A 54,822-nucleotide genomic window follows, 5' to 3' on the forward strand; every position below is an offset into this window, starting at 1 on the left:
CCCGCTGCCGCGAAGCCTGCCGCCAAACCGCCAGTCTCCGCGCCGGCCACTCCAGTGGGGAGAGAATAATGGGCGGTGTAAAAGCATCCCGAAACGGCTGGATAGTCTGGCTGACGTTCGCCGTCGGTCTACTCCTCAGCGTTTCGCCATTGCCGCAATTCATGGAAATCCTGCGCCCGCTGTGGCTGGCCTTGTTGCTGGCATTCTGGGCGTTGAACCTGCCGCAGACGGTCGGGATGGTGACGGCGTTTTGCCTGGGGCTGGCTGAAGACGTGCTCTACGGCACCTTGCTGGGTCAGAATGCCTTGATCCTGACGCTCATCACCTATCTGGTGCTGGCGCTGCAACAACGCCTGCGGATGTTCCCGATGTGGCAGCAGAGCCTGGTGATCCTGGTGATCTTCGGCCTCGCCCAGCTGGTACAACTCTGGCTCAGTGCCTTGACCGGCAATCGTCAGCCGACGCTGGCGCTGGTGCTGCCGGCACTGGTCAGCGCATTGCTCTGGCCCTGGATCAGTTTCGGTTTGCGCGGACTGCGTCGACGCTACAAAATCAATTAATTCGCTCAGGCATTAGACAGGGAGAGGTCTTGATGAAACGGTTGTACCTCGCCTCTGGCTCGCCACGCCGGCGTGAATTGCTCACGCAGATCGGCGTTCCGTTCTCCGCCGTCAGTGCGGACATCGATGAAACTCCTATAGATCAAGAATCCCCGTCGGCCTATGTCGAGCGTCTGGCACGCGGCAAGGCCGAGGCCGGGCGCGGCAGCGTCGTGTCTGACGAGCCGTTCTGCGTGCTCGGTGCCGATACCGCCGTGGTGCTCGATGGAAAAATTCTCGGCAAACCGGTTGATCAAGCGGATGCCTGCGCCATGCTGATGATGTTGTCGGGGTGTGAGCATGAAGTCCTGACCGCGATTGCGCTGCTGGACGGCGAACGCTGCGAGTCCCGGGTTGTCACCAGTCGCGTGCGTTTTCGGGATATCAGTCGTGATGAAGCCGTGGCCTACTGGGCCAGCGGTGAACCACAGGACAAGGCGGGCGGTTATGGCATTCAAGGACTGGGTGCGGTGTTTGTCGCCGGGCTCAATGGAAGTTATTCAGCGGTGGTCGGACTGCCGCTTTGCGAAACCGCGGAACTGCTCGGCCATTTCGGCATACCCTGTTGGCAAACCCGGAACGCACACTAAGCAACGTTCTGAACAGATGCGGCCATTATCGTGAACATGCCTGAACGAGACCCTGCCATGAGTGAAGAGATCCTGATCAACATCACGCCGATGGAGTCGCGCGTGGCGGTGGTCGAAAACGGTGTCCTGCAAGAGGTCCACGTCGAGCGTACGCAAAAGCGCGGGATCGTCGGCAACATCTATAAAGGCAAAGTCGTGCGGGTATTGCCGGGGATGCAGGCGGCATTCGTCGATATCGGCCTGGATCGCGCGGCGTTCATTCACGCCTCGGAAATTTCCCTGCGCGAAGGTCCGGCGGTCGAGAGCATCAGCGCACTGGTGCACGAAGGCCAGAGCCTGGTGGTGCAAGTGACCAAGGACCCGATCGGTTCCAAAGGCGCACGCCTGACCACCCAGCTGTCAATCCCTTCACGCTACCTGGTGTACATGCCGCGCACGGCCCATGTCGGGATTTCCCTGAAGATCGAAGACGAAGCCGAGCGCGAACGTCTCAAGCAAGTGGTCACCGATTGCGTGGCCAAGGAAGGTATCAAGGAAGCCGGCGGTTTCATCCTGCGTACGGCAGCCGAAGGCGCCGGCGCCGATGAAATCCTCATGGACATCCGCTACCTGCGAAGGCTCTGGGATCAGATCAGCGCCCAGATCAAAACCATCAGCGCGCCCAGCGTGATCTACGAAGACCTCGGTCTGGCGCTGCGCACCCTGCGTGACCTGGTAAGCCCGAAGATCGAGAAGATCCGCATCGACTCCCGGGAAACCTTCCAGAAGACCACGCAATTCGTCGCCGAATTGATGCCGGAGATTGCCGACCGTCTGGAGCATTATCCGGGCGAGCGGCCGATTTTCGACCTGTATGGCGTCGAAGACGAAATCCAGAAGGCCCTCGAGCGCAAGGTCCCGCTAAAGTCCGGCGGATATCTGGTGGTCGACCCGGCGGAAGCCATGAGCACCATCGACGTCAATACCGGGGCGTTCGTCGGTCATCGCAACCTCGAAGAAACCATCTTCAAGACCAACCTCGAAGCCGCGACGGCCATCGCCCGTCAATTGCGCCTGCGCAACCTCGGCGGCATCATCATCATCGACTTCATCGACATGGAAGATGAAGAGCACCAGCGCCAGGTGCTGCGCACGCTCGAGAAGCAGCTGGAACGCGATCACGCCAAGACCAACATCATCGGTATCACCGAGTTGGGCCTGGTGCAGATGACCCGCAAGCGCACTCGCGAAAGCCTTGAACAGGTCTTGTGCGAGCCGTGCAACGCCTGTCAGGGCCGCGGCAAGCTCAAGACGCCGGAAACCGTTTGCTACGAAATCTTTCGCGAAATCCTGCGTGAGGCTCGCGCCTATCAGGCAGAGGGCTATCGTGTATTGGCCAACCAGAAAGTTGTCGACCGCCTGCTCGACGAGGAGTCGGGCAACGTCGCCGAACTGGAAGGGTTTATCGGGCGCACCATCCGTTTCCAGGTCGAAACCATGTATTCCCAGGAACAATACGACGTGGTGCTGCTCTGAAGCGTTTCGTTTTGATTGTTCGAGAATGGCTGGCCTCAGCTTTTTGCAAAACTTTTGCCATGGGGGCCATCTGACATGGACCGTCTGACACGCATTTTGGCCGCACTGACCCGCTGGGGTCTGGGCCTGTGCGCGTTGGTTTTGGTGTTGATGGCGCTCTACGTCAGCCTTGGCCGGGAGCTGACGCCGCTGGTCGCCGAGTACCGTGCCGATATCGAAACCAAAGCCAGCGAAGCCTTGGGCATGCCGCTGCAAATCGGAGAACTGGAAGGCAACTGGAGTGGATTCGCCCCCGTATTGATGGCGCACGACGTGACCGTCGGCGAGGGCGCCAATGCCCTGCACCTGGATCAGGTGCGCGCGGTGCCGGACCTTTGGGCCAGTCTGTTGGCACGTCAGGTACGCATCGCTCATCTGGAGCTCAGCGGCCTGAGGATCAGCGTCAAGGAGGGCGACGACGGTCAATGGGCGCTGGAAGGTTTGCCGGTGCAACAGGATCAGCCGACCGATCCGGAACAATTGCTCAATCGCATGCAGATGATCCAGCAACTGTCAGTACTCGACAGCCAGGTGACCTTGCAGCCCTTTGCACAGTCGCCGCTGACCCTGACCTACGTCGGCCTGAATCTGAAAACCGGTGCGTCGCGGCAGCGTCTCGACGCCCGCCTGACCCTGCCCGACGGCCAGCCCGTGGCCATGAGCCTGCGTACCCGCATTCGAGCCAGCCAATGGCAGGACGGTGAAGCCGAGTTCTACCTGAGCCTGCCGCAAAGCGACTGGTCGAAGTGGCTGCCCGAGCGCGTCAGCCAGCAATGGAATTTCTCCGAGATCAAGGCCGGCGGCGAGCTGTGGCTGACCTGGGGCAAAGGCCTCTTGCAAAGCGCTGCAGTGCGCTTGAACGCGCCACAACTCAAGGGCGCCTACGCCGAGCGCAAGCCGATCCAGATCAACAACCTGGCGCTCAATGGCTACTTCGAGCGCAGTGCCGAAGGCATGCAGGTGACCCTGGATTCCCTGGCAATGAACCTGGGCGACGTCCGCTGGGAAACGCATTTGCAGCTCAAGCAAAGCGCCGCCACCGACAAGACCGAAGAGCTCTGGCATCTACAGGCCGACCGCGTCGACCTGACCCCGCTCACGCCGCTGCTCAATTCCCTGGCGCCGTTTCCGCAAGGCTTTGCCACCGTTGTCGAACGGCTCAAGGTGAAGGGCGGACTGCGCAATGTGTTGATCGACGTGCGGCCCAACGCCACCGATGACAGCAAGTTCAGCTTTGCCGCCAACCTCGACCAGGTGGGCTTCGATGCCTATCACGGTGCGCCAGCGGCGCGAAATGTCAGCGGCAGCATCAGCGGTGACCTGGGGCACGGCGAACTGCGCATGGACAGCAAGGATTTCATGCTGCACCTGGACCCGATTTTCGCCAAGCCATGGCAGTACATTCAGGCCAACGCGCGGCTGACCTGGAAGCTCGATAAAGAAGGCTTCACCCTGATTGCGCCGTATCTGAAGGTGCTGGGCGAGGAGGGCAAGATTGCCGGCGACTTTCTGATTCGCCTGCATTTCGATCACACCCAGGAAGACTACATGGACTTGCGGGTGGGCATGGTGGACGGCGACGGTCGCTACACCGCCAAGTACCTGCCGACGGTCCTCAGCCCGGCGCTGGACGAATGGCTGCGCACGGCGATTCTCAAGGGCGCGGTGGACCAGGGCTTCTTCCAGTATCAAGGGTCGCTCAACCACGGTGCCGCAGACGTCGATCGCAGCATCAGCCTGTACTTCAAGGTTCACGATGCCGAGCTGGCCTTCCAGCCGGGCTGGCCCCATGTCAGCAAGGTCAGCGGCGATGTGTTTGTCGAAGACAGCGGCGTGCGGATCCTGGCCAGCAAAGGCCAGTTGCTCGACACCGAGGTCAGCGATGTTTACGTCAACATTCCCCATGTGCCTGCGGGACAGAACGTTCATTTGTTCCTCGACGGCGGATTCGCCGGCGGTTTGGGCGATGGCCTGAAAATCCTTCAGGAAGCGCCGATCGGCACCGGGGCGACCTTTGCCGGCTGGGAAGGCGAGGGTGAACTGAGCGGCAAGTTGAAGCTGGATATTCCGCTGGCAAAAGGCGAGGAACCGAAGATCCTCGTCGATTTCAAGACCGCCAGGGCACGCTTGAAACTGGCCGAGCCGGTGCTGGAGCTAACCCAGCTTAAAGGTGACTTCCGTTTCGACAGCGGCAAAGGCCTGAGCGGGCAGAACATCGGCGCCAGGGCATTCGACAAACCGGTCACCGCACAGATTTTTGCCGATGGCAGCCCGGGTAAGCTCAATACCCGGGTAACCGCGTCGGGCCAGGTCGAGGTCAGGAAATTGACCGACTGGCTGAAGGTGACCCAGCCTCTGCCGGTGAGTGGCGTGATCCCTTATCAACTGCAACTGACCCTCAATGGCGCCGACAGCCAATTGCGGGTCAACTCCAACCTCAAGGGCGTGGCGGTCGATTTGCCTGCGCCCTTCGGCATGGCCGCCGATGCCGGGCGCGACACGACGTTTCGCATGACGTTACAGGGCGACGAGCGGCGCTATTGGGTCAATTACGGGGATCTGGCGAATTTCACGTTTGCGGCCCCGGCCGGCAATTTCGCCGAGGGTCGCGGGGACTTGTTCCTCGGTGGCGGCGAGGCGGTGTTGCCGGACACCAAAGGTCTGCGGGTACGGGGCGTGTTGTCCGAGCTGGACGTAGGCCCGTGGAAGGATCTGGTGGATAAATACGCCGGGCAGGACCCCGGCGGCAGCGCCAAGCAATTGCTCAGCGGTGCGGACTTCAAGGTAGGCAAGCTCAGCGGTATCGGCACCACGCTTGATCAGGCTTCGATTCAGCTGGCGCGCAAACCCTCCGCCTGGGCGCTGCAACTCGACAGCCAGCAGATCAAGGGCAGCGCCAACCTGCCCGATTCGAAGGCCACGCCCATTGCGATCAATCTGCAAACCGTACGCTTGCCGGCACCGGACCCGACCGTACTGGCCGATGAGAACTCGCCGGATCCGCTGGCGTCGGTGGACCCGACGAAAATCCCCGCGATGGACATCACGGTCAATCAGTTATTCCAGGGCCAGGATCTGGTCGGTACCTGGTCGCTGAAGGTTCGCCCGACGGCCAGGGGTATTGTGTTCAACTCGCTGGATCTGGGACTCAAGGGCATGCTGCTGGTGGGCAGTGGTGGCTGGGAAGGCGTACCCGGCGCCAGCAACAGCTGGTACAAGGGCCGCATGAGCGGCAAGAACCTCGCCGATGTGCTCAAGGGCTGGGGGTTTGCACCGAGTGTCACCAGCCGGGACTTTTATATGGATGTCGATGGCCGCTGGCCCGGCTCGCCGGCGTGGGTGGCGACCAAGCGTTTCTCCGGATCGCTCGATGCGACACTCAATCAGGGCCAGTTCGTCGAAGTCGAAGGCAGTGCCCAGGCGCTGCGGGTATTTGGTTTGCTCAACTTCAACTCCATCGGCCGGCGCCTGCGCCTGGACTTCTCCGACCTGTTCGGCAAAGGCCTGAGCTACGACCGGGTCAAGGGGCTGCTGGTCGGGACGAATGGTGTGTATGTCACCCGTCAGCCGATCCAGCTGACGGGGCCGTCGAGCACCATCGAACTCGACGGCACGCTGAACATGGTGGCCGATCAGATCGATGCGAAACTGATGGTGACCTTGCCGGTGACCAATAACCTGCCGATTGCCGCGCTGATCGTCGGCGCACCGGCGGTCGGCGGGGCGTTGTTCCTGATCGACAAGCTGATCGGTGACCGGGTCTCCCGTTTCGCCAGTGTGAAGTACAGCGTCAAAGGGCCGTGGAAAGAACCGAAAATCACCTTCGACAAGGCTTTTTGAAAAACCATTTTCCAGACCTATGGAGTAGCATGGCTGTACGGTTCACCTGTAGGAGCTGCCGCAGGCTGCGATCTTTTTACCTTTATTTTTCAAGATCAAAAAATCGCAGCCTGCGGCAGTTCCTACAGGAACGCATTGTTTCAATAGGGAAAAGGCCATGTCTGTAGCGGTGATTCAAATGGTCAGCCAGAGCGATGTGCTGGCCAATCTGGCCCAGGCCCGTCGACTGCTCGAGCAAGCGGCCGCCGGCGGCGCGAAACTCGCGGTATTGCCGGAAAATTTCGCCGCCATGGGCCGGCGCGACGTTGCCGACATCGGGCGCGCCGAAGCCCTGGGCGAAGGCCCGATCCTGCCCTGGTTGAAACAGACCGCACACGACCTCAAGTTATGGATAGTGGCCGGCACGTTGCCGTTGCCGCCGGTGGATCAGCCGACGGCGAAGGCGCATGCCTGTTCGTTGCTGGTCGATGACCAGGGCGAAACGGTGGCGCGCTACGACAAGCTGCACCTGTTCGACGTGGACGTGGCGGACAATCGTGGCCGTTACCGTGAGTCCGATGACTATGCTTATGGCAGCGGTGTGGTCGTCGCGGATACACCGGTTGGCCGGGTCGGCCTGACGGTCTGCTATGACCTGCGCTTTCCCGAACTGTACAGCGAACTGCGGGCTGCCGGCGCGGAGCTGATTACCGCTCCCTCGGCCTTCACGGCGGTGACCGGCGCGGCGCATTGGGATGTGCTGATTCGTGCGCGGGCCATCGAGACCCAATGCTATGTACTCGCGGCAGCCCAGGGCGGCACGCATCCAGGGCCGCGGGAAACCTTCGGGCATGCCGCCATCGTCGACCCGTGGGGGCGGGTGCTGGCACAACAGGATCAAGGCGAGGCCGTGCTGCTGGCCGAACGCGACAGCAGCGAACAGGCGTCCATCCGGGCGCGGATGCCGGTGTCCAGTCACCGGCGCTTTTTCTCGCAGGGCGCCCAGCGGCCTGCATCAGAAACACGAATTTAAGGCGTAAAGCATATGAGCGAGTTGTTGTCCTCAGTCAGTGAACACCTGCTGGCGCCCGGTGGCGTCACGATCGAGAGCCTGCAAGGCGTGCTCGGCGACCTGGCCGGGCCGGGCATCGATGCCGCCGACCTGTATTTTCAGGGGCAGATCTCCGAGTCCTGGGCGCTGGAAGACGGCATCGTCAAGGAAGGCAGCTTCAACCTTGACCAGGGTGTCGGCGTACGTGCGCAATCGGGTGAGAAAACCGGTTTTGCCTACAGCAATGCCATCACCCTTGAAGCCCTGGGTGCGGCGGCGCGTGCCGCCCGTTCGATTTCCCGGGCCGGGCAGCACGGTACCGTACAGGCCTTTACCAGCCAGGATGTCGCGCAGTTGTATGCGCCGGACAACCCCCTGGAAGTGCTGACCCGTGCCGAAAAGGTCGATTTGCTCAAGCGCGTCGACGCCGCGACCCGCGCCCTCGACCCACGCATCCAGCAGGTTACCGTAAGCATGGCCGGTGTCTGGGAGCGGATTCTGGTGGCGTCCACCGACGGCGGCCTGGCGGCGGATGTACGCCCGCTGGTGCGATTCAATGTCAGTGTGATCGTCGAGCAGAACGGTCGCCGCGAGCGTGGTGGTCATGGCGGTGGCGGCCGCACCGATTACCGCTATTTCCTTGGTGAAGACCGCGCCATGGGCTATGCCCGTGAAGCGTTGCGCCAGGCGCTGGTCAACCTTGAAGCCATTCCGGCTCCTGCCGGTACCTTGCCGGTGGTACTCGGCTCCGGCTGGTCGGGCGTGCTGCTGCACGAAGCCGTCGGGCATGGTCTGGAAGGCGACTTCAACCGCAAGGGCAGCTCGGCTTATAGCGGGCGCATGGGCGAGATGGTTGCTTCCAAGCTGTGCACCATCGTCGATGACGGCACCCTGGCCGGTCGCCGTGGCTCCTTGAGCGTCGATGACGAAGGCACGCCGACCGAGTGCACCACGCTGATCGAGAACGGCGTACTCAAGGGCTACATGCAGGACAAGCTCAACGCCCGCCTGATGGGTGTGGCACGTACCGGCAACGGTCGTCGCGAGTCTTACGCGCACCTGCCGATGCCGCGCATGACCAACACCTACATGCTCGCCGGCGAAAGCGATCCGCAAGAAATCATCGCCTCGGTGAAACGCGGCATCTATTGCGCCAACCTCGGCGGTGGTCAGGTGGACATCACCAGCGGCAAGTTCGTGTTCTCCACCAGCGAGGCGTACCTGATCGAGGACGGCAAGATCACCGCTCCGGTCAAGGGCGCGACCCTGATCGGCAACGGTCCGGAAGCCATGAGCAAGGTGTCGATGGTCGGTAATGATCTGTCGCTGGACAGCGGCGTGGGCACATGCGGCAAGGATGGGCAGTCGGTGCCGGTGGGTGTCGGCCAGCCAACGCTGAAGATTGATGCGATCACCGTGGGTGGCACGGGGTCGTAAGGAGATACACCGCCTTTGTAGGCGCTGCCGAAGGCTGCGATCTTTTGATCTTTAAAAAGCAAAGATCGCAGCCTTCGGCAGCTCCTACAAGGGCTGCGATGACTTAACGCAGTCCGCGTTGAGTCTCGTCCAGTTCACGGATGTACTTGAAGATTTTACGGCTGGAAGCAGGAGGCTTGTTTTGCGCAACCTCATGCTGGGCCTGACGGATCAGGGAACGCAGTTGCTGGCGATCCGCGTCGGGGTATTCGACGACGAATTTTTCCAGTACGGCGTCGTCACCGGCAATCAGACGATCGCGCCAGCGTTCCAGGTTATGGAAGCGTTCGTTGTATTGACGGGTGGAGGCATCGAGTTGATCGAGCAGAACCAGAATCGCGTCAGTGTCCTGATCGCGCATCAGTTTGCCGATGAACTGAAGGTGCCGTTTACGCGCGATATTCGCGGTGTGCTTGGGCGCATCGGCCAGGGCCCGGCGCAATCCGTCGGTCAATGGCAGTTTGTTGAGCAAGTCAGGCTTGAGCGTTGTAAGGCGCTCGCCGAGGTCAACCAGAGCATGCAGCTCGCGTTTGACCTGGGATTTGCTTTTTTCTCCCGTATCGAGGGAGTCGTCGTAAGAATCAACCATGGTGGCAGTCCGCAAAGAAACGCCGCCATGATAACCAGTCGGGGGCCACTTGTCCGGCCCGGTCGCTCGATGACCGTTACCGAAAGCAGAATTTGAGTGGAGAACAGCATGAGTGCAGTTGAAAGCGTCGGCCCACAAGCATTGCCGGCCCTGCAGGAACAGGTCGAGCAGATCATCGCTGAAGCCAGGCGCCAGGGGGCCAGCGCCTGTGAAGTGGCCGTCTCCCTGGAGCAGGGCCTTTCGACGTCGGTGCGCCAGCGTGAAGTCGAAACGGTCGAATTCAACCGCGATCAGGGTTTTGGCATCACCCTGTACGTAGGCCAGCGCAAGGGCTCGGCCAGCACGTCGGCCAGCGGTCCGGAAGCGATTCGCGAAACGGTGGCCGCTGCTCTGGCTATCGCCAAACACACCTCGGAAGATGAAGCCTCGGGCCTCGCCGATGCCGCGTTGATGGCGCGGGATCTTCAGGATTTCGACCTCTTTCACCAGTGGGACATCACGCCGGAGCAAGCCATCGAGCAGGCCCTGACCTGTGAAGCCGCGGCGTTTGCCGCCGACAGCCGGATCAAGAACGCCGACGGTACCACCCTCAGCACCCATCAGGGCTGCCGCGTTTATGGCAACAGTCACGGGTTTATCGGTGGTTATGCGTCGACTCGCCACAGCCTCAGCTGCGTGATGATTGCTGAAGCGGACGGCCAGATGCAGCGTGATTACTGGTACGACGTGAACCGTCAGGGTAACTTGCTGGCCGATCCGGTAAGCATCGGCCAGCGTGCCGCGCAACGGGCGGCGAGCCGTCTGGGCGCGCGTCCGGTGCCGACCTGCGAGGTGCCGGTGCTGTTTTCCGCAGAGTTGGCGGGAGGCCTGTTCGGCAGTTTCCTGTCGGCGATTTCCGGCGGCAGCCTGTATCGCAAGTCGTCGTTCCTTGAAGGCACGCTGGGCCAGAAGCTGTTTCCGGAGTGGCTGACCATCGACGAGCGCCCACACTTGATGCGTGCCATGGGCAGCGCGGCGTTCGATGGTGATGGTCTGGCAACCTACGCCAAGCCGTTCGTCGAAAAAGGCGAGTTGGTGTCGTACATCCTCGGCACCTACTCCGGCCGCAAGCTCGGCATGCCGAGCACCGCCAATGCCGGCGGGGTGCATAACCTGTTCGTCACCCATGGCGAAGAAGACCAGGCGGCCTTGCTGCGGCGCATGGGACGCGGGCTGTTGGTGACCGAGCTGATGGGGCAGGGCCTGAACATGGTGACCGGTGACTATTCCCGCGGCGCGGCGGGTTACTGGGTCGAGAACGGCGAAATCCAGTTCGCGGTCCAGGAAGTGACCATCGCCGGCAACATGCGCGATATGTTCAAGCAGATCGTGGCCGTGGGTAATGATCTTGAGTTGCGCAGCAACATTCGTACAGGCTCGGTGCTGATCGAGCGGATGACGGTGGCGGGTAGCTAAGCCTCCCCGTTACACAAAAAGATCGCAGCCTTCGGCGCAAACCACTGTAGGAGCTGCCGCAGGCTGCGATCTTTTGATCTTTATTCGCCTTCGTCGAAGAAATTGTTGATCAACGCTACCAGTGCATCCAGGGCTTCCTGTTCCTGCTCGCCTTCTGTGCTCAAGTGGATCGTGGTGCCTTTGCCGGCGGCCAGCATCATCATCGCCATGATGCTTTTGCCATCGACCATGGACTCTGGTGTGCGACCGGCCCGGATCTGGCACGGGAACTGACCTGCGACCCCAACGAATTTTGCAGAAGCACGGGCGTGCAGGCCCAGTTTATTGATGATTTCGATTTCCAGAGCAGGCATCGCGATGTGAATCCTTTAGCTGAGGTCGCGGTGGCGAACCTGGACGTTCTTCAGGGTTTTTTGCAGCAGCTGCCCCAGACGCTCGGTCAGGTAGACGGAGCGGTGATGTCCGCCCGTGCAGCCAATGGCAATGGTGACGTAGGCACGGTTGCTGGCGGCAAAACGAGGCAGCCACTTTAGCAGGTATGTGGAAATGTCCTGGAACATCTCTTCCACATCCGGCTGTGCCGCCAGGTAATCGGCAACCGGTTGATCGAGCCCGGACTGCTCGCGCAATTCCGGTTTCCAGTAAGGGTTGGGCAGGCAACGCACATCGAACACCAGGTCGGCGTCCACCGGCATGCCACGCTTGAACCCGAAGGATTCCACCAGGAACGCAGTACCGGGCTCTGGCTGGTTCAACAGGCGCAGCTTGATAGTGTCGCGCAGCTGATAGAGGTTCAGGCTGGTGGTGTTGATCTTGAGATCGGCGAGGTCGGCAATCGGCCCGAGCAGGACGCTCTCGACGTTGATGGCTTCGGCCAGCGAGCGGTTGGCGTTGGTCAGGGGGTGACGCCGGCGGGTTTCCGAGAAGCGCTTGAGCAGGGTTTCTTCGTCGGCATCCAGGTACAGGACATCGCACTGGATGTGGCGGCTGCGGACTTCTTCGAGCAGTTCGGGGAAGCGTGACAGGTGGCTGGGCAGGTTGCGGGCGTCAATGGAAACGGCCACCAGCGGCTGCATCAGCTCGGTATGAATCAACGCTCGTTCGGCCAGTTCCGGCAGCAGGCCGGCAGGCAGATTGTCGATGCAGTAGTAGCCGTTGTCCTCAAGAACATTGAGGGCGGTGCTTTTACCCGAGCCGGAACGGCCACTGACGATGATCAAGCGCATGATTACTGACCGTTTTGCTCGTCCAGGACAACCTGATACAGGGCTTCGTTGCTTGCGGCATTACGCAGTTTTTCGCGAACGTCCTTGCGGTCAAGCATGCTGGCGATCTGTCGCAGCAGCTCAAGGTGCGCATCGGTAGCGGCTTGCGGGACCAGCAGAACGAACAGCAGGTCAACCGGCGCGCCGTCGATGGCGTCGAAATCGATTGGGGCGTCCAGGTGCATCAATGCACTGATGGGCGATACACACCCCTTGAGACGGCAGTGTGGAATAGCGATGCCGTTGCCAAAACCGGTGGAGCCGAGTTTTTCACGGGCAATCAGCGCCTCGAAGACATCTTGCATCTCCAGATCCGGCACTTCTTTGTGGATAAGGTTGGCAATTTGTTCGAGGGCTTTCTTTTTACTGCCGCCCGGCACGTTCACCAGGGAACGGCCGGGGGTCAGGATACTTTCAAGTCGGATCATGGGTTGGGAGTGTTAACGACCGGTTGCGCCCTGAAGGAGGCTCTGGGTCTTTTCCTTATGCTTTTTGAGTTGTTTATCCAGCTTGTCGGTGAGTGCATCGATCGCAGCGTACATATCGGTATGTTCCGCATTGGCGACCACTTCATTCCCGGGAATATGCAGCGTGGCTTCGATTTTCTGCTTCAGCTTCTCGACGGTCATCGTGACCTGCACGTTAGTGATCTTGTCGAAATGTCGCTCCAATCGTTCGAGTTTTTCGCCGATGTAGGTGCGAAGAGGTTCGGTCACTTCCAGTTGGTGTCCACTGATGTTGACTTGCATACAGCTTCTCCTTCGTTGCCAGTGCATAAAGCGGTAGATCAGATGATCTACCACTGGAACGCTGTGGCGTGGCTCTACATCAACCGCTTGCGTTCGCTCGAAGGCGCGATCCCGAGGGATTCGCGGTACTTGGCGACGGTGCGGCGAGCCACCTGAATGCCTTGTGCCTCCAGTAAACCAGCGATCTTGCTGTCACTCAACGGCTTTTTCTGATTTTCCGCGGCAACCAGTTTTTTGATGATCGCCCGGATCGCCGTGGACGAGCATTCGCCGCCTTCGGAGGTGCTTACGTGACTGGAGAAAAAGTATTTCAGCTCATAGATGCCCCGGGGGGTGTGCATGAACTTCTGGGTAGTCACCCGTGAAATCGTCGACTCATGCATGCCGACCGCTTCGGCGATGTCATGCAGGACCAGCGGCTTCATGGCTTCGTCGCCATATTCGAGGAACCCGCGCTGATGCTCCACGATCTGGGTGGCAACCTTCATCAGGGTTTCATTGCGGCTCTGCAGGCTCTTGATGAACCAGCGGGCCTCCTGCAACTGATTGCGCATGAACGTGTTGTCGGCGCTGGTATCGGCGCGGCGCACAAAACCGGCGTACTGGGCGTTGACCCGCAGTCGTGGCACCGACTCCTGATTCAGCTCCACCAGCCAGCGCTCGTTGTCCTTGCGGACGATAACGTCAGGAACGACGTACTCGGCTTCGGTAGACTCGATCTGCGAGCCCGGGCGCGGGTTGAGGCTCTGGACCAGCTCTATGACCTGGCGCAGCTCATCTTCCTTGAGCTTCATGCGGCGCATCAACTGGCTGTAGTCGCGGCTGCCAAGCAGGTCGATGTAATCGGTGACAAGGCGCTTGGCTTCGGTCAGCCAAGGGGTCTTGGCGGGCAGCTGGCGCAATTGCAGCAACAGGCATTCGCCCAGGTTGCGAGCGCCGATGCCCGCAGGTTCGAACTGCTGGATGCGGTGCAGGACGGCTTCGATTTCGTCCAGTTCGATGTCCAGTTCCGGGTCGAAGGCTTCGAGGATTTCCTCGAGGGTTTCGTCCAGATAGCCCTGATTGTTGATGCAGTCGATCAGGGTTACGGCGATCAGGCGATCGGTGTCGGACATCGGGGCCAGGTTCAGTTGCCACAGCAAGTGGCTTTGCAGGCTTTCACCGGCCGAGGTGCGGGTGGTGAAGTCCCACTCGTCATCGTCATTGCTGGGCAGGCTGCTGGCGCTGGTCTGGTAAACGTCTTCCCACGCAGTGTCGACGGGGAGTTCATTGGGGATGCGCTCGTTCCAGTCACCCTCTTCGAGGTTATCAACCGTCGGGGCGCTTTCCTGGTAGGAGGGTTCCTGGATGTCGGTGTTGGGTTTTTGTTCGGCGTTGTCGGCCAAGGGGTCGGAATTGTCGAAGTCGTCGCCTTCTTCCTGGCGTTCGAGCATCGGATTGGACTCCAGGGCCTCCTGGATTTCCTGTTGCAGGTCCAGGGTCGACAATTGGAGCAGGCGGATGGCCTGTTGCAGCTGAGGTGTCATCGTCAGCTGCTGGCCCATTCTCAAGACTAGCGATGGTTTCATGGCAGGGGCTTAACACCTTATTCGCCGGCGCACATGCGCCATCCACTACAGGGCGCCGGGGCGCCAAACATAAGCAAATTATATGCCTGAAACTGAAGGATTTGCCTAGAGCGCTGTAACAATAAAAAACTATAAATTTGTGTTGCGGTGCTGCCCTCGTCAGGGGCTGAGCACGCAGGCTTGCATGAAGCACCGATGAATCGCGAGACCGGTGCCCGGGCGGCTACCTGGGCACAGCTCAGCGTTTACAGGCGGAACTCATGGCCCAGGTACACTTCCTTCACCAGATCATTGGCCAGGATGGTCTCTGCGTCACCTTCGGCGATCAGCTGACCGTCATTGACGATATAGGCGGTTTCACAGATATCCAGGGTTTCACGAACGTTGTGGTCCGTGATCAGCACGCCAATGCCTTTGGCCTTGAGGTGGTAAATGATCTGTTTGATGTCGCCGACCGAAATCGGGTCCACGCCGGCAAATGGTTCATCGAGGAGGATGAACTTCGGGTTGGTGGCCAGGGCGCGGGCGATTTCCACGCGGCGGCGCTCACCGCCGGACAGGCTCATGCCGAGGTTGTCGCGGATGTGGCTGATGTGGAATTCCTGCAGCAGGCTTTCCAGTTCCTTGCGACGACCGGCCTTGTCGAGCTCCTTGCGGGTCTCGAGGATGGCCATGATGTTGTCGGCCACCGACAGTTTGCGGAAGATCGATGCTTCTTGCGGCAAATAGCCGATACCGGCTTTTGCACGGCCGTGCATCGGCTGGTGGCTGACGTCCAGGTCATCGATCAGGACGCGGCCCTGATCGGCTTGCACCAGGCCGACGATCATATAGAAACAGGTGGTCTTGCCGGCACCGTTCGGGCCAAGCAGGCCGACGATCTGACCGCTGTCGATGGACAGGCTGACATCACGCACGACCTGGCGGCTCTTGTAGCTCTTGGCCAGATGCTGAGCTTTCAGAGTTGCCATTACTGGGCCTTTTTCTCGTCGGTTTTTTTCTTCGGCTGGATCACCATGTCGATGCGCGGACGCGACTCTGTCACCTTGCTGCCGGTGGCGCGCCCGGCGCTGGCCAGCTTCTTCTCGGTGTCGTAGACGATTTTCTCGCCTTGGGTGACGTTGTTGTCCTTGTCGACAACTTTGGCCTTGTCGATCAACACGACGCGATTTTGCGTGGCGTGATACTGGATGGTCACGCCCCAACCCTGAACAGGCTTGGTATCGCCAGCCGTTTGCAATTGCTCGAAGTACGCCAGGTTGCCCACCGAGGTCACTACGTCAATGTCGCCAGTCGGGGTGCGGGTGATGGTAACGGTGTTGCCAGTCACCTTCATCGAGCCTTGGGTGATGATCACGTCACCCTTGTAGGTAGCAATACCTTGCTTGTCGTCCAGTTGGGCGTCGTCGGCCTGAATGCGGATAGGCTGCTGTTGGTCTTCCGGCAGAGCCCAGGCGCTCACGCTTCCCAGTGCTGCGCTCAGACTGAGCAAAATCGGGAGGGTTTTAACGAGCCTCATACTGTCCTCTTACGTTCGATAGCAGGTGTATCCTGCTTTCTTTCAAATACGCTTTCATTCCCTTGCCAGTCGATACACCGCCAGCGCCGTCGATTCTAACGTCTTGCTCGGTCTGCGCATATTGCTGCTGCGGGAACACGGTCATGCGGGTGCTGGTGATCAGGGTCTTGCGGTTTTTCTCGTCGAAGCGCGTGATGCGCACGTCATCGATCAGCTCGACCTGCGTGCCGTCAGGGTTGACCTCGCCGCGCAGGCTCTGGACGTGCCACGGGTATTCAGTGCCGCGGAACACGTTCAGGTCGGGGTTGGTCAGCAATGTCACCTCGGTCGCTTTCAGGTGCTCGACCTTGTCGGACACCAGATCATATTGCAGCTTGCCGTCCGGAAGGTACTGCACGCTGTGGGCGTTGATGGCGTAATAGTCGATCGCGCTTTCATCGACCAGCGTTACCGGCTTGTCGAGGAAGCGTTCCGGGCTGATGTTCCAGTAGCCAACCGCAGCGAATATTGCCGCGATGCAAGTGAACATCAGGGTGTTGCGAAACTTTTTGCTCAGCATAGCGGGCTCACAGGTACGCCGCATTGGCCGCATCGAGGCGGTCCTGGGCGCGCAGGATCAATTCGCAGAACTCGCGAGCGGCACCTTCGCCGCCGCGGGCGAGGGTGATGCCGTGAGCATGTTCGCGCACGAAACTGGCGGCATTGGCCACCGCCATGCCCAGACCGACGCGGCGAATCACCGGCAGGTCCGGCAGGTCGTCGCCGAGGTAGGCCACCTGCTCATAGCTCAAATTCAGTTGGGCCAGCAGTTCGTCGAGTACCACCAGTTTGTCTTCGCGGCCCTGATACAGGTGCGGGATACCGAGGTTCCTCGCTCGCCGCTCGACCACCGGGGTCTTGCGGCCACTGATGATGGCAGTTTGCACTCCGGCGGCCATCAACATCTTGATGCCCTGGCCATCGAGCGTGTTGAACGTCTTGAATTCGCTGCCGTCTTCGAGGAAGTACAGGCGACCGTCGGTCAGCACGCCATCGACATCGAACACCGCCAGTTTGATCTGTTTGCCGCGTTGCAGCAGGTCCGCACTCATTACATTACTCCTGCACGCAGCAAGTCGTGCATGTTCAAGGCGCCGACCGGGCGGTCCGCGCTGTCGACCACGACCAGCGCGCTGATTTTATGGTCTTCCATGATTTTCAGTGCTTCGGCGGCGAGCATTTCGGCGCGGGCGGTCTTGCCATGGGCCGTCATGACCTGGTCGATGACAACGCTGTGGATGTCGATGCTGCGGTCCAGTGTGCGGCGCAAATCACCATCGGTGAAGATGCCGGCCAGCTTGCCGTCGGCCTCAAGGATGACGGTCATGCCCAGGCCCTTGCGGGTCATTTCCATCAAGGCATCCTTGAGCAGGGTGCCGCGCTGGACCTGCGGCAGTTCCTGGCCGGCGTGCATGACATTTTCCACTTTCAGCAGCAGGCGTCGGCCCAGGGCGCCGCCGGGATGGGAAAAGGCGAAGTCTTCGGCGGTGAAGCCACGAGCTTCCAGCAGTGCGACCGCCAGGGCGTCGCCCATGACCAGGGCGGCGGTGGTCGACGAGGTGGGTGCCAGGTTCAGCGGGCAGGCTTCGTGTTCGACGTGAACATTCAGGTTGACCTCGGCGGCCTTGGCCAGCGGCGAATCAGGGTTGCCGGTCACGCTGATCAACTGTATGCCCAGGCGCTTGATCAGTGGCAGCAGGGTAACGATTTCATTGGTGGAACCGGAATTCGAGAGCGCCAGAATGATGTCGTCGCGGGTAATCATGCCCATGTCACCATGGCTGGCTTCCGCCGGGTGCACAAAAAATGCCGTGGTGCCGGTGCTAGCCAGGGTCGCGGCGATCTTGTTGCCGACGTGCCCCGACTTGCCCATGCCGACCACGACCACGCGGCCTTTGCTGGCCAGAATCATCTCGCAAGCGCGTACGAAATCTGCGTCGATTTGCGGTAGCAGGCCTTGCACGGCTTCTACTTCGAGGCGGATGGTGCGTTGTGCTGATTGAATCAGGTCGCTGGATTGGCTCATGTCAGAAATCGTATAGCCTGATGAAAAGGCGGCGATTATAGCGGTTATGATCGAATCCCTCACGCAAGTTCGTCGTGCATTGTCATTCCTTGTTACCTGAAACCCTCTAGACGGGGCTTTGACCCACTCCTGCCGTTGCACATGACTCGGCTTTGGCCTTGGGCGCGCAGCCTTTGCAGTGATATAGTTCGCCGCCAGTTCGGCCTGCAGGGAGGCATGTGCTTTCGTCAGAAAGCCAAGCGTCCGAGTGAGAGGCTGCATCGCAAGGAGTTTAGATGAGTGCCGATAACGCCTACGCGGTCGAGCTGAAGGGACTGTCCTTCAAGCGCGGAACGCGCAGCATTTTCAACAATGTCGATATCCGTATCCCTCGTGGCAAGGTCACCGGCATCATGGGGCCTTCCGGGTGCGGCAAGACCACGCTACTGCGTCTGATGGGGGCCCAACTGCGCCCCACCAAAGGCGAAGTATGGGTCAATGGTCAGAACCTGCCGAAACTGTCGCGCAGCGACCTGTTCGACGCGCGCAAGCATATGGGTGTGCTGTTTCAGAGTGGCGCGCTGTTTACCGACCTCGATGTCTTCGAGAATGTCGCGTTTCCGCTGCGGGTTCACACGCAACTGCCGGAAGAAATGATCCGCGACATCGTCCTGCTCAAATTGCAGGCCGTGGGTTTGCGCGGAGCCATCGACCTGATGCCCGACGAGCTGTCCGGCGGCATGAAGCGTCGTGTTGCGCTGGCCCGGGCGATTGCGCTCGATCCACAGATCCTCATGTACGACGAACCCTTTGTCGGTCAGGACCCCATCGCCATGGGCGTTCTGGTGCGTCTGATTCGCTTGCTCAACGATGCGCTGGGCATCACCAGCATCGTGGTTTCCCACGACCTGGCCGAGACCGCGAGTATTGCCGATTACATTTATGTGGTGGGCGATGGTCAGGTGTTGGGGCAGGGGACCCCGGACGAATTGATGAACTCGGATGAACCGCGCATTCGTCAGTTCATGACCGGCGAACCCGATGGCCCGGTTCCGTACCACTTTCCAGCGACGGATTACCGCGCAGATATTCTGGGGAAGCGCTGATGCGCAGAATTTCATTGATGGAGCGCGTTCGCCGCTTCGGCCAGGCCGGCATCGATGTGCTGGCGGTGTTCGGGCGTTCGGCCTTGTTCCTGTTTCATGCCTTGCTTGGCCGCGGTGGTATCGGTGGCGGCTTCGGGTTGCTGGTCAAGCAGCTGCATTCGGTGGGCGTGATGTCCCTGGTGATCATCGTGGTCTCCGGGGTGTTCATCGGCATGGTGCTGGCGCTGCAGGGCTTCAACATCCTTTCCAGCTACGGTTCGGAGCAGGCTGTCGGGCAGATGGTTGCACTGACGCTGCTGCGGGAGCTGGGGCCGGTGGTGACCGCCTTGCTGTTCGCCGGGCGCGCAGGTTCGGCGTTGACCGCGGAAATCGGCAACATGAAGTCCACCGAGCAGTTGTCCAGCCTGGAAATGATCGGGGTTGACCCGCTCAAGTACATCATTGCACCACGCTTGTGGGCCGGCTTCATTTCCCTGCCGGTGCTGGCGATGATTTTCAGTGTGGTGGGCATCTGGGGCGGCTCGTGGGTCGCTGTCGACTGGCTGGGGGTCTATGAAGGTTCCTACTGGTCGAACATGCAGAACAGCGTGACGTTCACTGAGGATGTGCTCAACGGGATCATCAAAAGCATCGTCTTTGCCTTTGTCGTGACCTGGATCGCCGTATTCCAAGGCTATGACTGCGAACCCACTTCCGAGGGGATCAGTCGTGCCACTACCAAGACCGTTGTCTATGCCTCGTTGGCAGTGCTCGGCCTGGACTTTATTCTGACCGCCTTGATGTTTGGAGATTTCTGATGCAAAACCGCACCCTGGAAATCGGTGTCGGCCTTTTCTTGCTGGCTGGCATCCTGGCTTTGCTCTTGTTGGCGTTGCGGGTCAGTGGGCTGTCCCCGACTCCGAGCACCGACACCTATAAACTTTACGCCTACTTCGACAATATCGCCGGTTTGACTGTCAGAGCAAAGGTGACCATGGCCGGTGTGACCATCGGCAAGGTCACGGCCATCGATCTGGATCGCGACAGCTTTACCGGTCGGGTGACCATGCAGCTGGAAAAACGCATCGATAATCTGCCGGCGGACTCCACTGCATCTATCCTGACCGCTGGGTTGTTGGGTGAGAAGTACATCGGTATCAGCGTGGGCGGGGAAGACACCCTGCTCAAGGATGGTGGAACCATCCATGACACGCAGTCATCGCTGGTGCTCGAGGACCTGATCGGTAAATTCCTGCTCAATACCGTTAGCAAAGAAGCTAAATGAGGAACTGTTAAATGATCTCTACCTTGCGACGTGGCCTGTTGGTAATGCTCGCGGTGTTTCCGTTGGTGTCCCACGCCGTAGCGGCGCCTTCGGCGCACGATCTGGTGCAGGACACAACCAACCGTATGCTCGCGGACCTGGCGGCAAACAAAGAGAAGTACAAGCAGGATCCGCAAGACTTTTATGCGGCGCTGAACACCATCGTCGGGCCGGTTGTGGATGCCGAGGGTATTTCCAAGAGCATCATGACGGTCAAGTACTCGCGCAAAGCTACGCCTGCGCAGATGAAGACCTTCGAAGAAAACTTCAAGAGGGGCCTGTTCCAGTTCTATGGCAATGCCTTGCTGGAGTACAACAACCAGGGCATCACCGTTGAACCGGCCAAGGACGAATCGGGCGACCGTACCAGCGTTGGCATGACTGTCAAAGGCAGCAGCGGCTCGATCTATCCAGTGTCCTACACGCTGGAAAAGATCAACGGCGAGTGGAAGCTGCGTAACGTCATCATCAACGGCATCAACATCGGCAAGCTGTTCCGCGATCAGTTCGCCGATGCAATGCAGCGCAATGGCAATGACCTGGACAAGACCATCAATGGTTGGGCCGGGGAAGTCGCCAAGGCCAAGGAAGCCACCGACAAGAAGCCAGAGCAGTCAGCCCAATGAGTGAGTCGGCCGTCCAGATGGACGAAGCGGGTGAGCTGCGACTCAGTGGCGTGCTGGATTACCGCACCGGCCCTGGCCTGCGTGAGCAGGGCAAGGCACTGATCAAGGCCAGCAAGGCTGCGGCGCTGGTGGTCGACTGTTCGGCGGTGACCAAGTCCAGCAGTGTCGGTCTGTCATTGTTGCTGTGCTTCATCCGCGATGCTCAGGCGGCCGGCAAGGCGTTGAGCATCCGTGGAATGCCGGAAGACATGCGTGAAATCGCTCAGGTCAGCGAGCTGACCGAGCTGTTGGCGCATCCCTAACCGCATCTATAAAGAAGCCCCCCGTCAGAGTCCTGCTTCGCGGGGTTCGCAGGCGCGGGGCTTTTTTGTATGATGTCCGACCCGCGCGCACAGGGCGCCGATTGAGGTTGAGCATGCAGGCCGTAGAAGTGAAGAGCTTCCTTGAAGGAAAGCTGCCCGGAACGTTGGTAGAAGTCGAGGGCGAAGGCTGCAATTTCCAGCTGAATGTGATTAGCGATGAACTGGCGGCGTTGAGCCCGGTGAAGCGTCAGCAGCAGATCTATGCCCATTTGAACCCATGGATCACCGATGGCAGCATCCATGCGGTCACAATGAAATTTTTCAGCAGCGCGGCCTGGGCCGAGCGCACCTGAGCCCAAGGGCGTCGAGATTCTTATGGATAAATTGATTATTACTGGCGGTGCTCGTCTTGACGGCGAAATCCGCATCTCCGGGGCAAAGAACTCTGCCCTGCCGATCTTGGCTGCCACGCTGCTGTGCGATGGTCCGGTGACGGTTGCCAACCTGCCGCACCTGCACGACATCACCACCATGATCGAACTGTTCGGTCGCATGGGGATCGAGCCGGTGATCGACGAAAAACTCGCCGTCGAAATCGATCCGCGCACCATCAAGACCCTGGTCGCTCCGTACGAACTGGTTAAAACCATGCGTGCGTCGATCCTGGTGCTCGGCCCGATGGTTGCCCGTTTCGGCGAAGCCGAAGTCGCGCTGCCTGGCGGTTGCGCCATCGGTTCGCGTCCGGTTGACCTGCACATCCGTGGCCTGGAAGCCATGGGCGCGGTCATCGACGTCGAAGGCGGCTACATCAAGGCCAAGGCGCCTGAGGGCGGCTTGCGCGGTGCGCACTTCTTCTTCGATACCGTCAGTGTGACCGGTACCGAAAACATCATGATGGCTGCCGCGCTGGCCAAGGGCCGTAGCGTCCTGGCCAACGCCGCGCGCGAACCTGAAGTGGTCGACCTGGCGAACTTCCTGAACGCCATGGGCGCCAAGGTTTCCGGCGCCGGCACCGACACCATCACCATCGATGGCGTCGAGCGTCTGCACACCACCACTTACAAGGTGATGCCCGATCGTATCGAAACCGGCACCTATCTGGTGGCGGCGGCTGTGACCGGTGGTCGCGTGAAGGTCAAGGACACGGATCCGACCATCCTCGAAGCCGTTCTGGAGAAACTCCGGGAGTCCGGTGCCGAAATCACCTGTGGCGAAGACTGGATCGAGCTGAACATGCACGGCAAGCGTCCGAAAGCCGTCAACGTGCGGACCGCTCCGTACCCGGCGTTCCCGACCGACATGCAAGCGCAGTTCATCTCCCTCAACGCCATTGCCGAAGGCACGGGTGCTGTGATCGAGACGATCTTCGAAAACCGCTTCATGCACGTCTACGAACTGCACCGCATGGGCGCCAAGATCCAGGTCGAGGGCAACACTGCCATCGTCACCGGCACCGAGAAGCTCAAGGGCGCGCCAGTGATGGCCACCGACCTGCGTGCTTCGGCCAGTCTGGTGATCTCGGCCCTGGTTGCCGAGGGCGACACCCTGATCGACCGCATCTACCACATAGACCGTGGCTACGAGTGCATCGAGGAAAAACTGCAGATGCTGGGCGCCAAGATCCGTCGCGTTCCGGGCTAGTACTGTTGCATGGGCACAGGGAGGTGCCCGTTGGATTGTTGTAGGTCGAGCCGGTTTCCGGCTCGACGCGTGTCCGGCGCCGATTGCGACCGGGCATAAGATTCCTGATTAAGGGCTGACGTTTCCCATGCTGACTATCGCACTGTCCAAGGGCCGCATCCTTGACGACACCTTGCCGCTTCTGGCTGAAGCGGGCATCGTGCCGACCGAGAATCCGGACAAGAGCCGCAAGCTGATCATCCCCACGACCCAGGACGATGTCCGTCTGCTGATCGTGCGTGCCACCGATGTGCCGACCTATGTCGAACATGGTGCTGCCGACCTCGGCGTCGCCGGTAAAGATGTGCTGATGGAATACGGCGGCCAGGGTCTGTACGAGCCGCTGGACCTGCAAATTGCCCAGTGCAAGCTGATGACCGCCGGTAAAGTCGGTGCAGTCGAGCCCAAGGGCCGTCTGCGCATCGCCACCAAGTTCGTCAATGTTGCCAAGCGCTACTACGCCGAACAGGGTCGTCAGGTCGACATCATCAAGCTTTACGGTTCGATGGAACTGGCGCCGCTGATCGGTCTGGCGGACAAGATCATCGACGTGGTCGACACCGGTAACACGCTACGGGCCAACGGCCTGGAGCCACAGGATTTCATCGCGGCCATCAGCTCCCGCCTGATCGTCAACAAGGCTTCGATGAAAATGCAGCACGCCCGTATCCAGGCGTTGATCGACACCCTGCGCAAGGCAGTGGAGTCTCGACACCGCGGCTGATTCACCTGCGCGACCGCAAGGCGCGCCGTCTATCCGCCTCATAGCCAGAATTCTCAGGTGCCCAAGCGGATCGAATGTTAGCTTCGGGCGCCTGAGTTTTTTGCCATTCCTATGAGGCTCTCGCTATGACCGCACTGACTGCAATTCGCCGACTCAACGCTGCTGACCCGGATTTCGCGCATCATCTGGATCATCTGCTGAGCTGGGAAAGTGTGTCTGACGACTCGGTCAATCAGCGGGTGCTGGACATCATCAAGGCCGTGCGCGAGCGCGGTGACGCGGCGCTGGTGGACTTCACCCGTCAGTTCGACGGCCTGGACGTGAAGTCCATGGCCGACCTGATCCTGCCGCGCGAGCGTCTGGAATTGGCACTGACCCGCATCTCCGTGGCCCAGCGCGAAGCACTGGAAGTCGCCGCAGCCCGCGTACGCAGCTATCACGAGAAGCAGAAGCAGGACTCCTGGAGTTACACCGAGGCGGATGGCACTGTACTGGGCCAGAAAGTCACGCCGTTGGATCGTGCCGGTCTGTACGTCCCGGGCGGCAAGGCGTCGTACCCGTCGTCGGTGCTCATGAACGCGATTCCGGCCAAGGTAGCCGGCGTGACCGAAGTGGTCATGGTCGTGCCGACCCCGCGCGGTGAAATCAACGAGCTTGTGCTGGCTGCTGCCTGCATCGCCGGTGTCGACCGCGTGTTCACTATCGGCGGCGCCCAGGCTGTTGCGGCGCTGGCTTACGGCACAGAAAGCGTGCCAAAGGTCGACAAGGTGGTCGGCCCGGGCAACATCTATGTGGCTACCGCCAAGCGCCACGTGTTTGGCCAGGTCGGCATCGACATGATCGCCGGCCCTTCGGAGATCCTCGTGGTGTGCGACGGCCAGACCGATCCGGACTGGATCGCCATGGACCTGTTCTCCCAGGCCGAGCACGACGAAGACGCCCAGGCCATTCTGGTCAGCCCCGATGCCGGGTTCCTCGACAAGGTCGCCGCCAGCATCGCCAAGTTGATGCCGACCATGGAGCGTGCCGCAATCATTGAAACCTCGATCAATGGCCGTGGTGCACTGATCAAGGTTCGCGACATGGAACAGGCCATCGAAGTGGCCAACCGCATCGCGCCGGAGCACCTTGAGTTGTCCGTTGCCGATCCGCAAGCCTGGCTGCCGCAGATCCGCCACGCCGGTGCGATCTTCATGGGCCGTCACACCTCCGAAGCCCTGGGCGACTACTGCGCAGGCCCGAACCACGTGTTGCCGACCTCCGGCACTGCACGGTTCTCTTCGCCGCTGGGCGTGTATGACTTCCAGAAACGTTCATCGATCATCTTCTGTTCCGAGCAGGGCGCATCGGAACTGGGCAAGACCGCATCCGTGCTGGCCCGTGGCGAGTCGCTGACCGCGCACGCGCGTAGCGCCGAATACCGCATCGTTGACGACAAGCAGGTGAAATGAAGATGAGTAAATTCTGGAGCCCGTTCGTCAAGAATCTGGTGCCTTATGTGCCGGGCGAGCAGCCGAAACTGGCAAAGCTGGTGAAGCTCAACACCAATGAAAACCCGTATGGTCCATCGCCCAAGGCCTTGGCCGCGATGCTGACCGAACTGAACGACAACCTGCGCCTGTACCCGGACCCGAACAGCGACCTGCTGAAGAATGCGGTCGCCAGGTACTACGGCGTGCAGGGCAATCAGGTGTTCCTCGGCAATGGTTCCGACGAAGTCCTGGCGCACATCTTCCACGGTTTGCTGCAGCACGATCAGCCGCTGCTGTTCCCGGACATCAGCTACAGCTTCTATCCGGTTTACTGCGGACTGTACGGCATCGACTTCGACGCGGTGCCGCTGGACGAGCAATTCCGGATCAACCCGGCGGACTACGCCAGGCCGAACGGCGGGATCATCTTCCCCAACCCGAACGCACCGACCGGCTGCCTGCTGGCGCTGGAAGCGGTGGAGCAGATCCTCAAGGCCAGCCCGGACTCGGTGGTCGTGGTGGACGAGGCCTACATCGATTTTGGCGGCGAGACGGCAATCACTCTGGTCGATCGTTATCCCAACCTGCTGGTGACCCAGACCCTGTCCAAGTCCCGCTCCCTGGCCGGTCTGCGGGTTGGCCTGGCGGTGGGGCATCCGGACCTGATCGAGGCGCTGGAGCGGATCAAGAACAGCTTCAACTCCTATCCGCTGGATCGCATGGCGAATGTCGGCGCCGCTGCCGCGTTCGAGGATCGCGAGTATTTCGACAAGACCTGCCGGTTGGTGATCGAGAATCGCGAGAAGGTCGTCGGCCAATTGCAGGCCAAGGGATTTGAAGTGCTGCCGTCAGCGGCGAACTTCATTTTCGCCCGTCACCCTCGGCACGATGCGGCGGGGCTGGCGGCGAAGTTGCGTGAGCAGGGTGTGATCGTCCGGCACTTCAAGCAGGAGCGGATTGCCCAGTTCCTGCGGATTTCCATCGGCACGCCAGAGCAGAACCAGGCGCTGATCGACGGTCTGGGCGACCTGTAAAATCAGGCACGATCCTGTGGGAGCGAGCTTGCTCGCGATGGGGCCATAACAGTCAACATCCTTGTTGACTGCCAGCCCGTCATCGCGAGCAAGCTCGCTCCCACAGGTTTTTGGGTTGCCCGCTTACTCTTCTTCTTTCTCTTTGACCGGTGCCGGCGGCGGACGCAAACCGATTTCTGCGGTCAGCTTGAGTTCCTTGCCGTTGCGCATCACCTGGATCGTGACCTTGTCGGTCGGCTTGATCCGCGCTACCTGATTCATCGAGCGACGGCCATCACCGGCCGGCTCGCCATCGATGGCAAGAATCACGTCACCCAGTTGCAGGCCGGCCTTCTGTGCCGGACCATCGCGGAAAATCCCCGCCACGACAATGCCCGGACGCCCGGACAAACCGAAGGATTCGGCCAGTTCCTGGGTCAACGGCTGCACTTCGATACCCAGCCAGCCACGAATCACCTGGCCGTGCTCGATGATCGACTTCATCACTTCCATCGCCAGCTTTACCGGGATCGCGAAACCGATGCCCTGGGAGCCGCCGGACTTGGAGAAGATCGCCGTGTTGATGCCGGTCAGGTTGCCAATGGCGTCCACCAGCGCACCGCCCGAGTTGCCGGGGTTGATCGCGGCATCGGTCTGGATGAAGTCTTCATAGTTGTTCAGGCCCAGTTGATTGCGCCCGGTGGCACTGATGATGCCCATGGTCACGGTCTGGCCGACGCCGAACGGGTTGCCGATGGCCAGCGCCACGTCGCCGATGCGGATGTTGTCGGAGCGCCCCACGGTGATCGACGGCAGGTTTTTAAGGTCGATTTTCAGCACCGCGAGGTCGGTCTCCGGGTCGCTGCCGATCACCCGGGCCAGGGTTTCGCGGCCGTCCTTGAGCGCCACGACGATCTGGTCGGCGCCGCTGGTCACGTGGTTGTTGGTCAGGATGTAGCCTTCCGGGCTCATGATCACGCCGGAACCGAGGCTCGATTCCATGCGTTTCTGCTTGGGCGAGTTATCGCCGAAGAAACGGCGGAACTGCGGATCTTCGAACAACGGATGATTGGGTTTGTTGATGACCTTGGTGGTGTACAGGTTCACCACCGACGGCGCTGCGGTGGTGACCGCGTCGGCATAAGACACCGGGCCCTGTTGCATGCTGGTGGTTTGCGGCGCTTGCTGCAGATTGACGTCGAGGCTCGGGAGCCCGACCCACTGCGGGTAACGCTGGATTATCAAAAGAGCGACAAGCACGCCGGCCAACAGCGGCCAGCCGGAAAAACGCAGCGCCTTGAGCATTAAGCAGTTCCTGAGAGAGTTGCAGGCGGTAAGAGACCGCTCATAATGACGCGCATTATACGAGGCCGCACGCGCCTCTGAACGGGATATTTAGGAGTCTTTCATGGCCGTCGCCCTGAGCACCCTGGTCGAAGAAGCCGACCGTTACCTCAACAGCGCCAAAATCGCCGATTACTGCCCCAATGGCTTGCAAGTCGAAGGCCGTCCGCAAGTGATGCGCATTGTCAGTGGCGTCACCGCCAGCCAGGCGTTGCTGGATGCCGCGGTAGAGGCCAATGCCGATCTGGTGCTGGTGCACCACGGCTACTTCTGGAAGGGCGAAAACCCGTGCATCACCGGCATGAAGCAGCGCCGTTTGAAGACCCTGCTCAAGCACGATATCAGCCTGTTGACCTATCACCTGCCGCTGGATCTGCACCCGGATGTCGGCAATAACGTGCAGCTTGCGCGGCAGCTCGACATCACCGTCGAAGGTCCGCTGGACCCGGATAACCTGAAGATTGTCGGTCTGGTCGGTTCGCTGAACGAGCCGATGATGCCCCGGGATTTCGCCCGCCGCGTACAGGAAGTCATGGGCCGTGAGCCGCTGTTGATCGAAGGCAGCGCCATGATCCGCCGCGTCGGCTGGTGCACCGGTGGCGGCCAGGGATACATCGATCAGGCCATTTCTGCCGGCGTCGACCTGTACCTCAGCGGCGAGGCTTCCGAGCAGACCTTCCACAGTGCACGGGAAAACGACATCAGCTTCATCGCCGCCGGTCACCATGCGACCGAGCGCTACGGCGTGCAGGCCTTGGGCGACTACCTGGCGCGACGCTTTGCGCTGGAGCACATCTTCATCGATTGCCCGAACCCGATTTGACCTGATCCCTGTAGGAGCTGCCGAAGGCTGCGATCTTTTGATCTTTAAAATCAAAATCAAAAGATCGCAGCCTTCGGCAGCTCCTACAGAGATGTGTTCGCGGTTCAATAGCCCAAACGGGCAGGCATATTCATATGCTCTTTCGATCTAGTTGGCGTCCTGATTAGAAGAGGTCGCTGTGCTAGGATCCCCGCTCGAACACGGCCCGCTGGCCGTTCATAAGAAAGCTTTCGTGAGTAGCCATGGTCGACAAACTGACGCATCTGAAACAGCTGGAGGCGGAAAGCATCCACATCATCCGCGAGGTGGCCGCCGAGTTCGACAACCCGGTGATGCTGTACTCCATCGGTAAAGACTCCGCCGTGATGCTGCATCTGGCACGCAAGGCGTTCTTCCCGGGCAAGCTGCCGTTTCCGGTGATGCACGTCGACACCCGCTGGAAATTCCAGGAGATGTACGCCTTCCGTGACAAGATGGTCGCCGAGCTGGGCCTCGACCTGATCACCCACGTCAACCCGGACGGCGTGGCGCAGAACATCAACCCGTTCACCCACGGCAGCGCCAAGCACACCGACATCATGAAGACCGAGGGCCTGAAGCAGGCGCTCGACAAGCATGGTTTCGACGCAGCGTTCGGTGGCGCCCGTCGCGATGAAGAGAAGTCCCGCGCCAAGGAGCGCGTGTACTCGTTCCGCGACAGCAAGCACCGCTGGGATCCAAAGAACCAGCGTCCCGAGCTGTGGAACGTCTACAACGGCAAGGTCAACAAGGGCGAGTCGATCCGCGTCTTCCCGCTGTCGAACTGGACCGAACTGGACATCTGGCAGTACATCTACCTTGAAGGCATCCCGATCGTTCCGCTGTACTTCGCCGCCGAGCGTGAAGTCATCGAGAAGAACGGTACGCTGATCATGATCGACGACGAGCGCATCCTCGAGCACCTGAGCGATGAAGACAAAGCGCGTATCGTCAAAAAGAAAGTGCGTTTCCGTACCCTTGGTTGCTACCCGTTGACGGGCGCGGTGGAGTCCGAGGCCGAAAGCCTCACGGACATCATTCAGGAAATGCTCCTGACGCGAACTTCCGAGCGCCAGGGCCGTGTCATCGACCACGATGGCGCAGGCTCGATGGAAGACAAAAAACGTCAAGGTTATTTCTAAGGGGCTGTCATGTCGCATCAATCTGATTTGATCAGCGAGGACATCCTCGCCTACCTGGGCCAGCACGAACGTAAAGAGCTGCTGCGCTTTTTGACCTGCGGTAACGTCGACGACGGCAAGAGCACCCTGATCGGGCGCCTGCTGCACGACTCCAAGATGATCTACGAAGATCACCTGGAAGCGATCACCCGCGACTCGAAAAAAGTCGGCACCACCGGCGAAGACATCGACCTGGCGTTGCTGGTCGACGGTCTGCAGGCCGAGCGTGAACAAGGCATCACCATCGATGTCGCGTACCGCTATTTCTCCACCGCCAAGCGCAAATTCATCATCGCCGACACCCCCGGCCATGAGCAGTACACCCGCAACATGGCCACCGGTGCGTCCACCTGTGACCTGGCGATCATCCTGGTCGACGCCCGCTACGGCGTGCAGACCCAGACCCGTCGCCACAGCTTCATCGCCTCGTTGCTGGGCATCAAGCACATAGTCGTGGCCATCAACAAGATGGACCTCAAGGACTTCGACCAAGGCGTGTTCGAGTCGATCAAGGCCGACTACCTGCAGTTCGCCGAAGGCCTGAAGATGAAGCCCACCAGCATGCACTTCGTGCCGATGTCGGCATTGAAGGGCGACAACGTGGTGAACAAGTCCGAGCGCTCGCCGTGGTACACCGGCCAGTCGCTGATGGAGATCCTCGAGACCGTGGAAGTGGCGGGCGATCGCAACTTCACCGATCTGCGTTTCCCGGTGCAGTACGTCAACCGTCCGAACCTGAACTTCCGTGGCTTCGCCGGTACGCTGGCCAGCGGCATCGTCAAGAAAGGCGACGAAGTCGTGGTGCTGCCGTCGGGCAAGAGCAGCCGCGTGAAGTCCATCGTCACCTTCGAAGGTGAACTGGAACACGCAGGTCCAGGTCAGGCAGTCACGCTGACCATGGAAGACGAAATCGACATCTCCCGTGGCGACCTGTTGGTTCACGCCGACAATGTGCCGCCGGTGACCGACAGCTTCGAAGCGATGCTGGTGTGGATGGCTGAAGAGCCGATGCTGCCGGGCAAGAAATACGACATCAAGCGCGCCACCAGTTACGTGCCAGGCTCCATCGCCAGCATCGTCAACAAGGTCGACGTGAACACCCTGGAAGAAGGTCCGGCCAGCGCGTTGCAGTTGAACGAAATCGGCAAGGTCAAGATCGCGCTCGACGCGCCGATTGCCCTCGACGGTTACGACAGCAACCGCACCACCGGTGCCTTCATCATCATCGACCGCCTGACCAATGGCACCGTCGGCGCCGGCATGATCGTCGCCCAGCCTTTGGCCCATGGCACCAGCACCCACCACGGCAAGCTGGCCCACGTCGCCACCGAAGAGCGCGCACAGCGCTTCGGCCAGCAACCGGCCACCGTGTTGTTCAGCGGCCTGTCGGGCGCGGGCAAGAGCACTCTGGCGTATGCCGTTGAACGCAAGCTGTTCGACCTTGGCCGTGCGGTGTTCGTGCTCGATGGCCAGAACCTGCGTCACGACCTGAACAAGGGTCTGCCACAGGATCGCGCCGGGCGTACCGAGAACTGGCGTCGTGCCGCGCACGTTGCGCGTCAGTTCAACGAAGCCGGTCTGCTGACCCTGGCGGCGTTCGTTGCGCCGAGTGCCGAAGGTCGTGAGCAGGCCCGGGAACTGATTGGCAAGGATCGTCTGCTGACGGTCTACGTCCAGGCTTCGCCGACCGTCTGCGCCGAGCGTGATCCGCAAGGCCTGTACGCGGCGGCCGGGGATAATATCCCGGGCGAGTCCTTCCCGTACGACGTGCCGCTGGATGCCGATCTGGTGATCGACACCCAGTCCGTGTCGCTGGAAGAAGGCGTCAAGCAAGTGCTGGGTTTGCTGCGCGAGCGTGGTGCGATTTAAGCGCTAGCCAGAAATGAAAAACCCGCCGATGATCACTCATTGGCGGGTTTTTTGTGGCCTTGAAATCGCCATCGCTGGCAAGCCAGCTCCCACAGTTTTGAGGGCGTTCGAAAATTTGTGAACGACAAGGTCCCTGTGGGAGCTGGCTTGCCAGCGAAGAGGCCAGTACAGGCACCTCAAGACTTCGCTGGATACTCGCGATGCATCTGTTCCAGCAACGCATCCTTGTCCTGCCACATCTGATTGATCCAGCCCTGGAACTGCAATCGATACTCACCATCCTGGTCGTAGTTCTCGCCGATGAACTGTGGCGGAATCTTCAGCTGCTGAAAACGCACCACCGCGTCTTTCACGCATCCACATAGCAGGTCCCAAAACCAAGAAACCTCTGAAAATCTAAAGTCAGAAGGAATAGCCAGAATCCTTGATCGGAAATGGACTACAAAAAAGTCGGAAGTTGTGAAGTTTAATTGTTTTGTAAATGAGAATAGTGTTTGTGGCAGCGTAGAAGTGTTTTCGCGCAGCTTGTATCAAGTGAAGCAATTGCAAGAAAGTAGGTGGTGGCTTAAGAAGTAAGCTTGCGCTCGAGGACCAAGGTGTGCGAAATAAATTTTTTCCAGTTCCGGTTGGTTATGTTTCTAGTGTTTTTGAGATCGTTTTTTGTGCAGTCGTTTTGTTGTTGTATGTTGTTTTTTCTATTTATATTTATGGTAGGTTGATAGATGTTCCTCCGGTTCCTGATAAATTAGTTATGAAAGAAGCTTTTGTATATAGAGGGCTTTCGCAAGCTTCAAAGACAACATATTTTTTGTATCTGAGGGTTGGGGCTGATGACGCTGCTTATAAATATATCATTGAGGCTTCGAGTCGCGATGTTGCGTACGCGAACTTTGATAAGCCGCAAAAGCTGTGGGTGGCGGTAGATTCTGATCGAAGTAAAAAATTTGTTTGGGGAGTATATGATGATAATTATGGGTTGTTGATAAGTCGTCAGGATGTATTGCGCTGGGCTACTTCAGTTAATGTTGGTAATTATTTTATACTTTCTTTGATGTTTATTTCGTCATTGTATTTCATCTATATTATTTTTTTGACTGGTGTTTGGAATAGAGTTGCAGCGAAAAGGATGGCTTGTGAAAATAAATAAGATTGATGGTGAGATATTTGTAATTGACGATTTTTTAACTCAAGGTGAAGAAGAGTTTATAAATCTTCAGCTCAAGGGCTCGGTTTGGAGATACAACTGGCCAAATTATGAAGAGCTTCCGTTTGTTAGTCCTTGTTGGCATGTTTTTATTGCAGGTAAAGGTCGGCCGGATCGGAAATCCTGTTTACGCAGGAGCAGCGGCAAGCTCTTAGCTGCAAGAAAAAGCCCGCAGGCAAGGGATTGTCTGCGGGCTTTTTTGTGTCTGTTCTGACGCAAGCTTTATGTACGAGTCGACCCCTGTGGGAGCGAGCTTGCTCGCGAAAGCGGTGGATCAATCAGCATCTATGTTGAATGTCAGTCCGTATTCGCGAGCAAGCCCGCTCCCACATTGGTTCAGCGGCGGTCAGGGAATTCGCGATGCATCTGCTCCAGCAGCGCATCCTTGTCCAGCCACAACTGGTTGATCCAGCCCTGAAACTGAAGGCGGTATTCACCATCCTGGTCGTAGTTCTTGCCGATGAACTGCGGCGGAATCTTCAGCTCTTCAAAATGCACCACCACATCCGCAATGTTCCCGCACAACAAGTCCCAGAAACCAGGGCGCCCGGCCGGGTAGTGGATGGTCACGTTGACGATGGACTCCAGTTGTTCGCCCATCGCATCCAGCACAAAGGCAATGCCACCGGCCTTGGGCTTGAGCAGGTACTTGAAAGGCGATTTCTGCTGGGCATGCTTGCCTTCGGTGAAGCGCGTGCCTTCGACGAAGTTGAAAATACCCACCGGGTTGTTGCGGAATTTCGCACAGGTCTTGCGGGTGGTTTCCAGGTCCTTGCCTTTTTTCTCCGGGTGCTTCTCCAGATAGGCCTTGGAGTAGCGCTTCATGAACGGAAAGCCCAGCGCCCACCAGGCCAGACCAATCACCGGGACCCAGATCAGCTCCTGTTTGAGAAAGAACTTCAACGGTTGAATGCGTCGGTTGAGCACGTATTGCAGCACCAGGATGTCGACCCAGCTCTGGTGGTTGCTGGTGATCAGGTACGAGTGCCGGTAGTCGAGGCCTTGCAGGCCGCTGATGTGCCAGCGCGTGCGGCGCACCAGGTTCATCCAGCCTTTGTTGAGGCTGATCCAGGCTTCATGGGTATGGCTCATCAGCCAGCCCGCAATGCGTTGGGTGAGGGCGAACGGCAATGCCTTGACGAGCGCCACGCAGAACAGGAACGAGCAGAGCAAAATCGTGTTCAATGCCAGCAGCAGCGAGGCGATCACGCCGCGCAACGGGGCGGGTAGGAAGTCCAGCATTTACACATCCATAGGTCGGTTGGCGGCTTGAATCGCGGTCAGGGCGATGGTGTAGACGATGTCGTCGACCTGCGCGCCGCGCGGCAAATCGTTCACCGGTTTGCGCAGGCCTTGCAGCATCGGCCCGAGGCTGACGCAGTCGGCGCTGCGCTGCACGGCTTTGTGGGTGGTGTTGCCGGTGTTGAGGTCGGGGAACACGTACACCGTGGCACGACCGGCCACCTGGCTGTTCGGCGCCAGCTGCCGGGCGACGCTTTCGTTGGCCGCGGCATCGTACTGCAAGGGGCCGTCGATCAGCAGCGAGTGCTGTTGTTCGTGGGCGAGCAGGGTGGCCTCGCGGACCTTCTCGACTTCCTCGCCGCTGGCCGATTCGCCGCTGGAGTAGCTGATCATCGCCACCCGTGGCGTGATGCCGAATGCGGCGGCCGAGTCGGCGCTTTGCAGGGCGATCTCGGCCAGTTCGCTGGCGCTCGGGTGCGGGTTCATCACGCAGTCGCCGTAGACCAGCACTTCTTCGGGGAACAGCATGAAGAACACCGAAGACACCAGGGTGCAGCCGGGCGCGGTTTTAATCAGCTGCAGGGCCGGGCGGATGGTGTTGGCGGTGGTGTTGATCACGCCCGATACGAGCCCGTCGACTTCATCCAGGGCCAACATCATGGTGCCGATCACCACGGTGTCTTCCAGTTGTTGCTCGGCCATTGGTGCGTTGAGGCTTTTGCTTTTACGCAGCGCGACCATCGGCTCGACGTAGCGCTCGCGGATCAAATCCGGATCGATGATTTCCAGGCCAGGCGGCAGCTCGATGCCCTGGGCGCGAGCGACGGCCTGCACATCCTCGGGCTTGGCCAGCAATACGCAGCGAGCGATACCACGGGCCTGGCAGATCGCGGCGGCCTGCACGGTCAGCGGCTCGCTGCCTTCGGGCAGCACGATGCGCTTGTTGGCCGCCTGGGCGCGCTGGATCAATTGATAGCGGAACACCGCTGGCGACAGGCGCATCTCGCGCGGTGTACCGCAGCGCTGGTGCAACCAGTTGGCATCGAGATGGCCAGCGATGAAATCGGTGATGATTTCGGCGCGCTCGCGGTCGTCGATGGGGATTTCCTTGTTCAGGCCATTGAGCAGGTTGGCGGTGTCATAGGAGCCGGTACTCACCGACAGCACCGGCAGCCCGGCCTGCAGGGCGCCGCGGCACAGGTCCATGATGCGCGGGTCGGGCAGGGTGTCGCTGGTCAGCAGCAGGCCGGCCAGCGGCACGCCGTTCAAGGCCGCGAGGCTGACGGCGAGGATGATGTCGTCGCGGTCGCCGGGGGTCACCACCAGCACGCCGGGCTTGAGCAACTCCACGGTGTTGCGCATGGTGCGGGCGCAAATGATGATCTTGGTCATGCGCCGGGTTTCATAATCACCGGCGTTGAGCACTTGCGCGCCCATCAGGTCGGCGACGTCGCGGGTGCGCGGCGCGTTCAGTTCCGGCTGGAACGGAATGCAGCCGAGCAAGCGGAAATCACCACTGCGCAGCAACGGCGAATGCTCCTTCAGGCGCGTGGCGAAGGCCTCCATGCTTTCCTCGGTCTTGACCTTGTTGAGGATCACGCCGAGGACTTTCGGATCTTTCGGGCCGCCGAACAATTGCGCCTGCAACTCGACGCGACCGGAGAGTTCGGTCAGCACTTCGTTTTCCGGTGCCGAGACCAGGATCACCTCGGCGTCGAGGCTCTTGGCCAGGTGCAGGTTGACCCGCGCGGCGTAGCTGGCGCTGCGGGTCGGCACCATGCCTTCGACGATCAGCACGTCCTTGCCGATGGCCGCCTGCTGATACAGGGTGATGATTTCTTCGAGCAACTCATCGAGCTGGCCGTCGCCGAGCATGCGCTCGACATGGGCCAGGCCCAGTGGCTGAGGCGGTTTCAAGCCGTGGGTACGCGCCACCAGTTCGGTGGAACGTTCCGGGCCCGTGTCGCCCGGATGCGGCTGGGCAATCGGTTTGAAAAAGCCGACCTTGAGCCCGGCGCGCTCAAGGGTACGCACCAGCCCGAGGCTGATGGAGGTCAGACCCACACCAAAATCGGTGGGCGCGATAAAAAAAGTTTGCATGCGGATTCTCTGGAAGGTGCATGGCAATGGTCACGACCTATGGCTGGTCGATTACCGAAATTCAGTCGCCAAGGTTATCGCTAACCGTGCCTTGTGCGCACCAACCGCAATCAAAGGGCTGGCCTATTTTTTCCTGGCGCAACACAGGGTCCATGACCCAGGCGCGGGATTGCCATGGCGGCTGGTGCCGCAGGTGTTGGGTGTGGCCGCAGGAAAGTTCGGCCACCCAGTGGCCGTCCTCGTCCTGATGGAAGCCTGTGACCGTCGAATCCCGTTTGTCCGGGTTGTGTTCGCTTTCGGTCGATTGCTTCGCTAAACTGGGCCTTTCTATATTCCTATACAAAAGGTTTCGCCCCATGCTGATCGCCGCCAATAAGGCTGTCTCCATCGACTATACCCTGACCAACGACGCTGGTGAGGTCATCGACAGCTCCGCCGGCGGCGCGCCGCTGGTCTACCTGCAAGGCGCAGGCAACATCATCCCGGGTCTGGAAAAGGCTCTGGAAGGCAAGGCTGTCGGCGACGAGCTGACCGTAGCCGTTGAACCTGAAGACGCTTACGGCGAATACGCGGCCGAACTGGTCAGCACCCTGAGCCGCAGCATGTTCGAAGGCGTCGATGAGCTGGAAGTGGGCATGCAGTTCCACGCTTCCGCTCCGGACGGCCAGATGCAGATCGTGACCATCCGTGATCTGGACGGCGACGACGTGACCGTTGACGGCAACCACCCGTTGGCCGGTCAGCGCCTGAATTTCCAGGTCAAGATCGTTGCCATCCGTGACGCCAGCCAGGAAGAAATCGCTCATGGCCACGTCCATGGCGAAGGTGGCCATCACCACTGATTTCTGCGCTAAGCTCAGATAACTGGAGAGGCGCCCCGAGGGCGCCTTTTTAGTCTGCGGCTGTCCCTGACGACACCGCCAAGTGGCTGTTTCGAGAAGAACACGGGAATCTGGAGTACGCCATGAGTGCTTTTCACGACCTTAAATTGACAGCCCTGGATGGACAGGAGCTACCTCTGGCGCCTTTCAAAGGCCAAGTCGTATTGGTGGTCAACGTCGCCTCCAAATGCGGCCTGACCCCGCAATACGCGGCGCTGGAAAACCTCTACCAACAATACAAGGCCAAAGGCTTCAGCGTGTTGGGCCTGCCGTGCAACCAGTTTGCCGGGCAGGAACCGGGGACCGAGCAGGAGATCAAGGATTTCTGCAGCCTCAACTATGGGGTGACCTTCCCGTTGTCCAGCAAGCTGGAAGTCAACGGGCATGACCGTCATCAGTTGTACCGCTTGCTGGCGGGCGAGGGCGCGGAATTCCCCGGCGATATCACCTGGAACTTCGAGAAGTTCCTGCTGGGCAAGGACGGCCGCGTACTGGCGCGGTTCTCGCCACGTACGGCGCCGGATGATCCGACCATTGTTCATGCGATTGAAAAAGCGCTGAGTTAAGCCATAGATCAAGATCAAAAGATCGCAGCCTTCGGCAGCTCCTACGATCCTGTGTAGGAGCTGCCGAAGGCTGCGATCTTTTGCTTTCTGTCTTTTGATTGTTAATCACCGAAATCAATAATGCTGTTCAATGCGTTGGGCTCTCCATATTATCACCGTCATAAAGTCATTCTTCCGTGGAGCGTCCCATGCCCGTAAAAGCCCTGTTCAAACCGTTCCACCTCGGCACTCTCGAGTTGCCGACCCGTGTCGTCATGGCGCCGATGACCCGCTCCTTTTCTCCGGGCGGCGTGCCGAATTCCAAAGTGATCGAATACTACCGTCGCCGCGCCGCTGCAGGCGTTGGCCTCATCATCACTGAAGGCACCACCGTCGGTCACAAGGCTTCCAACGGCTACCCGAACGTTCCGCATTTCTATGGTGAAGCGGCGCTGGCCGGCTGGAAGAAAGTCGTCGACGCCGTTCACGCCGAAGGCGGCAAGATCGTTCCGCAGTTGTGGCACGTGGGCAGCGTACGTCGTATCGGCACCGAGCCGGACGCCAGCGTGCCAGGCTATGGCCCGTCGGAAAAAATCAAGGACGGCCAGGTCGTTGTGCACGGCATGACCCAACAGGATATCCAGGACGTGATCGCCGCGTTCGCCCAGGCTGCCAAGGACGCCCAGAGCATCGGCATGGATGGCGTGGAAATCCACGGTGCCCACGGTTACCTGGTCGACCAGTTCTTCTGGGAAGGCAGCAACCAGCGTACCGACGAATACGGCGGCAGCCTGGCCAATCGTTCGCGCTTCGCCATTGAATTGATTCAGGCCGTGCGTGCCGCGGTCGGTGAAGGCTTCCCGATCATCTTCCGTTTCTCGCAGTGGAAGCAGCAGGACTATACCGCGCGTCTGGTGCAAACCCCGGAGGCACTGGGCGAGTTCCTCAAGCCGTTGGCCGATGCCGGCGTGGATATTTTCCACTGCTCGACCCGCCGCTTCTGGGAGCCGGAGTTCGACGGTTCCGAGCTGAACCTGGCTGGCTGGACCCGCCAACTCACCGGCAAGCCGACCATCACCGTGGGCAGCGTCGGCCTGGATGGCGAGTTCCTGCAGTTCATGGTCAACACCGACAAGGTGGCACAGCCGGCCAGCCTGGAAAAACTGCTGGAGCGCCTGAACAACGATGAGTTCGACCTGGTGGCGGTCGGTCGTGCGTTGCTGGTGGACCCGGACTGGGCACAGAAAGTGCGCGACGGTCGTGAGGAAGACATCCTGCCGTTCAGTCGTGAGGCGTTGATGACGCTGGTTTAAGCGGCGTCTGGCCTTACGCTTTCGCGAGCAAGCCCGCTCCCACAAGGGATTTGTGTACGACACAGAACCAATGTGGGAGCGGGCTTGCTCGCGAAGACTGACTAAAGAGCAGTACAAAATCAGGGAACAATCGGTGCATTCGGCATCACCATCTCCCCGGCACAAGCCCCGCGCAACTGTCCTTCGAACTGCTCGATGATCGTCGCCCAGCCCTGGCGGCTGGCATGCTGGCGTGCATTGAGTCGCACATTGCGCAAGGCCTCCCTGTCCTCCAGCAGCCATGCCGCTGCATCGCAGAACGCTTCTTCATCCCCCGGCATCGCCAACACACCGTTGTAGCCATGGCGAATATGCTGGGCCGCCGCCGCCTGATCGTAGGCCACCACGCCGAGCCCCGAGGCCAGTGCTTCAAGCACCACATTGCCGAAGGTTTCGGTCAGGCTAGGAAACAGAAACACATCGCCCGATGCGTAGTGGCAGGCCAGGGCTTCACCCCGCTGGGTGCCGCAGAAAATCGCCTCGGGCATTTCGTTTTGCAGTTCCAGGCGCTGCGGACCGTCGCCGACCACGATCAGTTTCAGGGTGCGCTGGGGATAACTGGTCTTGAGGGTATTGAAGGTGCGTTTGAGCAGGCCAAGATTCTTTTCCGGGGCCAGGCGTCCGACGTGAATGACGGCGATGTCTTCCTCGGTCAGTCCCCATTGCTCGCGCAGGGCACTGAGTCGTTTAGCCGGGTGAAACAACTCACTGTCGACCCCTCGGGAGAGCAACGCCAGTCGTTCGAAATGCCGTCGTTCCAGCTCCATGCGCTGACTGACGCTGGGCACCAGGGTCATGGTCGAGCGGTTGTGGAACCAGCGCAGGTAGTGAGTCAGCAGGCGCGTGAGCAAACCAAGGCCGTACTGGTTGGAGTACTGTTGGAAATTGGTGTGAAACCCGCTGACCACGGAAATTCCCAGGCGCCGCGCCGCACGCAAGGCCGACAGGCCCAACGGACCCTCGGTGGCAATGTAGAGCACGTCCGGGCGGTGACGTGTCCAGCGCCGCAGCAGCTTGTGCATCGACGACTGACCCCATTGCAGGCCGGGATAGCCTGGTAGCGGCCAGCCGCGGCACAGCAGCAATTCATCGTCGCTGCCCAACTGCTGGTCGCAGCCCTGGCGTGGTCGCACCAGTTCCACCTGATGCCCGCGCGCGCGCAAACCGTCGCACAAGCGACCCAGGGTATTGGCCACGCCGTTGATTTCCGGAGGGAAGGTTTCGGTGATCAGGGTGATATGCAGAGCTGTCGTCATGACCCCAGTGTCGGCTGGGGCCATGTCGTCAGTGTGACAGCTGGATGATGGATTCATGACCCCAGGCAGACTTTTACCACCACGGGATTGCGAGGGAGTGAGCGATGGCACGGGCGGTCACGGACAAGGATTTATAGCTGGGTGCTGCGTTTGGTTAGTCCCAGGTCCGCTGGCCCTCCACACATCAGTAAGAACTAACAGGTTGGAGTAGGGGACGTAATATTTTGTTGTTCGTTCGCTTTTTGTTTCGTTGGCGAGATTAGGTGTTTAGAGGGTGTGCTATAGGAATATTAGCTTCGCTCAGTATCGGTGAGATTGATGATCGCTTATCGGGGCTGCCAGTTGTAATAGGTGCCTTTGTTTTTAATTAGCGTAAAGATGGTTCTGCGTCACAGGCAATTTTGCCGGATAAAAAGGAATATTAATGATGGTAGAACAATCGAAAGTTAATCCAGGTTCAAGTGAGGCAGCAGAGGCCAGCACGCCCGTGCCGACGATTAAATATCCTTTAAATGGAACTGTTCACGCTCCAGGGCGGGTGTTTATTGAGGGGGGGTGTTTGCAGGGGGCAACAGTTGACGTACTAAACCGTGACGACAGTAAGCTGGGCTCTGCCGTAGTGAGTGGAGAAAGCTGGTATTACAGTCGCAACTGGGATGAAGGTACTAAGGCTGTAAGGGCGCGCCAGAGTGTTGCTGGTGTGCCTTCCGTCTCAACTAGTCAAAAATACTTCTATGTCATTTCACCCTTGGGCGCTCCACATATTACTTACCCAAGAGACGGGAGTCGTTATTCCGAAGGTGTGATTGTCATCGAAGGCACTTGTTCCGACAGAGCGGAAAGGGTTGAATTGCTGAATCATGATTTTAGCGTTTTAGGCTACGCTACAATAGCTCCTCTTGGATTAACTTGGAGTTTCAGCCGCGTTTGGGATAAAGGTGTCAAGCATGTCAAAGTGCGGCAAGTTATTGGAGGCAAGCCTTCTGACCCAAGCGGTCAAATCGAGTTTGTCGTGCAGTAAGATATGCCACTAATAACTGATAACACCAAGCGTTGCGCCCTCGCCATTTTCAGTTGTTCACGTCTGTTTGTGGACGAAGAGTCTTTGGCGGGTGGAACGTGAGTCAGTTGTGAGGCCTGCGGCAAGAGAAATACTCTTGCCGCAGTTTTCATCTGACTTCCCCGGGAAGGATTAGTACTACCAGTGACAGGCCTTCGTCCGCAGGTGATTGCGTGATCACGCCAGTTGACTGCTGGATGGCGTTTTTACTTTACGGGGGTTGTCAGCGTTTGGACGCCGCGCTCACGTACCCAGAACAGCGTTGCACCGGCCACGGCGGCCGGCATCATCAGGATGTTGACCACCGGAATCAGCAACACCAGATAAACAATCCCGCCAAAACTCATGCTCTGCCAGCGCTTCTCGCGCAGCCAGCCAAGCATCTCGTTCCAGCCCAGCTTGTGGTTGTCCGCCGGGTAGTCGATGTACTGGATCGCCATCATCCACACCCCGAACAACAGCCACAGCGGCGCGGCGATGATGTTGACCACCGGGATGAACGAGAGGATGAACAGCCCGATCGCCCGCGGCAGGAAGTAGCCGAGCTTGCGCATTTCCCGGGCCAGGGTGCGCGGGATCATCGCAATCAGTTCGCCCCAGCTGAACGCCGGAAAATCATCGGTGCCGCGCACCACCACCTCAACTTTCTCCGCGAGGAAGCCGTTGAATGGCGCGGCAATGACGTTGGCAAGCAGGGTGAAGGTGAAGAACACCATCAGCACGACGAGCACCACGAACAGCGGCCAGAGGATGTAGCTGAGAAAACTCAGCCAGTCGGGCAGGGACGGCATCAGTGTGTCGACCCACAGGCTGAATTGATGGCCGGCCAGGTAGATCAATCCGACGAACAGCACCAGGTTGATCGCCAGGGGCAGCAACACAAACAAACGCAGGCTGGGGCTCAGCACCAGCTTGAGGCCTTCACGCAGGTATTGCGGGCCGGACAGAACAGGGGCGGGCATAAGGTGCTCCGGGCAGAGGGTAAACGCGCCGACCTTACCGGCTTTGCTTCACAGGCGAAAGCGCGGTGGCGGTATCGACATTCACTGTAACAAAGACGTCGATATCGTCGGGCAGATTGCATAGAGACCACCTATGAGCTGGATTGTTAAACCGTATTTCCTTAATCTTCGCCCCCTCGATACGCTGCACCCAATCTTTTTACAGGACGGTCGGGTTCAAGCCTTCCCCTAGTGCTTTCAACCGTTCTTTTTTATTCCAGCCGGCAATCCGGCGTTCCGCGCCAGGTGTTCCGGGCCGGTCAACAGGAGCAGGTCATGTCTGAAGTCCGTCATTCGCGAGTGATTATTCTCGGTTCCGGCCCTGCCGGTTACAGCGCCGCGGTCTATGCCGCCCGTGCCAACCTCAAGCCGCTGCTGATCACCGGCATGCAGGCCGGCGGTCAACTGACCACCACCACCGAAGTCGACAACTGGCCGGGCGATGTCCACGGCCTGACCGGCCCGGCGCTGATGGAGCGGATGCGCGAGCACGCCGAGCGCTTTGAAACCGAGATCGTTTTCGATCACATCAATGCCGTGGACTTCGCTGCCAAGCCGTACACCCTGACCGGTGACAGTGCGACTTACACCTGCGACGCCCTGATCATCGCCACCGGCGCCAGCGCCCGTTACCTGGGCCTGCCATCGGAAGAAGCGTTCATGGGCAAAGGCGTCTCCGCCTGCGCAACCTGCGACGGTTTCTTCTATCGCAACAAGCCGGTGGCTGTGGTCGGCGGTGGCAACACCGCTGTCGAAGAAGCCCTGTACCTGGCCAACATTGCCAGCAAAGTCACCCTGATCCACCGTCGCGAAACCTTCCGCGCCGAGAAGATCCTGATCGACAAGCTGAACGCCCGTGTTGCCGAAGGCAAGATCGAGCTGAAGCTGAACGCGACCCTGGACGAAGTGCTGGGCGACAACATGGGCGTGACCGGTGCCCGCCTGAAGAACAACGACGGCAGCTTCGACGAAGTGAAAGTCGACGGCGTGTTCATCGCCATCGGCCATACTCCGAACACTTCGCTGTTCGAAGGCCAGCTGACGTTGAAAGACGGTTACCTGGTCGTGCAGGGTGGCCGTGACGGCAACGCCACCGCCACCAACCTCGAAGGCATCTTCGCCGCCGGTGACGTGGCCGACCACGTGTACCGTCAGGCCATCACCTCGGCTGGTGCCGGTTGCATGGCGGCACTGGATGCCGAGCGTTACCTCGACAATCTGCAGAACGCTTGATTCTGTTTTGGTAAAAAACCGGCCTCGGCCGGTTTTTTTATGCCCACGATTTAATGCTTGATAACACTCCGGTGTGGGAGCGGGCTTGCTCGCGAAGGCGGTGTGTCATTCAACATTGATGCCGGCTGATCCACCGCTTTCGCGAGCAAGCCCGCTCCCACAGGGATAGTGTTCAGGTCAGTTTTGCCAGGCAGGCTTCAAGAATATCCAGCCCTTCTTCCAGCACCGCAGCCTCGATGGTCAATGGCGCCAGCAAGCGAATGATGTGCCGCGATTTGCCACTGGGCATCAGCAGCAGGCCTGCATCCCGCGCCAAAGCCAGCAGTTGGGTCAATTGTGCCGGGGCGGGCGAGCCATCGGCGTTGATCAGCTCGATACCACGCATCGCACCTACACCGGTCAGGCGGCCCAGATACGGCGTCAGGTTGTTCAAGCGCCAGGTTTCATAGCGGCCGACAATCGCTTCTTCCTGTTGTTTGCCCCAGGCGTGCAGGTTGGCATCGGTCATTTCATCGAGGGTCGCCAGCGCGGCGGCGCAGGCGATGGGGTTGCCCGAGTAAGTGCCACCGAGTCCGCCCTTGGGCAGGTTATCCAGCAGCGATTTGCGTCCGACCACCGCCCCCAGCGGCACGCCGCCAGCGATGCTTTTGCCAAGCAAGATCAGATCCGGCTCGATGCCCAGCCGTGAGAATGCGAAACGCTGGCCGGTGCGGCCGAAGCCGGACTGGATTTCATCGGCGATCAGCACAATGCCCTTGTCGTCGCAGAACTTGCGCAGCGCCTGGGCGAACTCGACGTCCATGGCCAGGAAGCCCGCTTCGCCCTGCACCGGTTCAACGATAAAGCAGGCGACGTCTTCGACATCGATCTCGACGCTGAACAGGCGCTCCATGGCTTTGAGGGCTTCGGCGCAGGTCACGCCGTTGTCCGGGCCGGGAAAGGGCAGGTGATACACCGGCCCCGGCAGCACGCCGATTTTCTGTTTGTAGGGCGCCACTTTGCCATTGAGGTTGAGCGTGGCCAGCGTGCGGCCGTGGAATGCGCCGTCGAAGGCGATCACCGCGCTGCGACCGGTGGCGCCACGGACGATCTTCAGGGCGTTTTCCGCCGCTTCCGCGCCGCTGTTGGTGAGCATGCCGCTGACCGGGTAACCCACCGGCATGAACGCACTGAGGCGGTCCATCAGTTCGAGGTAAGGCACATGGGGCGCCGCGTTGAACGCGTAGTGGGTCAGCCGCGTGGCTTGTTCGCGAATGGCCTCGACGATGCGCGGATGGCAATGGCCGAGGTTCAGCACGCCAATGCCACCGACAAAGTCGATGTAGCGTTTGCCATCGGTGTCCCAGACCTCGGCATTCTTGCCGTGGCTGAGCGTGACAGGGTGAACGATGTTGATCGACTGGCTGATGGTTTCGCTGCGCATGAATGACCGGCTCGGAAGAAGGAGGACTTCTTTTTATCTAAGCCGTGAGCGGTGCTGCGGGGCAAACGAAATAAAGTTGCCGGGTCAATCTTAAAAGTCGGGTTGTGCTTGTGATCAATTCCGCGCCATGAACGCAAAACCTCTGTAGGAGCGAGCTTGCTCGCGATGGTGGTGTTCGATGACGCTGGGAGCCTGACACCCCGTGGCGTTCTTCAGTCCATCGCGAGCGGGCTCGCTCCTACAAATCAAATCAGCGGCGTGTCAGCGGCTGTTGGGTGAACTTCACACCCGCCAGGCCGTGGGCAATCAGCGCACGGATGTTGCCGTGGTCGCTGCCTTCTGGCGTTGCCAGCACCGAGCGGTAATGCTCGCCGAACGCCAACAGGGCTTCTTCATCGCTCAAGCCTTCGAGCAGCGCCAGGCCCAGGGTCTTGCACGAGCCTTCGTTCTGCCCGGCCGCGTTTTCCACACCGCCGTTGTTGAAGGCCTGAGGCTGGTAGTCGTAGCCGTCTGCAATGAACGCCAGGGTATCGGCGAAGGCGTGTTCGCCGCTGTTGAGGCTGGCGCGCAGGGTGTTCAAATCACTCATTGGGTTTTCCTTTGGCGAACGCCGCCTGTTGTTCGGCGCTGGCTTCTTGCTGATATTGGGCTTTCCATTCGGCGTACGGCATGCCGTAAACCACTTCGCGGGCTTCGTCCAGGCTGACGTCGATCTGGCGCTCATCCGCCGCCGCCTTGTACCACTTGGACAGGCAGTTGCGGCAGAAGCCCGAGAGGTTCATCAGGTCGATGTTCTGTACATCCTTGCGGCTGTCCAGGTGGGCCACCAGCCGACGAAAGGCGGCGGCTTCGAGTTCCAGGCGTTGTTGATCGGTCATGGGGGTCTCTGCGAGACAGCTGCAAGCGGCAAGCTTGAAGCTGCCAGATGATTGGCGTTGAGTCCAAGTTTACAGCTTGGCGCTTGAAGCTTGTAGCTAGCGGCTCGCTGCAAGCGTTATCGACACCGACTCGGCGAATCGCAGCGCGTGGGGCTTGTCGACCTCGACTTCGGCGTAAAGCACCGATGCGTTGGCCATCACCAGGTCGAGAATTTCCTGGGTCAGGCGTTCGAGCAGCGCAAAGCGGTTGCCTTCCACGTGGGCGATGATCGCCTTGGTGATCGTGCGGTAGTTCAGCGCGTGATCGATGTCGTTGTCACGCACCGCTTCCTGGGCCGCGTACAGAATGGTGAGGTTGATCAGCACATCCTGCTTGTTGAGGATTTCATCCTCATTGATGCCGATGAAGGTACGCAGGCACAGGTCTTTGACCCGGATACGTGCCATGCCTGGCTGAAGTTGTGGCATTGCTACTTGCTCCGTCCAATCAATTGCAGGAACTCCTGGCGGGTGTTGCTCGACTCGCGGAAGGCGCCGAGCATCACGGAGGTGTTCATGGTCGAATTCTGTTTCTCGACGCCGCGCATCATCATGCACATGTGCTGCGCTTCGATGACCACTGCGACGCCTGCCGCACCGGTCACCTGTTGCACGGCGTCGGCGATTTGCCGGGTGAGGTTTTCCTGGATCTGCAGGCGCCGGGCGAACATGTCCACCAGCCGCGCGATCTTCGACAGCCCCAGCACCTTGCCGGTTGGAATATAAGCCACATGCGCCTTGCCGATGAAGGGCAGCATGTGGTGTTCGCAAAGCGAATACAGTTCGATGTTGTCGACGATCACCATTTCATCGTTGTCGGAGGCGAACAGCGCGCCATTGACGATCTCTTCGACACTTTGCTCGTAACCATGGCAAAGGTACTGCATGGCTTTGGCTGCGCGCGCCGGGGTGTCGAGCAGGCCTTCGCGGTCGGGATTCTCACCGAGGCCGATGAGGATCTCTCGATAATTCTGGGGCAGGGATAACGTCATGGAAAATCCTCGCGGGACACTTATTTGATGTGCCTTCCGCCATTGACGGTCAGGGTGGTGCCGGTGACATAAGGGTTGTCGAGCAGATAGCGCAGGCTCTGGTAGATCACTTCGCAGCCAGGCTCGATGCCCAGCGCGGACTTGGCCAGTGCCTTGGCGCGGTAGGCCGCGTCGTCTTCAGGGTTGAACAGTAGCAGGGCCGGCGCAATCCCGTTGACCTTGATGTCCGGCGCGTACCTGGCGGCGAAGGACAGGGTCAGGCTGTCGAGTCCGGCTTTGCTGGCGCAATAGCCAATGTGCTTGCTGCTGCCCTTGCGGGTCACGTCATCGCTGATGTGCACGATGTCTGCGGGACTTGAGCGTTGCAGCAGATCGGCGCAATGCAGGTTGATCAGGTAGGGCGCCAGCATGTGCACGCTGAACATGCGGGTGAATGCGGCGGCGTCAGTGTCCGGTGTTTCGGCCAGCCATTCGGAGGCGTTGTGGACAATCGCCCGCAAACAGTCGGTGTGGGTTTTCAGTTCACTGATGAAGGCGAGGATCCCGGCCTCGCTGGCGAAGTCCGCGAACACGGCGGTGGCTCCCAGGTCGCGCAGGGCTTGTACGCCGGGCCGCTCGCTGCGGTAGCTGAAAATCACGCGATGGCCGTCTTCCAGCAATCGCCGGGCGCAGTGCAGGCCGACACGCTGGCCGGCGCCGGTAATCAGGATAGGGGCTGCGGAAGAAGTCATGAACGGCTCGCGTCGCGGTGAGAGCAAAACTATACCAGCGACGGCAGCGCTCTACCTATTGCGGGGGGAAACAACTGTGGGAGCGAGCTTGCTCGCGATTGCGGACTGTCAGACGACACATATGTTGACTGACACGCCCTCATCGCGAGCAAGCTCGCTCCCACAGGGGGATCAGCGATTTTGGACGGTGGGTTCTGCGGGCAGCGGTCGAGCTGGCGCACTGTTCAGCCAATTGGCCAGCAAACGGGTCGACAACGGAATGAACAAGTAAACCATCAGCGGCGTCAGGCACAGCGTGCTGATGAACACCCGCGGCAGCAGGCTCATGTCACTGATCAGCGGCCCCAGCACAAAGTTGAACAGCAGCGAGACCGGAAAGAATGCCAGCCAGATCGCCACGGCCTGTTTCCAGCGCGGCGGGCGTTGGCCGGCGACGCCAAACCAGCCTTCGATACCGCTGACCCGGTGTTCTGTCGGGTGGGCGAACAGGTCGCTGCCGCGTCCGAGCCAGGCGCTGCGAGAGACGGAATGTTCCCAGGCGTGCAGAGTCTGTTCGTCGGCGAAGCGGAAAATGATCTGGAATTCGTCGTCCTCGGGCGGCGGTGCGAGTACGCCGGAGCCGAGGTAGCCGGGAAAGTCGGTGGCCAATTGCTCGCCTTCGCGCAGCCAGGCGATCAGGTCCTGATAACGTCCATTGGCAACGCGGCGCGCAACCATCAGCGTGACGGGTGGGGTAGACATTGTGTATCTCCATAAGGCATTGCGTCGCTCCGGATAGGCGCTTCGCCAGGCGCAGCACCGGGGTGGTGGGCTGCGACTTGAAACAAGCAAGGATTATTCCTGATTCTGCCCGTGGCGTCTGTGACGTTTACCCGTTCCTTCGCAGTATCGATTTTTTACGGAAACTTTACGGGGCGGGGGCGTTAGAATATCGGACGGACGATACAGGGATGTTTCAACAGGATGCCCATACTTACAGACGTCGCTTCAGGATCCACGCAGGCCGTCGCGCTCGAACAGGAAGAGCTTTTTCCCATTCGTGAGGTGGCGCGACTGACAGGTGTCAACCCGGTCACGCTTCGCGCCTGGGAGCGACGTTATGGCCTCATTGTTCCAACACGCACCGATAGCGGGCATCGACTGTATTCGATGGCCGATATTGAGCGCGTTCGCAGCATCCTCGGCTGGATAGAGCGCGGTGTTGCGGTCAGCAGGGTCGGCAAGATCCTGGCCAGGACCGAGCCGCTCCAAGCGTTGTCGCACATCATTCCCAACAACCTCGTGGAAGCCGATTACGCACAGTGGCGGCAACAGGTTCTTGCAGCGGTCAACGGGTTTGACGACCTTCAGCTGGAGCAGGTCTACGGGCAAATCTTTTCCAGCTACACCCTGCCGGTGGTATTTCAGGACATTCTGATCCCCGTCTGGAAGCAGTTGTTGCAAAGCCAGGACCAGTTCGGCGTAACCAGCGAGTGGCTGTTCCTGGATGGTTTTCTGCGTTCGCGGGTCGTGCAGCGCTTGCTGTTGACGCGCGAGAAGCAGCCGCGTCGCGTGGTCATCTGTGCCCTGGATGGTCACTGCCGGGAGCTGGAGCTGTTGGTTGCCGCCCTGTTCCTGAGTTCCGGACCATCAGCCATTCGCGTATTGAACATAGGCCAGCCATTCGAGGAACTGGCGCTGATGTGTGAAAGGATCAAACCCATGGCACTGGTATTGTTTTCCAATCAGGTGCCGAATGCCGAGTTACCACGGCGCTTGAATCGCCTGGCCTTGGGCCTGGAGTGTCGATTGTTGTTGGCTGGAGATGCTTCCGACCTGGCGCAGGAAAGCCTGGCCGGGTCATCGATCGGTTGCCTGGGCAATGAAGGGAAGGACATGAGCCAGCGTCTGAAGCAGTTCCTGGCGGGAAATCTGGATACTTGAGGTTCAGAGATGCAGCGTTGGGTGGGTCAAACGATGCTGTTGCAGGATGAACTGGCGCAGACGCTCGGCTTCGTCCGTATCGCTCTGGTTCAGTTGATAGGCGTAGAAGCCCTGTTCGTTTTCTTTCTCGAAGGTGCCGCGCAAGGCAATCCGCTCATAGCCTGAAGGGCTGAACCACAAGGCGAAATGCTTCGGTGGCTTGGTCTTGTTGCGAACCTCCAGCAAAACCCCTTTGCACGACACTTCGTGTACCCACAGAGTACCGGGTTGACCCTGGGCGTTTTCCAGCGCTACCGGCTCGTCCAGTACCAGGCGCCAAGGCCGGACCATGGGCCCGTCTTCATAGATGCTCGGCACGCCGAGACGCAAATGCATCGCATGGAACTCGTCTTCCACCAGGTGCAGGGGGAAGGTTATTTGCTGGTTTTCGAAGCTGGCTTGAATGGTGACCTGCTCATGGGCCGCCAGGCGGGTGAGCAGGTCACGGATTTGCGATCCACCGTTGACGAGCAGGCTCGACGTCGCATCCCGCACATTGAGTTGCGGGTTGTGTTGCATGGTCTGGATGAAATCCAGCTCATCCTGGGTCAGGAGCGCGTCGCGTTGCATGGCCAGCTCGAAAGATATAATTACAAAGTCATTGGTGATTGTAGTTACTGACCATTAATTCTGAGTTTCGTTTGCGCCGTTCGTCGCCTTGAGCGCGGCAAGCTCGGCCTGGAGTTCAGCGACTTGCCCCTCCAGTTGAGCCACGCGCTGTTGCGCCTTGACTTGCACGGTGACGTCTTTCTGCACACCGACAAAGTAGGTTTGCCCGTCCGCTGGATTTTTCACCGTTGAAAGGGACAGCTCATTCCAGAACGGTGTGCCGTCCTTGCGGTAGTTGCGCAGTATTTCCCGGCAGGAACCTTCTCGGTTCAAGGCGTCGCGAATCAACGGCAGGGCGTTCTGGTCGCGATCCCCCGACTGCAGGAAACGACAATCCTGATAGAGGATCTCTTCGCTGGAGTAGCCCGTCAGGCGTTCGAACGCGGGGTTGACGTAGATGAGGATTTTGTCCTGATCGCCTTCCTTTTCGGCAATCACGATGCCGTCGTTAGAGGCGTTGATCACCATTTGCAGCAGTTGAGCATTAATCATCGAAGCATCCTTTCCTGATTGATTGTCAATTGCATTCTAAAAGAATAATCACGACTGTGGTGTTAATATCCGGGTCTTTTACTCGGATTCAGGATCAGATTGATGAAAGTCGCCATCATTTCCGGCTCGGTGTACGGCACGGCCGAAGAAGTTGCCCGCCACGCCGCCAGCCTGTTGAAAGCCGCCGGTTTTGAAACCTGGCACAACCCGCGTGCGACCCTCGCCGATATCCAGGCGTTTGGCCCCGAAGCCTTTCTGGCGGTGACCTCGACCACCGGCATGGGCGAGTTGCCGGACAACCTGCAACCGCTGTATTCGACCATTCGTGATCAATTGCCAGCGGCCTGGCGCGGTTTGCCGGGGGCAGTGATCGGATTGGGCGATGCGAGTTATGGCGATACTTTTTGTGGCGGCGGCGAGCAGATGCGTGAATTGTTCGGTGAACTGGGCATTCGCGAAGTGCTGCCAATGCTACGCCTGGATGCCAGCGAAAGCGTGACCCCCGAAACGGACGCCGAGCCTTGGCTGGCGGAGCTGATCAGCGCACTGCGCGAGTGACGGATAACCCGCCATCAACGCCAGTCAGGGTTCTGACAGTGCGGCAAAGGCGGCCTGTCAGCCCCTTGCTGGCGCCGGTCGTTTGACATGGATCCAGGGCAACAGGGCAACTGACTCGCTGGGACATCAAGCTGGCTGCTAATGCAACTACACGAACCTCAAGGGCTGACTAGACTCGGTAAACATAGGAAACACTCCATAATAAAAAAACACCGAGGCTCCTTGCCGTGACTGTCGCTCCCGTCCAATCGCCACACAGTGTCAAAGACCTGGTCAGTGCTGCCGAGTGGCAGACTCGCGTTGACCTGGCGGCCTGTTATCGCCTGGTCGCCCAACACGGTTGGGATGACCTGATCTTTACCCACATCTCCGCCAAGGTACCCGGCACCGAAGATTTCCTGATCAACCCATTCGGTTTGATGTTTCACGAAATGACCGCGTCGAGCCTGGTCAAGGTGGATCAGGCCGGCAACAAGCTGATGGACAGTCCTTACGAGATCAATCCGGCGGGCTACACCATCCACAGCGCCGTGCATGAAGTGCGTCACGATGTTGTTTGTGTGCTGCACACCCACACGGCTTCAGGGGTGGCGGTCTCGGCACAGAAGCAGGGCGTTCTGCCGATCAGCCAACAATCGTTGTTCGTGCTTTCCAGCCTGGCCTACCATGCCTACGAAGGTGTGGCGCTCAACCATGAAGAGAAGGTGCGGCTGCAGGCCGACCTCGGTGAAAACAATTTCCTGATGCTGCATAACCACGGTCTGCTGACCTGCGGCAGCACCATCGCCGATACGTTCCTGATGATGTTTACCTTTCAACGTGCCTGCGACATTCAAGTCATGGCGCAAAACGGTGCGGCTGAACTGATTGCCATCGAGCCGCAGATTCTGGCCGGCGCCAAAGCCATGATCGCGGGTGTCACCAGAAGTGCTCAAGGAATGGGCGGAGCGCTGGCGTGGCCGGCGCTGCTGCGCAAGCTCGATAAACTGGACCCGGGTTATAAACTCTAATGGCACTCGCCGAGATTCCTCTGTGTGTCTGGCGCAAACGCAGCCAGACGTTCGTCTTCCGTGGCCACAGCATCCGTTACTGGACGGCGGGGCAGGGTGAGCCGCTGTTGCTGATTCACGGTTTTCCGTCCGCCAGTTGGGACTGGCATTACCTGTGGCAGCCATTGACCCAGCGCTTTCGCGTGATCGCTTGCGACATGCTCGGCTTCGGCGATTCGGCCAAACCGGCGAATCACGAATACAGCCTGCTGGAGCAAGCGGATCTGCAACAGGCACTGCTTGAACACCTGAATGTCGAGCAGCCGGTGCACCTGTTCGCTCACGACTATGGTGACAGCGTTGCCCAGGAACTGCTGGCCCGGCATTACGAGTCGCGGGTGGAGCTGGCCAGTTGTGTGTTTCTCAACGGCGGGCTGTTTCCGGAAACCCACCGCCCGGTATTGATGCAAAAACTCTTGCTCAGCCCTTTGGGCTGGATGATTGGCCGCGCCTTCAGCCGTGATGGCCTGGTGAGAAGCTTTCGGCAGATTTTCGGCCCGCAAACCCGTCCCAGTGAAAGCCAGATGGATGACTTCTGGAGCCTGGTCGAGTGCCAGCGTGGGCCAAGGATCATGCACAAGTTGATCGCCTACATTCCGGAGCGACGGGTCTGGCGCAACCGCTGGGTGAGTGCGATGCAGCGCGGTGAAGTGCCGCTGCGAGTGATCGATGGCGGGGTCGATCCGATCTCCGGTGCGCATATGGTCGAGCGTTACCGGGAACTGATCCCGGATGCGGACACCGTGGTATTGCCCGACATCGGCCACTACCCGCAGATCGAGGCACCCTGCGAGGTCCTCAGGCATTACCTGGCGTTTCGCGATCAGCTGCTCTTGCCGCCACGCAAGGTGGCGTGTTCCTGATTCGCAGCGTTGAACCTGCTGGGCTTTTGTGGCGAGGGGGCTTGCCCCCGTCGGGTCGCGAAGCGGCCCTGAGGCATTCAATCCGGGACACAGGTTTTACGACTGCTTCGCAGCCGAACGGGGGCTTGCCCCCTCGCCACAGGGTTCGTGTCCGTATCTCTATCAATCATCCCCCAGCCTTATCGCGCACCATTCAGCCTTCCCCGTGTTGATTGTGACCCGCTGCGCCGTGCCGGACACTGCGACTCATCGTCCCTTGGCCTGCTGGAGTCCCCCCATGAATGAGTCTGTGCGCTTCGAAGATAAAGTCGTGATCATCACCGGTGCCGGTGGCGGCCTGGGACGGGCGCATGCACTGCTGTTCGCCAAACAGGGCGCCAGGGTTCTGGTCAACGACCTGGGCGGCTCGACCCAGGGCGAAGGCGCCAACGCTTCGGCCGCCGCCCGCGTGGTAGCGGACATTCGCGAGGCCGGCGGCATCGCCGAGGCCAACCACGACTCGGTCACTGACGGTGACAAACTGGTCCAGCACGCCCTGGACGTCTTCGGTCGCGTCGACGTGGTGGTCAACAACGCCGGGATCCTGCGTGACAAGACTTTCCACAAAATGGAAGACGCCGACTGGGACCTGGTTTACCGCGTCCACGTCGAAGGTGCCTACAAAGTCACCCGTGCCGCCTGGCCACACATGCGCGAGCAGAACTACGGCCGGGTGATTTTCACCGCGTCGACCTCGGGTATCTATGGCAATTTCGGCCAGTCCAACTACGGCATGGCCAAGCTCGGCCTCTATGGCCTGACCCGCACCCTGGCCATCGAAGGCCGCAAGAACAACATCCTGGTCAACGCCATCGCCCCCACCGGCGGCACGCGCATGACCGAAGGGCTGATCCCGCCACAAGTCTTCGAGCAGCTCAAGCCGGAACTGGTGAGCCCGCTGGTGGTGTACCTGGCCAGCGAGAACTGCGAGGAAACCTCCGGTCTGTTTGAAGTCGGCGGTGGCTGGATGGGCAAGGTCCGCTGGGAGCGCAGCCTCGGCGTCGGGTTCGATCCACGGGCCGGCTTCTCACCGGAAGACGTGGCGGCGCACTGGCAGCAGATTTGCGACTTCGAGGGTGCGGCGCATCCGAAGGACAATATCGAAGCGCTGAAGGAAATGATGGGGAATTTGCAGAAGTATTCGCTCTGACATTGCCGGCAAGGTCACATTGACTGACCTTGCCGGTTGCTGCATTTGTCGGTTTGGAAATCGTATGCCATCGATCAGCCGGAAAAGTATTTGAATACCAGTGCCTTCAGATTGGCGGCTGTCTGTGCATCCATTTTCCCATCGAATTTTTCCGGGCGAAAATGCATCTGGAATGCCCGCACCAACTGTTGAAAACCACCTTCCGTCGAGGCGCCCGAAACATCGTATCCATAGGACTTGAACAGCCCCAGCAATTCGCTTCGGCCTGGAACGCCCGATGTGGTGTATTGGCTCAGATACTGGTCCCGAGTGGCTTCATCGAACCAGGCGCCGACGCCTTTCAGGTACAGCGCCTGCCAGGGAAACATCGGCCCCGGGTCGCTTTTGCGGCCGATTGAGATATCCGAGTGGCCCAATACCTGCG

59 protein-coding genes and 1 pseudogene (1 of these 60 only partly in view) are annotated in these 54,822 nt (G+C 59.7%); 32 read left to right on the forward strand and 28 right to left on the reverse strand.

Annotated elements, in window-relative coordinates; all coding sequences use genetic code 11:
• The first annotated feature begins 68 nt into the window (after positions 1-68).
• From mreD to tldD, 6 genes are all read left to right on the forward strand, one after another.
• On the forward strand, positions 69-560 hold the full coding sequence (gene mreD / locus PMI26_RS27600) for a rod shape-determining protein MreD (RefSeq protein WP_007970244.1): 492 nt from the start codon (positions 69-71) through the stop codon (positions 558-560).
• A 32-nt stretch (positions 561-592) separates the two neighbouring features.
• Positions 593-1,189 (forward strand): Maf family protein, encoded by a 597-nt coding sequence (locus PMI26_RS27595; protein WP_007970245.1) that lies wholly within the window; start codon positions 593-595, stop codon positions 1,187-1,189.
• Between the two features lie 57 nt (positions 1,190-1,246).
• The gene (gene rng / locus PMI26_RS27590) at positions 1,247-2,704 is read left to right on the forward strand and encodes a ribonuclease G (protein ID WP_007970246.1); all 1,458 of its coding nucleotides are present in this window, start codon (positions 1,247-1,249) and stop codon (positions 2,702-2,704) included.
• 75 nt (positions 2,705-2,779) lie between these two features.
• Positions 2,780-6,583, forward strand: a complete 3,804-nt coding sequence (locus PMI26_RS27585; protein WP_007970247.1) for a YhdP family protein — start codon at positions 2,780-2,782, stop codon at positions 6,581-6,583.
• A 157-nt stretch (positions 6,584-6,740) separates the two neighbouring features.
• Positions 6,741-7,595 (forward strand): carbon-nitrogen hydrolase family protein, encoded by an 855-nt coding sequence (locus PMI26_RS27580; protein ID WP_007970249.1) that lies wholly within the window; start codon positions 6,741-6,743, stop codon positions 7,593-7,595.
• Between the two features lie 12 nt (positions 7,596-7,607).
• Entirely contained in the window at positions 7,608-9,050 is a 1,443-nt protein-coding gene (gene tldD / locus PMI26_RS27575) for a metalloprotease TldD (RefSeq protein WP_007970251.1), read from the forward strand.
• A 103-nt stretch (positions 9,051-9,153) separates the two neighbouring features.
• Here tldD and yjgA read toward each other — a convergent pair whose 3' ends face one another.
• Positions 9,154-9,678: a ribosome biogenesis factor YjgA gene (yjgA, locus tag PMI26_RS27570; RefSeq protein WP_007970253.1), complete on the reverse strand. Its 525-nt coding sequence runs from the start codon at positions 9,676-9,678 to the stop codon at positions 9,154-9,156.
• Between the two features lie 108 nt (positions 9,679-9,786).
• On the opposite strand from yjgA, the gene pmbA reads away from it, so the two are divergent.
• Complete coding sequence (gene pmbA / locus PMI26_RS27565; RefSeq protein ID WP_007970255.1) at positions 9,787-11,133, forward strand: metalloprotease PmbA; 1,347 nt, start codon at positions 9,787-9,789, stop codon at positions 11,131-11,133.
• A gap of 80 nt (positions 11,134-11,213) precedes the next feature.
• On the opposite strand, the gene PMI26_RS27560 is transcribed toward pmbA, so the two are convergent.
• From PMI26_RS27560 to PMI26_RS27515, 10 genes are all read right to left on the reverse strand, one after another.
• Positions 11,214-11,486, reverse strand: a complete 273-nt coding sequence (locus PMI26_RS27560; RefSeq protein WP_007970256.1) for an HPr family phosphocarrier protein — start codon at positions 11,484-11,486, stop codon at positions 11,214-11,216.
• Between the two features lie 15 nt (positions 11,487-11,501).
• Positions 11,502-12,359: an RNase adapter RapZ gene (gene rapZ / locus PMI26_RS27555; RefSeq protein WP_007970258.1), complete on the reverse strand. Its 858-nt coding sequence runs from the start codon at positions 12,357-12,359 to the stop codon at positions 11,502-11,504.
• Between the two features lie 2 nt (positions 12,360-12,361).
• Positions 12,362-12,826, reverse strand: coding sequence for a PTS IIA-like nitrogen regulatory protein PtsN (gene ptsN / locus PMI26_RS27550; protein WP_007970260.1), 465 nt, complete (start codon positions 12,824-12,826; stop codon positions 12,362-12,364).
• A 12-nt stretch (positions 12,827-12,838) separates the two neighbouring features.
• A complete protein-coding gene (gene hpf / locus PMI26_RS27545; protein ID WP_007941242.1) occupies positions 12,839-13,147 on the reverse strand; it encodes a ribosome hibernation-promoting factor, HPF/YfiA family in 309 nt (102 codons plus the stop codon).
• A 74-nt stretch (positions 13,148-13,221) separates the two neighbouring features.
• Entirely contained in the window at positions 13,222-14,715 is a 1,494-nt protein-coding gene (locus PMI26_RS27540) for an RNA polymerase factor sigma-54 (RefSeq protein WP_033047360.1), read from the reverse strand.
• Positions 14,716-14,960: 245 nt separating this feature from the next.
• Entirely contained in the window at positions 14,961-15,686 is a 726-nt protein-coding gene (lptB, locus tag PMI26_RS27535; RefSeq protein ID WP_007970262.1) for an LPS export ABC transporter ATP-binding protein, read from the reverse strand.
• Complete coding sequence (lptA, locus tag PMI26_RS27530; RefSeq protein WP_007970263.1) at positions 15,686-16,234, reverse strand: lipopolysaccharide transport periplasmic protein LptA; 549 nt, start codon at positions 16,232-16,234, stop codon at positions 15,686-15,688. Before lptA ends, lptB begins: the two co-directional genes overlap by 1 nt.
• Positions 16,221-16,793: an LPS export ABC transporter periplasmic protein LptC gene (gene lptC / locus PMI26_RS27525; protein WP_033047361.1), complete on the reverse strand. Its 573-nt coding sequence runs from the start codon at positions 16,791-16,793 to the stop codon at positions 16,221-16,223. Before lptC ends, lptA begins: the two co-directional genes overlap by 14 nt.
• A 7-nt stretch (positions 16,794-16,800) precedes the next feature.
• Complete coding sequence (locus tag PMI26_RS27520; RefSeq protein ID WP_007970265.1) at positions 16,801-17,325, reverse strand: KdsC family phosphatase; 525 nt, start codon at positions 17,323-17,325, stop codon at positions 16,801-16,803.
• Entirely contained in the window at positions 17,325-18,299 is a 975-nt protein-coding gene (locus tag PMI26_RS27515; RefSeq protein ID WP_007970266.1) for a KpsF/GutQ family sugar-phosphate isomerase, read from the reverse strand. The genes PMI26_RS27520 and PMI26_RS27515 overlap by 1 nt, the downstream gene beginning before the upstream one ends.
• A 275-nt stretch (positions 18,300-18,574) precedes the next feature.
• On the opposite strand from PMI26_RS27515, the gene PMI26_RS27510 reads away from it, so the two are divergent.
• From PMI26_RS27510 to hisC, 10 genes are all read left to right on the forward strand, one after another.
• Entirely contained in the window at positions 18,575-19,384 is an 810-nt protein-coding gene (locus PMI26_RS27510; protein WP_007970267.1) for an ATP-binding cassette domain-containing protein, read from the forward strand.
• Positions 19,384-20,181 carry a lipid asymmetry maintenance ABC transporter permease subunit MlaE gene (mlaE, locus tag PMI26_RS27505; protein WP_007970268.1) on the forward strand — a complete coding sequence of 266 codons (798 nt, stop codon included), beginning with the start codon at positions 19,384-19,386 and terminating at the stop codon, positions 20,179-20,181. The genes PMI26_RS27510 and mlaE overlap by 1 nt, the downstream gene beginning before the upstream one ends.
• The gene (gene mlaD, locus PMI26_RS27500; RefSeq protein ID WP_007970271.1) at positions 20,181-20,648 is read left to right on the forward strand and encodes an outer membrane lipid asymmetry maintenance protein MlaD; all 468 of its coding nucleotides are present in this window, start codon (positions 20,181-20,183) and stop codon (positions 20,646-20,648) included. The genes mlaE and mlaD overlap by 1 nt, the downstream gene beginning before the upstream one ends.
• 11 nt (positions 20,649-20,659) lie before the next feature.
• Complete coding sequence (locus PMI26_RS27495) at positions 20,660-21,313, forward strand: MlaC/ttg2D family ABC transporter substrate-binding protein (protein WP_007970273.1); 654 nt, start codon at positions 20,660-20,662, stop codon at positions 21,311-21,313.
• Positions 21,310-21,615 carry an STAS domain-containing protein gene (locus PMI26_RS27490; RefSeq protein WP_007970274.1) on the forward strand — a complete coding sequence of 102 codons (306 nt, stop codon included), beginning with the start codon at positions 21,310-21,312 and terminating at the stop codon, positions 21,613-21,615. Before PMI26_RS27495 ends, PMI26_RS27490 begins: the two co-directional genes overlap by 4 nt.
• A gap of 113 nt (positions 21,616-21,728) precedes the next feature.
• Entirely contained in the window at positions 21,729-21,968 is a 240-nt protein-coding gene (locus tag PMI26_RS27485; RefSeq protein WP_007912386.1) for a BolA family protein, read from the forward strand.
• A 22-nt stretch (positions 21,969-21,990) separates the two neighbouring features.
• Complete coding sequence (gene murA / locus PMI26_RS27480) at positions 21,991-23,256, forward strand: UDP-N-acetylglucosamine 1-carboxyvinyltransferase (RefSeq protein ID WP_007970276.1); 1,266 nt, start codon at positions 21,991-21,993, stop codon at positions 23,254-23,256.
• A gap of 127 nt (positions 23,257-23,383) precedes the next feature.
• Positions 23,384-24,019 (forward strand): ATP phosphoribosyltransferase, encoded by a 636-nt coding sequence (gene hisG, locus PMI26_RS27475; RefSeq protein WP_007970278.1) that lies wholly within the window; start codon positions 23,384-23,386, stop codon positions 24,017-24,019.
• 125 nt (positions 24,020-24,144) lie between these two features.
• On the forward strand, positions 24,145-25,470 hold the full coding sequence (gene hisD / locus PMI26_RS27470) for a histidinol dehydrogenase (RefSeq protein WP_007970280.1): 1,326 nt from the start codon (positions 24,145-24,147) through the stop codon (positions 25,468-25,470).
• A gap of 2 nt (positions 25,471-25,472) precedes the next feature.
• Entirely contained in the window at positions 25,473-26,525 is a 1,053-nt protein-coding gene (gene hisC / locus PMI26_RS27465) for a histidinol-phosphate transaminase (protein ID WP_033047362.1), read from the forward strand.
• Positions 26,526-26,648: 123 nt separating this feature from the next.
• On the opposite strand, the gene algW is transcribed toward hisC, so the two are convergent.
• Positions 26,649-27,809, reverse strand: a complete 1,161-nt coding sequence (algW, locus tag PMI26_RS27460) for a Do family serine endopeptidase AlgW (protein ID WP_007970284.1) — start codon at positions 27,807-27,809, stop codon at positions 26,649-26,651.
• A gap of 103 nt (positions 27,810-27,912) precedes the next feature.
• On the opposite strand from algW, the gene PMI26_RS27455 reads away from it, so the two are divergent.
• From PMI26_RS27455 to cysN, 3 genes are all read left to right on the forward strand, one after another.
• A complete protein-coding gene (locus PMI26_RS27455) occupies positions 27,913-28,671 on the forward strand; it encodes a Nif3-like dinuclear metal center hexameric protein (RefSeq protein WP_007970285.1) in 759 nt (252 codons plus the stop codon).
• A 242-nt stretch (positions 28,672-28,913) separates the two neighbouring features.
• Positions 28,914-29,831 carry a sulfate adenylyltransferase subunit CysD gene (gene cysD / locus PMI26_RS27450; protein ID WP_007970286.1) on the forward strand — a complete coding sequence of 306 codons (918 nt, stop codon included), beginning with the start codon at positions 28,914-28,916 and terminating at the stop codon, positions 29,829-29,831.
• Between the two features lie 9 nt (positions 29,832-29,840).
• A complete protein-coding gene (cysN, locus tag PMI26_RS27445; RefSeq protein ID WP_007970287.1) occupies positions 29,841-31,739 on the forward strand; it encodes a sulfate adenylyltransferase subunit CysN in 1,899 nt (632 codons plus the stop codon).
• A 176-nt stretch (positions 31,740-31,915) separates the two neighbouring features.
• Here cysN and PMI26_RS30250 read toward each other — a convergent pair.
• Positions 31,916-32,116: pseudogene (locus PMI26_RS30250) on the reverse strand (acyltransferase); the annotation flags it as partial.
• Positions 32,117-32,337: 221 nt separating this feature from the next.
• Between PMI26_RS30250 and PMI26_RS31280 the strand changes: the two are divergent.
• A complete protein-coding gene (locus PMI26_RS31280) occupies positions 32,338-32,886 on the forward strand; it encodes a hypothetical protein (RefSeq protein WP_007970289.1) in 549 nt (182 codons plus the stop codon).
• Positions 32,873-33,157, forward strand: a complete 285-nt coding sequence (locus tag PMI26_RS31700; RefSeq protein ID WP_177323517.1) for a hypothetical protein — start codon at positions 32,873-32,875, stop codon at positions 33,155-33,157. Before PMI26_RS31280 ends, PMI26_RS31700 begins: the two co-directional genes overlap by 14 nt.
• Before the next feature lie 122 nt (positions 33,158-33,279).
• Here the strand turns inward: PMI26_RS31700 and PMI26_RS27440 are convergent, their stop codons facing one another.
• The 3 genes from PMI26_RS27440 to PMI26_RS0129285 all read right to left on the reverse strand — a co-directional run bounded on the left by PMI26_RS27440 (position 33,280) and on the right by PMI26_RS0129285 (position 36,673).
• Positions 33,280-34,185 (reverse strand): acyltransferase, encoded by a 906-nt coding sequence (locus PMI26_RS27440; protein ID WP_007970290.1) that lies wholly within the window; start codon positions 34,183-34,185, stop codon positions 33,280-33,282.
• The gene (gene pta, locus PMI26_RS27435) at positions 34,186-36,285 is read right to left on the reverse strand and encodes a phosphate acetyltransferase (protein ID WP_007970292.1); all 2,100 of its coding nucleotides are present in this window, start codon (positions 36,283-36,285) and stop codon (positions 34,186-34,188) included.
• Positions 36,286-36,346: 61 nt separating this feature from the next.
• The gene (locus PMI26_RS0129285) at positions 36,347-36,673 is read right to left on the reverse strand and encodes a DUF3565 domain-containing protein (RefSeq protein ID WP_033047364.1); all 327 of its coding nucleotides are present in this window, start codon (positions 36,671-36,673) and stop codon (positions 36,347-36,349) included.
• Between PMI26_RS0129285 and PMI26_RS27430 the strand changes: the two genes are divergently transcribed.
• From PMI26_RS27430 to PMI26_RS27420, 3 genes are all read left to right on the forward strand, one after another.
• A complete protein-coding gene (locus PMI26_RS27430; protein WP_007942189.1) occupies positions 36,642-37,127 on the forward strand; it encodes an FKBP-type peptidyl-prolyl cis-trans isomerase in 486 nt (161 codons plus the stop codon). The two genes, PMI26_RS0129285 and PMI26_RS27430, sit on opposite strands and share 32 nt — an antisense overlap.
• Before the next feature lie 122 nt (positions 37,128-37,249).
• Positions 37,250-37,732 (forward strand): glutathione peroxidase, encoded by a 483-nt coding sequence (locus tag PMI26_RS27425; protein WP_007970293.1) that lies wholly within the window; start codon positions 37,250-37,252, stop codon positions 37,730-37,732.
• Positions 37,733-37,920: 188 nt separating this feature from the next.
• Positions 37,921-39,024, forward strand: coding sequence for an NADH:flavin oxidoreductase (locus PMI26_RS27420; RefSeq protein WP_007970295.1), 1,104 nt, complete (start codon positions 37,921-37,923; stop codon positions 39,022-39,024).
• 119 nt (positions 39,025-39,143) lie between these two features.
• Here the strand turns inward: PMI26_RS27420 and PMI26_RS27415 are convergent, their stop codons facing one another.
• Complete coding sequence (locus tag PMI26_RS27415; RefSeq protein WP_007970296.1) at positions 39,144-40,343, reverse strand: glycosyltransferase family 4 protein; 1,200 nt, start codon at positions 40,341-40,343, stop codon at positions 39,144-39,146.
• A 400-nt stretch (positions 40,344-40,743) separates the two neighbouring features.
• Between PMI26_RS27415 and PMI26_RS31285 the strand changes: the two genes are divergently transcribed.
• On the forward strand, positions 40,744-41,340 hold the full coding sequence (locus PMI26_RS31285) for a hypothetical protein (protein WP_157222252.1): 597 nt from the start codon (positions 40,744-40,746) through the stop codon (positions 41,338-41,340).
• 245 nt (positions 41,341-41,585) lie between these two features.
• On the opposite strand, the gene cysZ is transcribed toward PMI26_RS31285, so the two are convergent.
• Entirely contained in the window at positions 41,586-42,341 is a 756-nt protein-coding gene (gene cysZ / locus PMI26_RS27410; RefSeq protein ID WP_007970299.1) for a sulfate transporter CysZ, read from the reverse strand.
• 315 nt (positions 42,342-42,656) lie between these two features.
• Here cysZ and trxB point away from each other — a divergent pair, with 315 nt between their 5' ends.
• Complete coding sequence (gene trxB, locus PMI26_RS27405; RefSeq protein ID WP_007970300.1) at positions 42,657-43,613, forward strand: thioredoxin-disulfide reductase; 957 nt, start codon at positions 42,657-42,659, stop codon at positions 43,611-43,613.
• A gap of 172 nt (positions 43,614-43,785) precedes the next feature.
• On the opposite strand, the gene PMI26_RS27400 is transcribed toward trxB, so the two are convergent.
• From PMI26_RS27400 to PMI26_RS27370, 7 genes are all read right to left on the reverse strand, one after another.
• Entirely contained in the window at positions 43,786-45,036 is a 1,251-nt protein-coding gene (locus PMI26_RS27400) for a 2-aminoadipate transaminase (RefSeq protein WP_007970301.1), read from the reverse strand.
• Positions 45,037-45,286: 250 nt separating this feature from the next.
• The gene (locus PMI26_RS27395; protein WP_007970302.1) at positions 45,287-45,625 is read right to left on the reverse strand and encodes a HopJ type III effector protein; all 339 of its coding nucleotides are present in this window, start codon (positions 45,623-45,625) and stop codon (positions 45,287-45,289) included.
• Positions 45,618-45,914, reverse strand: coding sequence for a DUF1244 domain-containing protein (locus PMI26_RS27390; protein WP_007970303.1), 297 nt, complete (start codon positions 45,912-45,914; stop codon positions 45,618-45,620). Before PMI26_RS27390 ends, PMI26_RS27395 begins: the two co-directional genes overlap by 8 nt.
• Positions 45,915-46,010: 96 nt before the next feature.
• On the reverse strand, positions 46,011-46,382 hold the full coding sequence (gene folX, locus PMI26_RS27385; protein WP_007970304.1) for a dihydroneopterin triphosphate 2'-epimerase: 372 nt from the start codon (positions 46,380-46,382) through the stop codon (positions 46,011-46,013).
• A 2-nt stretch (positions 46,383-46,384) separates the two neighbouring features.
• Positions 46,385-46,945, reverse strand: coding sequence for a GTP cyclohydrolase I FolE (folE, locus tag PMI26_RS27380; protein ID WP_007970305.1), 561 nt, complete (start codon positions 46,943-46,945; stop codon positions 46,385-46,387).
• A 20-nt stretch (positions 46,946-46,965) separates the two neighbouring features.
• Positions 46,966-47,676, reverse strand: coding sequence for a dihydromonapterin reductase (gene folM / locus PMI26_RS27375; protein ID WP_007970306.1), 711 nt, complete (start codon positions 47,674-47,676; stop codon positions 46,966-46,968).
• Between the two features lie 171 nt (positions 47,677-47,847).
• Positions 47,848-48,417: an antibiotic biosynthesis monooxygenase gene (locus PMI26_RS27370; protein ID WP_007970307.1), complete on the reverse strand. Its 570-nt coding sequence runs from the start codon at positions 48,415-48,417 to the stop codon at positions 47,848-47,850.
• A 222-nt stretch (positions 48,418-48,639) separates the two neighbouring features.
• On the opposite strand from PMI26_RS27370, the gene PMI26_RS27365 reads away from it, so the two are divergent.
• Positions 48,640-49,599, forward strand: coding sequence for a MerR family transcriptional regulator (locus PMI26_RS27365; protein WP_007970309.1), 960 nt, complete (start codon positions 48,640-48,642; stop codon positions 49,597-49,599).
• A 3-nt stretch (positions 49,600-49,602) separates the two neighbouring features.
• Here the strand turns inward: PMI26_RS27365 and PMI26_RS27360 are convergent, their stop codons facing one another.
• Positions 49,603-50,208 (reverse strand): hypothetical protein, encoded by a 606-nt coding sequence (locus PMI26_RS27360; protein WP_007970311.1) that lies wholly within the window; start codon positions 50,206-50,208, stop codon positions 49,603-49,605.
• A gap of 54 nt (positions 50,209-50,262) precedes the next feature.
• Positions 50,263-50,739 (reverse strand): PAS domain-containing protein, encoded by a 477-nt coding sequence (locus PMI26_RS27355; protein WP_007970313.1) that lies wholly within the window; start codon positions 50,737-50,739, stop codon positions 50,263-50,265.
• Positions 50,740-50,841: 102 nt separating this feature from the next.
• On the opposite strand from PMI26_RS27355, the gene PMI26_RS27350 reads away from it, so the two are divergent.
• From PMI26_RS27350 to PMI26_RS27335, 4 genes are all read left to right on the forward strand, one after another.
• Entirely contained in the window at positions 50,842-51,297 is a 456-nt protein-coding gene (locus PMI26_RS27350) for a flavodoxin (RefSeq protein WP_007970315.1), read from the forward strand.
• Positions 51,298-51,524: 227 nt separating this feature from the next.
• Positions 51,525-52,307, forward strand: a complete 783-nt coding sequence (locus PMI26_RS27345; RefSeq protein WP_007970317.1) for a class II aldolase/adducin family protein — start codon at positions 51,525-51,527, stop codon at positions 52,305-52,307.
• Positions 52,307-53,209: an alpha/beta fold hydrolase gene (locus PMI26_RS27340; protein ID WP_007970318.1), complete on the forward strand. Its 903-nt coding sequence runs from the start codon at positions 52,307-52,309 to the stop codon at positions 53,207-53,209. The genes PMI26_RS27345 and PMI26_RS27340 overlap by 1 nt, the downstream gene beginning before the upstream one ends.
• A 277-nt stretch (positions 53,210-53,486) precedes the next feature.
• Positions 53,487-54,398, forward strand: a complete 912-nt coding sequence (locus PMI26_RS27335) for an SDR family oxidoreductase (RefSeq protein ID WP_007970319.1) — start codon at positions 53,487-53,489, stop codon at positions 54,396-54,398.
• 74 nt (positions 54,399-54,472) lie between these two features.
• On the opposite strand, the gene PMI26_RS27330 is transcribed toward PMI26_RS27335, so the two are convergent.
• A protein-coding gene (locus PMI26_RS27330) for an N-acetylmuramoyl-L-alanine amidase (RefSeq protein WP_007970320.1) crosses the window boundary here: on the reverse strand, positions 54,473-54,822 show its end. It continues 421 nt past the right edge of the window; only the last 350 of its 771 coding nucleotides appear in the window; its start codon lies beyond the right edge, outside the window; its stop codon occupies positions 54,473-54,475.

The organism is Pseudomonas sp. GM33, from assembly GCF_000282295.1.
Taxonomy (GTDB): domain Bacteria; phylum Pseudomonadota; class Gammaproteobacteria; order Pseudomonadales; family Pseudomonadaceae; genus Aquipseudomonas; species Aquipseudomonas laurylsulfatiphila.

Excerpts from the sequence above, each read along its gene's own strand:
- PMI26_RS27340 (WP_007970318.1), top strand. The coding sequence starts at position 52,307 with ATGGCACTCGCCGAGATTCCTCTGTGTGTCTGGCGCAAACGCAGCCAG.
- PMI26_RS27520 (WP_007970265.1), bottom strand. The coding sequence starts at position 17,325 with ATGAGTGCGGACCTGCTGCAACGCGGCAAACAGATCAAACTGGCGGTG.
- PMI26_RS27585 (WP_007970247.1), top strand. The coding sequence starts at position 2,780 with ATGGACCGTCTGACACGCATTTTGGCCGCACTGACCCGCTGGGGTCTG.
- folM (WP_007970306.1), bottom strand. The coding sequence starts at position 47,676 with ATGACTTCTTCCGCAGCCCCTATCCTGATTACCGGCGCCGGCCAGCGT.
- hisC (WP_033047362.1), top strand. The coding sequence starts at position 25,473 with ATGAGTAAATTCTGGAGCCCGTTCGTCAAGAATCTGGTGCCTTATGTG.
- PMI26_RS27420 (WP_007970295.1), top strand. The coding sequence starts at position 37,921 with ATGCCCGTAAAAGCCCTGTTCAAACCGTTCCACCTCGGCACTCTCGAG.
- PMI26_RS27425 (WP_007970293.1), top strand. The coding sequence starts at position 37,250 with ATGAGTGCTTTTCACGACCTTAAATTGACAGCCCTGGATGGACAGGAG.
- pmbA (WP_007970255.1), top strand. The coding sequence starts at position 9,787 with ATGAGTGCAGTTGAAAGCGTCGGCCCACAAGCATTGCCGGCCCTGCAG.
- lptC (WP_033047361.1), bottom strand. The coding sequence starts at position 16,793 with ATGCTGAGCAAAAAGTTTCGCAACACCCTGATGTTCACTTGCATCGCG.
- PMI26_RS0129285 (WP_033047364.1), bottom strand. The coding sequence starts at position 36,673 with ATGGAGACAGCCTTATTGGCGGCGATCAGCATGGGGCGAAACCTTTTG.
- algW (WP_007970284.1), bottom strand. The coding sequence starts at position 27,809 with ATGCTCAAGGCGCTGCGTTTTTCCGGCTGGCCGCTGTTGGCCGGCGTG.
- PMI26_RS27355 (WP_007970313.1), bottom strand. The coding sequence starts at position 50,739 with ATGATTAATGCTCAACTGCTGCAAATGGTGATCAACGCCTCTAACGAC.
- mreD (WP_007970244.1), top strand. The coding sequence starts at position 69 with ATGGGCGGTGTAAAAGCATCCCGAAACGGCTGGATAGTCTGGCTGACG.
- yjgA (WP_007970253.1), bottom strand. The coding sequence starts at position 9,678 with ATGGTTGATTCTTACGACGACTCCCTCGATACGGGAGAAAAAAGCAAA.
- PMI26_RS27350 (WP_007970315.1), top strand. The coding sequence starts at position 50,842 with ATGAAAGTCGCCATCATTTCCGGCTCGGTGTACGGCACGGCCGAAGAA.
- PMI26_RS27390 (WP_007970303.1), bottom strand. The coding sequence starts at position 45,914 with ATGACCGATCAACAACGCCTGGAACTCGAAGCCGCCGCCTTTCGTCGG.
- PMI26_RS31285 (WP_157222252.1), top strand. The coding sequence starts at position 40,744 with ATGATGGTAGAACAATCGAAAGTTAATCCAGGTTCAAGTGAGGCAGCA.
- folE (WP_007970305.1), bottom strand. The coding sequence starts at position 46,945 with ATGACGTTATCCCTGCCCCAGAATTATCGAGAGATCCTCATCGGCCTC.
- PMI26_RS27335 (WP_007970319.1), top strand. The coding sequence starts at position 53,487 with ATGAATGAGTCTGTGCGCTTCGAAGATAAAGTCGTGATCATCACCGGT.
- hisD (WP_007970280.1), top strand. The coding sequence starts at position 24,145 with ATGACCGCACTGACTGCAATTCGCCGACTCAACGCTGCTGACCCGGAT.
- PMI26_RS27490 (WP_007970274.1), top strand. The coding sequence starts at position 21,310 with ATGAGTGAGTCGGCCGTCCAGATGGACGAAGCGGGTGAGCTGCGACTC.
- PMI26_RS27540 (WP_033047360.1), bottom strand. The coding sequence starts at position 14,715 with ATGAAACCATCGCTAGTCTTGAGAATGGGCCAGCAGCTGACGATGACA.
- lptA (WP_007970263.1), bottom strand. The coding sequence starts at position 16,234 with ATGAGGCTCGTTAAAACCCTCCCGATTTTGCTCAGTCTGAGCGCAGCA.
- trxB (WP_007970300.1), top strand. The coding sequence starts at position 42,657 with ATGTCTGAAGTCCGTCATTCGCGAGTGATTATTCTCGGTTCCGGCCCT.
- PMI26_RS27495 (WP_007970273.1), top strand. The coding sequence starts at position 20,660 with ATGATCTCTACCTTGCGACGTGGCCTGTTGGTAATGCTCGCGGTGTTT.
- folX (WP_007970304.1), bottom strand. The coding sequence starts at position 46,382 with ATGCCACAACTTCAGCCAGGCATGGCACGTATCCGGGTCAAAGACCTG.
- mlaE (WP_007970268.1), top strand. The coding sequence starts at position 19,384 with ATGCGCAGAATTTCATTGATGGAGCGCGTTCGCCGCTTCGGCCAGGCC.
- PMI26_RS27395 (WP_007970302.1), bottom strand. The coding sequence starts at position 45,625 with ATGAGTGATTTGAACACCCTGCGCGCCAGCCTCAACAGCGGCGAACAC.
- PMI26_RS27415 (WP_007970296.1), bottom strand. The coding sequence starts at position 40,343 with ATGGCCCCAGCCGACACTGGGGTCATGACGACAGCTCTGCATATCACC.
- PMI26_RS27455 (WP_007970285.1), top strand. The coding sequence starts at position 27,913 with ATGGCCGTCGCCCTGAGCACCCTGGTCGAAGAAGCCGACCGTTACCTC.
- PMI26_RS27485 (WP_007912386.1), top strand. The coding sequence starts at position 21,729 with ATGCAGGCCGTAGAAGTGAAGAGCTTCCTTGAAGGAAAGCTGCCCGGA.
- PMI26_RS27580 (WP_007970249.1), top strand. The coding sequence starts at position 6,741 with ATGTCTGTAGCGGTGATTCAAATGGTCAGCCAGAGCGATGTGCTGGCC.
- PMI26_RS27440 (WP_007970290.1), bottom strand. The coding sequence starts at position 34,185 with ATGCTGGACTTCCTACCCGCCCCGTTGCGCGGCGTGATCGCCTCGCTG.
- PMI26_RS27360 (WP_007970311.1), bottom strand. The coding sequence starts at position 50,208 with ATGCAACGCGACGCGCTCCTGACCCAGGATGAGCTGGATTTCATCCAG.
- murA (WP_007970276.1), top strand. The coding sequence starts at position 21,991 with ATGGATAAATTGATTATTACTGGCGGTGCTCGTCTTGACGGCGAAATC.
- PMI26_RS27515 (WP_007970266.1), bottom strand. The coding sequence starts at position 18,299 with ATGAGCCAATCCAGCGACCTGATTCAATCAGCACAACGCACCATCCGC.
- cysZ (WP_007970299.1), bottom strand. The coding sequence starts at position 42,341 with ATGCCCGCCCCTGTTCTGTCCGGCCCGCAATACCTGCGTGAAGGCCTC.
- tldD (WP_007970251.1), top strand. The coding sequence starts at position 7,608 with ATGAGCGAGTTGTTGTCCTCAGTCAGTGAACACCTGCTGGCGCCCGGT.
- PMI26_RS27365 (WP_007970309.1), top strand. The coding sequence starts at position 48,640 with ATGCCCATACTTACAGACGTCGCTTCAGGATCCACGCAGGCCGTCGCG.
- mlaD (WP_007970271.1), top strand. The coding sequence starts at position 20,181 with ATGCAAAACCGCACCCTGGAAATCGGTGTCGGCCTTTTCTTGCTGGCT.
- hisG (WP_007970278.1), top strand. The coding sequence starts at position 23,384 with ATGCTGACTATCGCACTGTCCAAGGGCCGCATCCTTGACGACACCTTG.
- hpf (WP_007941242.1), bottom strand. The coding sequence starts at position 13,147 with ATGCAAGTCAACATCAGTGGACACCAACTGGAAGTGACCGAACCTCTT.
- PMI26_RS27400 (WP_007970301.1), bottom strand. The coding sequence starts at position 45,036 with ATGCGCAGCGAAACCATCAGCCAGTCGATCAACATCGTTCACCCTGTC.
- ptsN (WP_007970260.1), bottom strand. The coding sequence starts at position 12,826 with ATGATCCGACTTGAAAGTATCCTGACCCCCGGCCGTTCCCTGGTGAAC.
- PMI26_RS27510 (WP_007970267.1), top strand. The coding sequence starts at position 18,575 with ATGAGTGCCGATAACGCCTACGCGGTCGAGCTGAAGGGACTGTCCTTC.
- cysN (WP_007970287.1), top strand. The coding sequence starts at position 29,841 with ATGTCGCATCAATCTGATTTGATCAGCGAGGACATCCTCGCCTACCTG.
- lptB (WP_007970262.1), bottom strand. The coding sequence starts at position 15,686 with ATGGCAACTCTGAAAGCTCAGCATCTGGCCAAGAGCTACAAGAGCCGC.
- PMI26_RS27370 (WP_007970307.1), bottom strand. The coding sequence starts at position 48,417 with ATGTCTACCCCACCCGTCACGCTGATGGTTGCGCGCCGCGTTGCCAAT.
- rapZ (WP_007970258.1), bottom strand. The coding sequence starts at position 12,359 with ATGCGCTTGATCATCGTCAGTGGCCGTTCCGGCTCGGGTAAAAGCACC.
- cysD (WP_007970286.1), top strand. The coding sequence starts at position 28,914 with ATGGTCGACAAACTGACGCATCTGAAACAGCTGGAGGCGGAAAGCATC.
- PMI26_RS27430 (WP_007942189.1), top strand. The coding sequence starts at position 36,642 with ATGCTGATCGCCGCCAATAAGGCTGTCTCCATCGACTATACCCTGACC.
- pta (WP_007970292.1), bottom strand. The coding sequence starts at position 36,285 with ATGCAAACTTTTTTTATCGCGCCCACCGATTTTGGTGTGGGTCTGACC.
- PMI26_RS27595 (WP_007970245.1), top strand. The coding sequence starts at position 593 with ATGAAACGGTTGTACCTCGCCTCTGGCTCGCCACGCCGGCGTGAATTG.
- PMI26_RS27560 (WP_007970256.1), bottom strand. The coding sequence starts at position 11,486 with ATGCCTGCTCTGGAAATCGAAATCATCAATAAACTGGGCCTGCACGCC.
- rng (WP_007970246.1), top strand. The coding sequence starts at position 1,247 with ATGAGTGAAGAGATCCTGATCAACATCACGCCGATGGAGTCGCGCGTG.